Source organism: Alteromonas sp. AWJ4_197, assembly GCF_056160285.1.
In genome coordinates, this window is the sequence record NZ_JBSWWW010000008.1 from 115,343 (window position 1) to 173,013 (window position 57,671).

Consider the following 57,671-nt stretch of genomic DNA (forward strand, 5'->3'; position numbering starts at 1 on the left):
GCCTTCCCTGTTCGTCAAATCCGTCCCAGTGTACGTGCAGAGGCTTGTTCTTGCGGGTCGCACCGGCAAAACCGTCAATGAAATCTTCATGTGTACGTCCAATTTTACGCCACCACACTCTTAATTCTGTCAGCCAGCGCTGGCTGTCTCCGCGAATTAATAAGCTTTTCACCAGCTGAGCATCTTCACCGGTAAGCCATACCGACGCATAGGGACCATGATAATTACTGACATTAAAACGGGGCAGCGTCACATCGATATCCAGCGCAGTCACACCGGCATCATCCTTCCCCCGCCAGAAGGCAAAGTAACCGTCTGACGTATTCACCCTGCCTTTCTTATCAGTGGTTTTTACCAGCACATCCTGTTTGTCGCTGAGTAAATCCTGCATCTGTGTCGTTGTGGTTATCACCGCCAGTTGAGCGGCCAGAGCCGCATCAAACACATTTTTCGCCACCACATGAGACGTTAAACCGGAGGAAGGCCAGCCATCACTGCTGTCCAGCACGCCGGCTTCCTTTGCTCCGGCAACAACCTTTCTCGTGACAGTATTTATGACCGTGCCGGAAAAGGGTTCGTTATGATCAGCCACAGGTTCACCAAATAGCATACGGTCCTGCGGCGACGCCCCGTAAAAGGACACTGTATCGTTCACCTGAACGGAAAACGCAGCCCCGGCACCGGCTTTCTCAGTGAGATAACCGGAAATCCGGTTAACCATCAGCGCATCACCAATAATGCCTGTGTTCCAGAATGGTCCGTCAGGCATAGCCTGCGGCATGGTAAGTTGTGCCGGCGCAGTTAATGACACTGCCGTAACTCTGGATGCTCTCGCCAGTTTCCGTGCATCCCGCCGTTCCAAAGACTCGTTCCCGGCAACATACTGCACCCAGTAACGGTACAGCGCACCATTACGGCAACTGACTTTCCCTTCAGTCAGTTGAAACCAGGCTTCACATTTCGCGATGCCCTCATACAACCAGGATGGCAATTCATGCGTTCCCCCGCGGGAGAGTTTAGTCAGTAAGCTGCCTTGCGGGTTTGTAGCCTCTGCTGTGTCGTGCACCAGTGCATTCAGCGCTTCCTGCTCAACACTTGCATGGCCACTTTCCATGATAACCGTGACGTCGTAACCGGGCTGCTGAATGTGGAAAGATTGCTTTGCCGGCTCAGGTTGAGCTGAACCGGCGGCCTGAACAGTTGCCGCTGTCCAGGCACTCAGAAGGCAGATAATGAAGCGACGTTTCATGGATTACTGACACTCGCAGTTTGCGTTGCCTTGTCGTCATTATCATTGCTTTCACGTTCAAATACCGGAGCCGGATCGTCGATGGTGATGAAACCATCACCGGTGGTATCGTAACGGCTGAAAGAACGGAAGCCGGACTGCATGTATTCGTTAAATGTCATATGCCCGCTTTCGTCTTTGTCCAGTACACCAAAACGCACGTAAGTTTGTTTTACCTGTCCCTCATAGGTTTTTTCATACTGCGCGTCCAGACGGTCTTCAAACTCCAGCACATATTCCTGCTCAGTCAGTACCTTATCGCCATTCTCGTCAGTGCGGGCAAATTGCTCATCTCTGACAGCCTGAAATTCAGCCTTATCGACTTTGCCGTCACCGTTGGTGTCATATAAATCCATGAAGCCTTTGATATTATGTGTGGTCGGCATCCGCAACATGGGGCGCTGCTCCAGCTTTGGCTTGTCATCACTGTCTGCACTGCGGCCTTCGCGTACCGGGTCAGGATCAGAGGCCAGGATCAGTCCGTCTTTATTCTGATCCATGAAGTCAAAGCCCCGCCCCCCCACTGCATCCATTTCAGCTTTGGTGATTTGTTTATCGTCATCTTTGTCTATGGCGTTGAAGCGAATATGTGTTTGTTTCACCGATGCTTTTCTGTCAGCCGCCATGCGTGTTTTCATATGACCTTCCCACTCGTAAACATACTCATCTTCTTCGATGGTACCGTTGTGGTTGGTATCCGTTGCGGCAAAACGCTGTCTGCGGGCATCAACAAATTCTTCCAGAGACAGCCTTTCGTTGCCATCCAGGTCGTAGGTTAAAATAATACCGCTGGCACTGTGAGGGGCGGCCAGTGAGCAGGTACTGGTAAGCAGGGTTAAAGCTGTAGCAATAAAAGAAATTCGTGTTTTCATGATGGGCTCCTTAAAAAGCTTCTAACGTTAACGTGGTTGTGTAGCTGTACAGCGGTACCGCTTCGCCTTCCGGCGCAGCTTCTTTCACGCGGACCTGCAGCAAGTACAATCCCTGTTTATCCAGGGTGGCCGATGCAACACCTTTTGAGTTGGTCGTTAACTTTTGAAAATCTGCTTCTTCGCTGAACTGATCATTGGCGAAATACACCGTTACCGTCTGCTCAGCCAGTGGTTTGCCTTCGTACTGCAGGGTGAATTCAAACCGGTCTCCCGCAAACAAACCATTAGGATGGGTCGCTGGCACAATCTCCAGTCCTTTACCCGTGCCGGCTAATACTTTTTCAGTAGGGCCTTTCTTCGTCACATAGGCAACCGCGCTGGTCACCGACTGAAAGTGCTCTGTCAACACAGCCCCTTCCGGTAAAGGTTCTTCATTTCCTCTCACCGAACCGCGCTCACCATTCAAATCGTAAACGCGAAAAATCGCCCCCAACCGCTTACCGGTGGAAAACTTATAGGTCCCTTCCTGTTCCAGTGTCTGTTCAAGGACATTACGGGTTTTCAGATTCACCACCGTCTCTACCGGTACGATACTGCCATCGGGTTGCTCAACCTCGAAAGGTGCATTACTGATGGCCACTTCGGGCACAAAAAACTGCTCTGCGAATGACGCATCCAGCGTCATCGAGTCACGGCTAACCGGCTCAAAACTAAGCGGTTTCAGGTAAGGAGTGTGGGCGTTCGCTATGGGTGCAAGCAACATCATTGTACTTGCCAGTGCTAAGGATTTTATTTTCATTTTTTAGTACTTAGGTTGTAAAAAGTTTCCCGATCTTATTGCAAATAGGAATAGTTATCAATATCATCCTCAATCAAATCTGAGCGGCGATAGTGTTAAACACCTTTTCTGCGCATCGCATAACTCTCCCTTTTTCGCCACTTAGATCTAAATACTAATTATTTGCACTTTTATTAATATTGCACGGAGCCACTCATGAACTTCAAACGGTCAGCCCTGTTTTTTGCAGTCACGGCGATCTTGTCTGGTAATGTTTTCGCACAAGAAAAAGAACAACTCGCCACAACCAAAGTACAGAGCGAAGACAGTAAAGAAATGACATCCACTGCGGTTACTCTGGATGCTAAAACGCTGGCAGAACAATCAATTACCAACATCGAAGATACCGCCCGCTATGAAGCCGGCGTTCAAATTAATGATTCGGGAAACCGCTTCGGTGATGACGGATTCAATATCCGCGGTCTGGAAGGCGATGCTGTTGCCGTAACCGTAGACGGTATCTCTCAGGGCGAAACTCTTAACCCGTCAAGCTTTGCGGCTTACGGCATGTTCGGTTCGAGTCGTGGTCAGGTAGAACTTGAACACGTTAAAACCGTAACAATTTCGAAAGGTGCAAGTGCTGTCGCAAACGGCTCAGGCGCACTGGCCGGGGCAGTAACCTATGTCACTAATGATGCCGCAGATTTTCTGCCTGTGTCCGGCGATGCAACCGGCGGCAGAGTCAAAACCGGTTTCGATTCACGTTCAAACGAATGGTTGATCAACGGCTCTGTTGCAAACCGTACCGGCAATTTTGAAAGCCTGTTGCAATACACCCGTCGTGACGGCAATGAAACGGAAGCCCACAGCAACGGTGCAGATATTTCCGGACCTGCACGTGGACAGGCCGATCCGATGGATAACACTTCAGATGCCGTGCTGCTGAAGCTGGCCTATAACTTATCTGAAGATGCACAAATTGGTGTGGTTTACGAAAAAACTGACCGCTCTTCAGATGGCACGCCGTTATCCCGTGAACCGGCTGAAGGTGAAACTGCCAGCTATTACAATTTCAGCAGTAATGACGAAAATAACCGTGAGCGCGCGGGTATTTTCTATAAACAGGACAATGCCGGTAACCTTTTCTTCGACAGCATTGAAGTGAAAGCAGATTATCAACAACTGTACACATCCGGCCTGACCTCTTTTCTTTACTCAAGCCAGGGTGCCGTGATCCTTCGTCAGGAAGATCGCAGCTTTGAACAGGATTCCACCAGTCTGAATATCGACCTTAAAAAGTCGGTTGAGGGAGATATCAACCATGACTTTGCTTATGGTGTGAATTATCAATCTGTGTCTGTAGAAAACATCATGTATGACCGCCGCTACGATGGTGAAACCACCAGCGACCCGGTACTGGATGGTTACCCTATTCTGGATCAGGGCTTTGTTCCTGCATCAGATAAACATGTCCTGTCTGTGTATGCTGCCGACACCATGGCACTGAACGAAGTAGTAAAACTGTATGTAGGTGCACGCTACGACAAAACAGACTATGAGCCGGAATTAAATGACAGTTTTTCCGATCCGCTGGGCCAGAGCGTTTCCGATGCACAATTTAACGCTCTAATCGGTGAAGTAGGATTAAGCTATGAATTCATACCCGGTCAGGAAATTCAGGCAAAAATCAGTCAGGGCTATAAAGCACCGACGCTGCAGGAACTCTATTTTGGTACTAACTCCGGCGAAGAAATTACGGATACAGTTACCGGCACGGTTTATCAGGACATTGACGAAATATCGAATCCGAACCTGGATGCGGAAAAGTCTGTTAACTATGAAATCAGCTACCTGGCTCAGTTCGAACGAGGCTTTATCAGCCTGAGCGCGTTCAGAACAAACTATACAAACCGCATCCAAAGCGAAACCTTTTCTACCCCTTACGATGCTGAAGTAAATATTGAGACCTGCAGTTACTACACCGGTACCTGTACAAGTGAAGTACTGACAGAAGACGTCTATACCCAGGCACAGAACTCCGGTGAAATAAAAGTTGAAGGGATTGAATTCAGTGCCTTTTATTTATTCACAGACAACATTACCGGTCGCCTGACGTATTCTGCCCTAGACGGTGAATACCTGTCTGAATACACGCCGGCCAGCGAAGATGATTTCGACTTCTACGATAAAGGAGATGATCTTGAGACTCTGGCACCTGACTCTGCGACGGTGAGCGTTGGTTACCTTTCAGACGAGCGCAACTGGGGTATTAAAGCCCACATGGTTTATTCAGCCGGAATGGATGAGTCTGATCAGAAGAGTTTCACCTCGCTGAACAACGGCAGTGGCCCTTTCTTCTACCCGCAAAGCTATACCGTGTTTGACCTCACAGGTTTCTATGCGATCACAGAAAACCTGACACTCACAGCGGCTATCTACAACCTGACAGATAAGGAGTTCTACAACTGGGGTGTTGTGGACAATCTTCGCTCAGGTAATGGTGGTTTCTTCTCAGGTGTCAGCGGTACCGGTTACCAGCGGTTCTCTGAACCGGGACGAAGCGCAAGTGCCTATATCACTTACACTTTCTGATAAGCAAATTACTCTGATATGACGATAACCGGCCTGCTATGCGGGCCGGCTTCACTTCAAAAAATAATAATTCCCATTATCATATCCCTATCCTGCTTTGAATTATGTTACAAAGCCTGTATTCCCGAATTAGAGTAACACTATGCGATTTTCCCTTGGCAGTGCCCGGCAATGGCACTGGATTTCAGCCGCCATCTGCATGATTGGCATGTTCATGTTCGCCATAACCGGTATCACGCTTAATCACGCGGCGGATATTGAAGTAGTCCCGCAGGTAAGAAATGTTGAGGCGGAATTACCGGATAATGTGCTGTCTGATATCAGTGAGTTGCCTGAAGGCTCTGTCGCTCTGCCCGCTTCATTAAGAAATTGGCTGGCTGACGCTCAGCGCATCACGCCGCCGTCAGATAAGGAAGGAGAATGGGATGGTGTTGAGCTGTATGTTTCGTGGCCCGGTCCCGGTCAGGATCACTGGTTGTCGGTGGATACCGAAATGGGTGAATTAGTGTACGAAGGCTCAGATCGCGGCTGGATAGCTTACTTTAACGATTTACATAAAGGCCGGAATACCGGCACAGCATGGCAATGGTTTATTGATATTTTTTCTGTGGTAGTGATTATTTTCACCGTCACCGGACTGCAATTACTGATAAAACAGGCGCCGCACAAAGCGTCAACCTGGCCGGTAACGGCTCTGGGTTTCCTCATCCCTGTTTTCATTATGCTGGTTTTTATTCATTAAGGTATTCTGGTTGTGACCGAGTTTGAACGACTACTGACGGGTCTTTTTATGGTAGCGGCCTACTCCCTCTGGGTTGGCTATCTGTTCTGGAAACACAAAGGGAAGCATTTGCTGAGGCAGCACTCTCAGGAAAGCAATATTCTTATTGCCTGGGCCAGCCAGACAGGCACCGCACAGGCACTGTCAGAAGCTTATGCTGCAAACCACAGAGACTTTAAACACGGTGTGCTGATGCCATTATCAGCCATCACACCGGAGCGTCTGAAAGAATTCGAAAGGGCTTTATTTGTAGTAAGTACTTACGGTCATGGTGAGCCGCCCGATAACGGACGTTCATTTTTCAAAGCCCTGAACCGCACCCGCAGGAACGAAATTGATTTATCTCATCTCGAGTATGAAGTCGTCGCGCTGGGAGACAGTAAATATCCGCATTTTTGTGCTTTCGGCGAACATATTGATAAACGGTTGAATGCATTGGGTGCCAGCCCCGTTGCACCACTGGTTAAGCTTGATCACAGTAAAGGTGAAGAGACTACCGCACTGGCACAATACTCATCTGCAAGTGTGGCTGCACCCGCGTATGAGGATTTCACGCTTATCCGCCGGCGACAACTCAACAGTGGTCCCCGTCACCCGCTTTTTGAAATCGATCTTTACGCCGGGCACAATGCTCAGCACTGGCAAGCCGGTGATATTCTTGATGTACTGCCCATGAATACATCAGAGGAAATCGCCCGCAGCTATACTATCGCCTCTGTAAGCAGCGAAAGTAACATCATTAAATTGATTGTAAGGCTGGCGATAAAAGAGGACGGCAGTCAGGGCCTGGCCTCAGGGTGGCTGACACAGCAGTTGAAGTTAAACGACACAGTTAAAGCTAAGTTGCATGTAAACCCCGCCTGCCACCTTACACTTAACAACAAACCACTACTTCTGATAGCTGCCGGCAGTGGACTGGCAGGTATCCGTGCTCAGTGGATGCAGGCAGCAGAACAGCAACATACAGCACCGGTTTACGTGTTATTCGGTGAACGCACACGGGAACATGATGACATCCTGTCAGAAGTTATTCCTGCACAGGCGCTGAACGCAGCCAATGTTAACGTGAAACGGGTATTCTCACGTTGTCCGGACCATCCCATGTATGTGCAACAAGCGCTGCAGCAAAGCGAAGAAGCGCTTCGTGATGTGGTAAACAATAACGGCCAGATATACGTTTGCGGCAGCTACGATGGTATGGGTGAAGGCGTACACCAAACATTAATCAGGATGCTCGGAGAGGAACAGGTGCAACAGTTAACCGACAGCCACCGTTATCACAGGGATGTGTATTAAGTCGCTCTGATATCGTTCAGGAGCGCTGTTATCGTTAAATCATCCTGTACTTTCAAACAATTCATTCTGTGCCTGAAATCAGGGCATAAAAAAACCGGCTTTTGAGAGCCGGTTTTTCAATACATTGTCGAAACGGGATTAGCCGTTTACGAATTCAACACCAATTTTGATGTCGCCACGCAGGCCTTCCAGCATGTCGTCTTTCGCTTTTTGTTCGAAAGCGCTCAGCTCGCCGTATGGCAGAATCTCTTCAACGCCGTTAGGACCTAAACGTACAGGGTGTGCGAAGAATGCCGCGTCATCGCTGTCGTCAGTTTGTACATAGGTGTACTCAACAACGTTTTCACCTTGCATTGCAGCAACCAGAGACAGACAGAAACGTGCTGCAGCCTGACCCATAGAAAGCGTCGCAGAACCGCCGCCAGCTTTCGCTTCAACAACCTCAGTACCTGCATTCTGGATGCGTGTAGTCAGGCTTGCTACTTCTTCGTCAGTGAAAGAAACACCTTCAACCTGGCTCAGCAGAGGCAGGATAGTCGTACCGGAGTGACCACCGATTACAGGAACATGTACGCTTGATACGTCCAGACCTTTCAGTTCAGACACGAAAGTCTCAGCACGGATCACATCCAGAGTAGTAACACCGAACAGCTTGTTCTTGTCGTAAACGCCTTTTGCTTTCAGCGTTTCAGCAGCGATAGCAACAGTAGTGTTTACAGGGTTAGTGATAATACCAACACAAGCAGAAGGACAGTTATCAGCAACACCTTCAATCAGGTTCTTAACGATACCGGCATTGATGTTGAACAGGTCAGAACGGTCCATACCAGGCTTACGCGGAACGCCGGCCGGAATAAGAACAACGTCACAACCGGTAAGCGCATCAGCCAGATCATCTTTACCATGACCGGTAACTTTCACCGCGGTGGGGATGTGGCTCAGGTCAACAGCAACACCAGGAACAACTGGCGCAACGTCATATAACGCTAATTCAGAACCTGCTGGCAATTGTGTTTTCAACAACAATGACAGCGCTTGACCAATACCACCGGCAGCACCTAACACGGCTACTTTCATACCATTTCTCCTATGGAATAGTTACTCGTCAAAAAAACGGAGCGTCACAGTAAATCAACGCGTAAAAAAACTCAATCACCCAATGGTCTTATGCATGCATAATGGGTATAAGCCGCAAGATTATGCAATAATTTGAATGGATATGCATAAATATTGCTTAAATGTGATGACTACGGCACAATAATAGCGGTTTGTACCCTTAAACACCAAATACGACAGGAAAATATGGCTAACGTAAAACAAGAAAAGATGATCAAAGCCTTCAAAGAGATCCTGAAAGCAGAAAGCTTCGGGTCTCAGGGTGAAATCGTTGAAGCACTGAAATCACAGGGTTTTGATAACATCAGCCAATCAAAAGTGTCCCGTATGCTGAGTAAATTCGGCGCGGTAAGAACGCGAAATGCCCGCGGTGATATGGTTTACTGTTTACCACCTGAACTTGGCATGCCTACGGCGAAAAGTCCGCTTAAACAGCTCGTGCTCGACATTGTACACAATAATGTGATGGTAATCATAAGAACCAGCCCCGGTGCCGCACAGCTTATCGCAAGATTGCTTGACTCTCTGAGTCAGAAAGACGGCGTGCTGGGTACCATTGCCGGTGATGATACGATTTTTATCGCCCCGGCTGACGTCACCCGTATCGAAGAAATTCGTCAGCGCGTAGAGAACCTGTTCGAAAACGTCTGACACAGTTGCTATTGCACAAAGCACCTTTTCAGGTGCTTTTTTTATTCCTTCAGCATTGTACCCCCTTTGTAAATGGCGCGTTCATTCACGGCAAAAACGCCGGTGAATGAGTAAATTCGTCCCGCTTTTTCGCTAATTTGCCTTCTCATAAAACCGCGTTAACCCTGCCTTAACCCTCCTTGTCGATACACTCTGCTTCAGCAAACTGACGGGAAAGCGCTTAGTGCCGTCAGCTCCGGATTAAACAAGGAATCGCCATGAAGATCGCCACCACCCTCTGTGTTCTCACCAGCCTGCTTACCCTTTCAGCCTGCAGTGACACAACACAAAATCAAAGCTCTGCGCCCCGCGCCACCGCCGTTAGTGCAATTACCATAGCCACACAAACGTTCCCGATTACCCGCACGCTGCAAGGCCGTGTTGTTGCACAACAAACCGCTCAGATTAGGCCACAGGTCGGCGGCGTGCTCGAACAGCGTTTGTTTGAAGAAGGCAGTTTTGTAGAAAAAGGGCAACTACTCTATCAGATTGACGATTCAACCTATCGCGCCAGCGTAAACGAAGCCAAAGCAGACTTGGTGAGCGCCAAAGCGTCTGTGGAGTCAACCCGGCTTATTGATGAGCGCTACCAGAACTTATTAAAGATAGAAGGCATTTCCCAACAAGATGCCGATAACGCCCATGCAGACTATCTGGTTGCTCAGGCCTCACTGGCGAAAGCGCAGGCGGCACTGGACTCTGCCAATGTGAATCTTGCTTTTACCCGCATTACTGCACCCATCAGTGGCCGTACCGGTATTTCTAATGTGACCGAAGGCGCATTGCTTACTCAGGGCCAGGACACGGCGTTAACCACCATTCGCAAACTCGACCCGATTTATATAGATATGACAGAAACCAGCGAAGGTGTGCTTGAGCGCCGTGCCATGATGCAGCGTGAGGGCGTAACATCCGGCTCAAGTGATGTTATCGCCATGCTGGAAAACAATACTGAATATGATGAAACCGGCTCCTTCACTATGCATGAAGTAGCTGTTGATGAAGCAACCGGCTCTATTACCCTACGGGCGACTTTTCCCAATCCGGACGGCATTCTCATGCCTGGCATGTTTATCCGCACCAAAGTCACCATAGCGGTAGACGAAAACGCGATTCTTGTACCCCAGCAAGCCGTGCAGTTTGACAATAAAGGCAATGCTTTCGCCTGGGTAGCTTCAGGGAGTAAAGCAGTGAAAAGGTCGCTGACCTTACAGGAAGCCACCGGTAATAAATGGCTGACTGAGTCCGGCATCAAGGCCGGTGAAAAAGTGATAGTGGAAGGCATCGACGGTTTACAGGACGGCGCAGACATCACCGTTACTGAAGTCACGCTGAACGAAGATGGCAGAGTGGCAGCGCCGAAAGCAAAAAATCAGGAAGGAAATGAGTAATGTTCGCCCGATTCTTCATAGATAAGCCCGTATTCTCCTGGGTTGTCGCCATTATTATTATGCTGGCGGGAACCGCTTCCATACTCTCTTTACCCATTGCCCAATACCCTGATATTGCGCCGCCTACTGTGAGCATCAGTGCCAACTATTCCGGTGCAGACGCCCAAACCGTGGAGAACAGCGTCACGCAGGTACTGGAACAGCAGCTTACTGGTCTTGACGGACTATTATATTTTTCTTCCTCCAGCTCATCCAGCGGCAGTGCCAGTATCTCGCTGACATTTGAGCAGGGAACGGATGCCGATTACGCGCAGGTACAGGTTCAGAATAAAGTGCAACAGGTGAACTCCCGCTTGCCTTCTGCCGTGCAATCTGAAGGGGTGACGGTAACCAAATCGCAAAGCGATATGCTGCTTATTGCTGCTGTTTACGACGAAACCGACGAGGACTCTGAGTTCGATATCTCGGATTATATCGCCTCAAATATGCAGGACACCATTGCCCGTACTGAAGGTGTGGGTGATATCAACGTATTCGGTTCCCAGTATGCCATGCGCATATGGCTCGACCCGGCAAAGCTGGCGGCATACGAACTGATGCCCTCAGATATTACCTCTGCCCTGAGCGCCCAGAACGTGCAGGTACCCGCCGGTAAAATCGGTGACATGCCCTCTCCCGATACGCAGGAGCTGAATGCTACCGTAACGGCTCAGTCCATGCTGCAGAGTGTTTCCGATTTTAAAAACATCATTGTGAAGTCTGACCGCCAGGGCACCGATGTACGGTTATCTCAGGTTGCCCGTGTTGAAATGGGCAGTGAATCGTACACAGCTGTTCCCCGTCTCGACGGTCATCCTGCATCCGGTATTGCCATTATGCTGGCTCCCGGTGCCAATGCGCTGGATACATCAGAACGGGTTAAAGCGGTATTGAGTGATCTGGAAAAGAATTTCCCGGACAACTACAAAATGGCGTTTCCGAAAGACGCTACCCCGTTTATCAAGTTATCGATTCTGGAAGTCGTGGAAACCCTGATTATTGCCATTGTTCTGGTGGTATTGATCATGTGGTTGTTCCTGCAAAACTGGCGGGCAACAATTATCCCGACCATTTCCGTGCCCGTGGTGCTTTTGGGTACATTCGGCATCATGGCCGCAATGGGCTACTCCATTAATACCCTGACTATGTTTGGCCTGGTGCTGTCCATCGGCTTACTGGTAGATGACTCCATCGTAGTAATTGAAAACGTGGAACGGTTGATGTCAGAGGAAAAGATGTCGCCCCGGGATGCCACGATCCAATCTATGAAAGAGATCACCTCTGCCCTTATCGGTACATCCATTGTGATCTGCGCCGTGTTCCTGCCTATGGCTTTTTTCAGTGGTTCAACCGGCGTTATCTACCGTCAGTTTTCGGTAACCGTGATTTCGTCCATGCTGTTATCGGTATTTGTAGCGTTAACGCTAACCCCAATGCTGTGTGCATCACTGCTAAAAGATACCGGCGCAAGCCGTCAGACAGGGGGCTTTTTCGGCTGGTTTAACCGTATGTTCGATAAGTTTGCCGACAAATATAACCTGCGTGCGGTATCGGCGATTAAGCGCCCTAAATTCTGGCTGGCCGGTTATGTGGTAATTATTGCGGTGATGGGCCTGATGATGGTGAAACTCCCTTCCAGCTTTTTGCCAGAAGAAGATCAGGGTGATGTAATGGTGATGTTTAACTTACCTGCCGGTGCATCGATTACCCGTACCACCGCCATTGCCGATGAAATTCAGACTTATATTCAGGAAGAGGAATCGGATCTGGTTGATCACTTCTTTACAGTTTCAGGCTTCAGCTTTTCCGGTAGCGGCCAGAACGCAGGTATGGGCTTCCTGTCACTGAAAGACTGGGACGAAAGAACCGGCGACGGTGAATCGGCATCAGACATTGCCGGTCGCCTGATGATGAAGATGAGCGAGCTCCGCGATGGCAGTGTTATAGCTATGCTGCCGCCGGTGATTCAGGGTCTCGGTCAAAGTAACGGCTTTACCTTTGAGTTGCAGGCAGCAGCGGGCACAACCCGTGACGAACTGACAGAAATAAAGAATGCTTTTTTACAACAAGCCCGCACCAATCCGCTGCTGAGTGGTGTGCGTGAAGGTACGCTAAGTGAAACCCCGCAACTGGATATCGATATTGATAACGAGAAAGCGGTTGCCATGGGGTTAAGTTTGTCAGATGTGGCCGACACCTTATCTTCGGCCTGGGCCGGTTCTTATGTGAACGATTTTCTTGACCGCGGCCGGGTGAAAAAAGTCTACATTGAGGGCGACAGTAACTACAGCGCCAAACCGGAAGATTTGCGCCAGTGGCACGTGCGTGGTACTGACAGTGACGGCAACACCACCATGACACCATTCAGTGCCTTTTCCAGTGTTTCCTGGTCGCAGATGCCGCAAACCTTAAGCCGCTTTAACGGCCTGGCTTCCTATGAGATTCAAGGCAACGCAGCGTCGGGCGTCAGTTCCGGCGAAGCGATGGCGGAAATGGAGCGCCTTGCAGATGAAGTGGGTAACGGCAAGGTGACCTATGCCTGGTCCGGATTGTCCTATCAGGAAAATCTGTCCGGCGGGCAATCTGTCTACCTGTACGCCATTTCTATTCTGGTAGTCTTTCTGGCACTGGCAGCACTTTACGAAAGCTGGTCTATTCCATTCTCGGTAATGCTGGTTATTCCGCTAGGATTAATTGGTGCAGCACTGGCAGCCACTTTCCGTGGCCTTGAAAACGATGTTTACTTTCAGGTTGCGCTGCTGACCACCATCGGGTTATCCGCTAAAAATGCCATCCTGATTGTTGAGTTTGCCGAAGCCGCTTATGAAAAAGGGCAAAGCGCCGTGGATGCCGCCATTCAGGCAGCAGCACAACGTCTGCGCCCGATCATTATGACCTCGCTTACCTTTGTCTTTGGTATTTTCCCCCTTGTTATCGCATCGGGTGCAGGAGCAAACAGCCGGATATCCATCGGAACAGGTATCTTGGGCGGTACGCTAACCGCGACTTTGCTGGCCATATTCTTCATTCCCATGTTTTTCGTACTGGTAAGAACTGCGTTTCCGGCCAGAAAGCCCGTTTATGACACTGCTGCGGATAAGGAGTAATCAATGCAACCTACACGTCATTTTAGCAAGATATCTCTGTGCGCCGTCGTTGTCGCCCTGTCGCTGAGCGGCTGCGCAACCCTGGCGCCGGATTATGAGCGCCCTGCATCACCGGTGCCCTCTGAGTGGCCGGCAGGCGAGGCTTACACTGATTCAACGAATGTTGAACAAACGTCGCTGCAGAATGCTGACGCCATTTTGCAGCTTCCCTGGCAGTCGTTTATTACCGACAGCAGAATGCAGAAAGTGATTCAGACGGCACTGGATAACAACCGCGATTTACGACAAACCCTTGCAGATGTAGAGGCAGCAAGAGCCACCTACCGCATTCAGCGGGCTGAATTGTTTCCTACGTTGAATGCGAGTGTAACCGGTACGCGGGCGAAATCGTCAGACGGCTCCGTTAGCACCAGCTATGAAGCTGATGCCGGCCTAAGCGGATACGAAATTGATTTGTTCGGCAAGAATCAGAGCGCAACCGAAGCTGATAAGCAAAGCTTGCTTTATTCTGTGGAAACAGCCAGAGCGGCAAAGATCACGCTTATTGCCGAAACCGCCAATGCCTGGCTGACGCTGGCGTCGGATCAGAGCTTGCTGAAACTGGCGGAAGAAACCGCACAAAACGCACAGAAAGCCATGGAGATCACCCGCCGCCGTAATGAGCTGGGCGTCGACTCAAAAGTGGATGTGCTGGATGCGCAAACCACCTACCACACTGCAATGGCAGATATTGCCAGCTACACCACGCAGGTCGCACAGGATATTAATGCGCTCATGTTACTCGCAGGCAGTGGCATAGATAAGCAATGGTTACCTGATGGTCTGCCGGAGAGCGATGATTTCATTAGCGTGATCCCGGCAGGGCTGACGTCCGACATTTTACTCAACAGACCGGATATACTTGCCGCTGAGCATAACCTTAAATCCGCCAATGCAGATATTGGTGCCGCCAGGGCAAACTACTTCCCGTCTGTTACGCTAACCGCGACCGGCGGCCTGGCCAGTAATGTGCTGGCAGACATTTTTAGCGGTGGCGCGTCCACAATCTGGAGTCTTATCCCTTCAGTATCGGTGCCAATATTCACTGGTGGCGCCAACGATGCGCAACTTGATTACGCGAAGGCCAATCGGGACAAAATGGTTGCCGCTTATGAATACAGCATCCAAACCGCATTTTCTGACGTGGCAGATGCACTGGCAAGACGAGGCACCATTGCCCGTCAGCTTGGTGCGCAACAGGATCTGGTAGATGTCGCATCAGACAGTTACCGCCTGTCACTGGCCCGCTATGAAAATGGCGTGAACAGTTTCCAGGATGCCCTCACCTCACAACGCACTCTTTATAGTGCACAGCAGTCGCTGATTTCCACGCAGCTAATTGATTTAAGTAACCGCATTACCCTTTACCGGGTGATGGGTGGTGGTTTGGGTAATCTTGATGAAGGCAATGCTGAAACTGCCGGAGGGTAAATGCTGAGGTAGTTTTTCTTTAAGCTAAAAAAACCGCCGTAAAAAACGGCGGTTTATATGCTTTTTTCTGAGTTAAGAAGCTGAGCTTCCTGTTGTCAGATTAGAAGTTGTAGTTAACACCTACACGTACTTCCCACAGAGACGCATCACCCATACGGGCTTCAGGTTCTGAGGCACCGACTTCAACAGTGTTGAAAAGCACACGCTCAGCGACACCCCAGTCGTCATTCAGGAAGTTAGTGAAGTTATCAAATACGATAAATGCACTGGCACTGTGACCATCTGTGAAACCAGGCAGTTGCTGAGTTAAACGCAGGTCAATCTTGTTCCACCATGAACCGTCTTCGCCGTTACGCTCTCCGCCAACTGGCAGCACGTTGTTACTATCCAGGTATGGTGTAAAGCCGAATACGCCGTTGGAGTCGTCTCGGGACAGCGTGTAGCTGTATGGCTTGCCAGACTGAATAAGACCGAAGGCGCCCAGAGTTGTAGGGTAACCATCAATCAGTTCGATGTCATAGCTCACATTCAGTGTGAAACGGTGTTCAATGTTGTAATCAGACAGCGAAGAAACCTGCTCATTCGGCGAGGTAAATGCACGGTACTGATAGTTAGAGAACGCCACAGAGCTGGTCATAGGCTGAACGTCTTCAGCATGGTTATACGCATAACCACCGGCCAGGTTGATGCCGTTTTCATACTGCTTCATTACACCGAAAGATACTGTGTAAGAGGTAGACTCAACATCAGAGTTAGTCAGTACAAAAGAACCAACACGGTTGCTTTCGTAAATGGCATAACCATCATCTGTAGTACCCACCTGGTCCAGGTCGCCACGCAAAACAATTGCCTGGTTTTGTGTGCGGGACACTAACAGGTCGGCCTGAAGGATATAGTTGTCTTCGGTCTGGTGAGTCACGCCCAGTGCCATTTTAAGCTCTGACGGAATTTCGAAATCAGGGTCAAGATAGTTGATTTCGTTATTCGCTCCGGTGCCTGCAGCAACGGCATTGTACATTTCAGATGGAATACCATAACCGGGACCGGCTGGTACACCGTCTTCTACGCCAAGGTAAACAACATCTGCGTCAAACAGTGAGCGTGAGCCGTCTGTGTAACCGTAGTCACGGCCACGGGCACCAAACTGCAATACGTTGTTGTTTGAGAAGTTATTAGATAACCAAACGTTAGGGTTACCACCAGAGAACAGACCCAAACCACCGCGTAATTCAGTGCTGTCGTTCAGGTAATAATTAAAGCCGATACGTGGCTGCAGCAGACCTTCGCCATCCAGCGTTCCGCTGTTAGAGAAACCGTAGCTTTCTACGAATTCTGCATTTTCTTCCGGCGCTGAATCTGTGGTGTACCAGTCATAACGTAAACCGACTGTCAGAGTCAGGTCATCGTTAAAGGCAAACTCGTCTTCCAGATACAGTGCGTTAATTTCATAGCTCCAAACCGCAGCTGCATCGTTAGGATCGCCGGATGGTGCGTTGTTGTAGTAAATCGCACCCGGTAAACCCGCTTCAAATGCTTCAATACCACCGTAGAAACGCATTTCTGTTTCAGTGTGCTGAACGAACACGTTAAATACATCGAGGGCTTCGCGCTCGTAACCGAATGTCAGGTCATGACCATTATCCAGAGCGTAATAACCACGAAGAATAAGACCCGTCACATCGTAGTTCAAATCGTTAGCCTGACGGCTGTCGTCACCACCGATATACACAACAACGTCTTCACCGGTATCCGGGTTCTCAACGTAAATCTGCATTTCACCGAAGTTCATACCACCAACAGCACCGGTCTGGTTTTCCAGAGAGTTCTGACGGTTATCAACATCAAGGTAAGAGTAACGGATTTCGGTAGAGAATTTGTCGTTCCAGTCAGAGTACAATGACAGTACGTGAGATTGTAATTCAGTCCCTACTTCGTACAGGTGGTTTTGCAGTTCAAATTCATCCAGATCACCATCGGACTCAGCAAAGAAGTTACCGTCGTTATAGTTGTAGGTATAGCTTAAACGGTGTGCATCATTGATGTTCCAGTCAAGACGAACAAGCAGCTTTTCATCTTCTTCAGGAATGCTGGTAGGCACCGGGCCCGGGTCATACTGGTACAGCTCGTTAGAAATACGGACGATTTCATCCAGATCTTCCTGACGCAGGCCAACTTCATTAATGGCACCGGAACCAATTGCGCCACGGGTAAAGATGCTTGAACCTTCATACTTTTCATATGAAACGAAACCGAACACAGTATCTTTAAGCAGCGGAAAGCCTACATTAAAGCCGTAACGCTTATCGCTGTAGCTTGGAGAAGCAATAGAATCACCTTCCAGTGAGTCACCTTGCAGAGAATCAGAACCGTAATCGTAGAAAGCGCCACCGTGGATTTCGTTGGTACCGGTCTTCGTAACGGCATTGATATTACAACCTGTAAAGCCAGAGTAGATTACATCAAAAGGTGCAATTTCTACGGTAACCTGACTTAATGCGTCATAAGAGAAAGGCATACGGATAGTCGGATAACCGTTTGAGCCTAAACCAAAGGAGTCATTCATTTTTACACCGTCAACAGTCAGGCTGTTGAAGCGGTTAGATTTACCCACACACTGAACAGGGTTCGAGTCACCACGGGTTTCGTCAACGTAAACCCGCGGGTCAATACGAATGATATCCGTGATGTTACGGTTAATAGCCGGCGCACTTTTCATCGACTCAAGATCGAAGCTCGCTGACGGTCCCATTTTACCGAATGCAGCAGCACCCAGCTGAGAAGCTGTGATTTGAATAACTTCAATGTTACTGGATTCTTCGAGCTGGTAATTAAAGTTAAGTGGTTCACCCAGAGTCAGGTAGATGTCAGACACTTTAGTGTCATTGAAGGTGTCAGAATCCACAGTGATTTCATATGGACCACCAACACGCAGACCACTCAGTGAGAACTGACCTGCAGAGTTAGTAGAGATGGTTTTCACAGCACCTGTTGGGATGTGCTTCAGGGTGATAACTGTGTCAGGTGCAGGGTTCCCCATAGGACCAACAATGCTACCTTTAATCGATGACGATGTCTCTTGTGCAACGGCTGCAGCGGTAAGACCAACGGACAATGCCACTGCAAGCGCAATGCGCGTGAGTTTAACGGGTGTGTTCATGTGTGTTTTCCCTTGAGTATTTTAATTTATCCGCATTCAGGATGCCTGCAGGCATATCGTGCTGAGCGGTTAAGACCTGAGTACCCACACAGGATGACACTTTTATGACAAAAACAGCTTGCCGTGTTGGTTCCTGTACAGCGTATAGGCCAATCAGACCAACTGGTCTGAAACTGCCAAGACAACGATTAAAATCCTTTTTTACTAAAATGCTTTTTCTGTCGTTTTCGACGCAAATCTATGGCTCTTCCCAGCCGGTTCCGTACAAATGAAAAAATACGTAGCCAGTTTGCCGGAAAATTTTGGCATTTCATGCGCCGACCCCGTTTAATATTACTGGACATTATTTGCGCTATCCAGCAGAAATTTACGGTTTACTGACATAAAACGGTCCTAGTGAAGCAATATTTTGTGTCATATTTATTACAAGAGAGATTTTGTATCGAAGAGGTATATTGCGGAGGAAAAAAACATAAAGAAAAAAGCCAGCTATCCGGAAGAAAGCTGGCTCTGAATGGACTGTCGTCAGGTTATTATTATTATAATCCGTTAGTCATCTCTTATCAGAAGATGTACTTCACGCCTACCTTGATTCGCCAGGTTGACTCAATAGAATCAAACGAGTCGAAGTTGCTCAGGTTAGTACCGCCATACGCTTCATCGTAAACGTACTGACCATTTTCGTTGATGTCGTAGTCATACAGCAGGTTCTGCGGATATGACAGGTCATAAGTTTGACCCCACTCATCGTTCAGCAGGTTAGCAAAGTTGTCGATGTTCAGGTAAAACTTACCTTTATGACCTTCAACAAAGCCCGGGATTTCCTGAGAAATAGACAGGTCCATTGTCGTTACCCAAGGCTGAGTAGAAGTATACTTATCAGGATAACCACCCGCAGCACCGGCAATACCGGCAGCTTCAGCAAATGCCATTACTTCTTCGTAAGTCAGAGAACTGTTCGCCCAATCTACAGCAGGATCATCTGCACCTGTTGGTACATAAGGCAGATAGGTATCTGAACCAGCGAAGGTATACTGATCACCCAGACCAACATCGTTGTACGCGCCCAGAGTCCAGGAGAAAGGACGGCCTGAACGACGTTCAAAGAACATAGTTACGTTAGTGTTGTAACCACTGAAGAACTCGTGATCGTAGCCTAAAGTCATAACCAGACGATGCTTAATCTCGTAGTAAGCAGTTCCAACCATAGGAACGTTACGGTTAACACCCACTTCGTACTGGTAGTTAGACTCAGCGGTAGAGCTGGTACCCGGGTTTGCTTCAGTGATATCAGTGTAAGTGTAAGCTGCGCTCCACTTGATACCGTTATCCCATGATTTGTTCAGCATGGTAGTCAGCAGAATATTACGACCGCCATCGTCTGAGTTAGTCAGCTGCAGATCATAGTTACCTTCGTACTCAGTACCGTCATACACGCTGTCCCAGATAATACGACCGCCATCAGCAGTACGTCTGCCGTTGTCTACGCGGGACAGGTCAACCCAGTATGCTGCGTTTTGCTTATCAGTATAGGTAAACTCAGTAGTCCACGCGAAGTCTTCGCCTACACCCGGAATATCAAAGGTGTAATCAGCGGCGATGTTATAACGCCAGTCTGAAGGCAGTTCGAAATCAGGATCGATCTGGTTAGTGCTACCAGCGCCTTGCGCAAGCTCAGCCTGCAGAGATGCCGGTACAGTAGTGAAATCAACTTCTGATGCATCGATGGAAGAAGATGTCGCGCCGTCTTTAGTCACACCATCGTTGGTATAAGCATTGGATACCCAAACCAGAGGCATACCACCGGTAAAGCGCCCAATACCACCACGGATAGTCAGATTTTCAGTGACGTCGTAGTTAAAGCTTACACGCGGCAGGAAGATGTTGAAGCCGTCCATGTTCTCCGTGTTAGAGAAGCCGTAAGTATTTACGAAGTTAGCGTTTTCCTGTGGCGTATCGTCAATTGTCAGATACTCATAACGCAGACCGGCAGTCACTTCAAAATCATCAAACAGTTCGAAGGTCGCATCACCGTACAATGAGTACTGAGTGCTGCTTACGTCGTAGGCAATATCCTGCACGTTGTTGGTGTAGGCATTGGAGTATTCAACATAAGAAGGTGCTTTGTTCTCAAAGTCTTCAATACTGTCGAAGGTCCAGGTACCGGCAGAATCACGACCGTACAGGTTGTAGTTCCAGGTATCTTCAATTTCAACACCGAACTTGTACTCTACGTCGCCAGCCAGATAGGTAGCGTGCAGACCGAAGTTCCAGACTTCGTTAGCCAGTTCGTTGGCCTGACGGTTTTCGTCCTGACCTGCAACGATGGTGCCGTCTGCAGTACGAATGTTAATTTCACCCCAGTTGGAGTTGGTGTTAGATGCTTGCTTGTATTCTTTGTAAGACAAGGAAGCTTCAGTCTGGAAATCCGCAGACCAGTCTGAATACAGGTGACCGGTGTAGAAGCGGTTAGTCTGTGCCATAGTCCATTGATTAGATAACAGACTTACTGTGTCCGAATATTGGGTATAGCCATTCAGTTCAGAGGTATCCTGGTCGCTGTAGGTGAAATCAGCACGATGATCGCTGTTGATGTTCCAGTCCAGTTTGATCAGGATTTTCTCATCTTCATTTGGCGCTGGTGCACCACCGATTGAATCAGGCAGACCATAGGTATTTTGCAGAATACTAACTACCTGATCCACTTCGGCATTAGTCACATCATGACCAGAAGCTTCAAGATTGCTGAGGTTATAATCGAAGGCTACATCTTCTTCCCAATGCTCATAAGCACCAAAGAAGAACAATTTGTCTTTCAGGATCGGACCACCAACAGTAAAGCCGTATGACTCTTCGTCGTTGCTCACTTCAATTTCGTTGCCCGGATTCAGGCGATTGTCTTTCGCATCACCAGTCCATGGAACATTCTCAATGAAAGCTGTACCGTGGAATTCGTTAGTACCTGATTTAGTGACTACGCTGATGTTACCGCCACCGAATTTACCGGCACGGGCACTGAACGGAGAGTAATCGATAGAGACCTGAGATACTGCATCCAGAGAAATTGGCGGACGGTTAGTAGGGTAACCATTGCCTTGCAGACCAAAAGTATCGTTTACGCCCACACCATCGATTGTCAGTCCATTGTACTTCGGGTTTGAACCGGCTACTGACAGTTCGTCACCGTCTACGACTGCCAGCGGGTTAGCACGCAGTACGTCTTTGATATCACGATTAAAGGTAGGCATTTTGTTCAGCTGTTCCTGACCGAACACTGAGCTTGAACCTTTATTAGCGAAGAAATCACGTGCACCGGTAACAGTGATACGTTCTACGTCGCCCTGGGCTTCCAGAGCCTGGTCAAGAACGAATGCATCGTTGATGTCCAGATAGACATCTTCAATAACGGCACTTTGAAACTTATCAGACTCGATAATAATTGTGTAAGGACCGCCAACACGCAGACCACGGGCAGAAAACTGACCGTCAGCATTTACAGTCACTTCCTTTACCGTACCGGAAGGCTGGTGAAGAATAGTAATAACACTGCCCGCTGCAGGATTACCCTGAGGACCCGAAATTACACCACGCATAGCAGAAGACTGGCCTTCGGCTGCAACTGCAGCAGATGCTACGCCTACTGAAAGCGCAACAGCCATCGCAATGCGATTGAACTTACTTTTAGTGAACATGTGTGTTTCCCTATCGTTTTTTAAAAACTCTCTGAACGTTGGGTTTTTATTTTTGTCCAACGGATCAAGATAACTACTTTCCCGTGATGCTGACTGGCCATGACCTCAGAAATGTGACAGTTCATGACACTTTCGTTTTCAACTTCACGCACATCACGATTCAGAGCGAACTATCCGGTGACTTAACCCGGAAGAAACATTCACTCTAAAGAAATACTATCCAGTCTTATTTTTCACAGATAAACCGCCACTTCCCTCTGATACAACGGAAAGGAACCAGCCAACAATTGCTTGTTGGCTGGTAAGTTTTCTGACGCCAGGTGACCGCAAATTTGACCACTGTGGCTGCAACAACCTGCCTTCTTATTCTTCTTACAGGTATGTTTTTGTGATTCTGACCGGGGAAAAGCCATGCACTTTGGAGATTTGGCTTTTCCCCTGGTCATAATCGACAAACGGTAGCAACATCAAAACAGAGAAAATGGCGCTACCGGCATTAACTGGAAACGGCTGCAATTCTTCGCGAGTTTTATGTCAGCTTTATGACAGCAATGTAAACGAAGGAACTTCTAACACACTGACCATGCTGATTTTTTTATTATTATCCGGAACAAATGGTCCGGAAAATTTACGCAAAAACTTCAGAACGTGCAGCTTATCGCCAGCCCGACTATTCAACGCAGATTTTTTTCAGATAAACACCGCTTATTTGAATTCAGCTTCATTGATTTAAAGTTATTTAATTACAAACATTTACACGATTAAAATAATCTTACCTATTGCATTAAATAAGCTTAACTGGTGAAATTGCGCCAACAAATAAACCTACGTAAATTTATTCAAGTGGTCAGTTTTTCATTTTTGAAACAGTACAGGGTCATCATCGTCGTGCTTATTGCTGCATGCTGCCTTGCCACAGGTTTTTTTCAAAAATTTAGAAATCTGCCCTTAGTTGCGCCGCAAACTGGTCAGGTTTTGAGCTGCGAGGACCGATTTTCGTCTAATGCAGACGATTTCGACATCTATCTGACAGAGCAAACCTTCTCAGAAAGTGCGCTGAAAGCTTTCTGTCAGAACCCTGTGATTAAGCGTCAGTTTGGTAATGTGAGAATAACGGTGGGACAAAATGACTACGATACCTACCGCTACATCAACCACGGCGTAAGTGATCTTGCCCTCGTAAAGAACAATGTTGTCAGTGCCTTTGGTGCCAGTGAGATTTATGGCTACGAAGAAGTTGCCTCCCATCAGGACTATGCAGCCTACTTTATCGCTTTAAAGGAAAAACCGGTGCTATCTAAAGAGTATTTACTGGGCAAGCGTATTGGCATACTGGATTATCCGAGCAGCCGCTCAGGCCATATTGTGCCTAAGAAGGTACTGAAAACTCTAGATTTGAATCCGAATAATGTAGAGCTGCATTATTACAGCTCTCACAAAGAGATGCGCAGAGCGTTGCTTTCCGGTGACGTCGATATTATTTCATCCTACTGGGATAAAAATGACGGCGAAATCCTGTCGCGCACTTATATCACACCGCTTGAGAACAGTGTAAAAGGCATGCGCTGGTACCTGAAAATGCAGACCCGCAACACAGATTTAAAATGCGCCGTGCAAAACGTGATTCAGGCCATTTCTGCCGCACAAAATAAAAAATACTATCAGCAGGTAGAACTGAAGGAGCCTTGTGTAAATGCAAACGCTCAGTGAAATGACAGCCTCTCAGTGGGGACGAACAGCGGCAGCCGCGCTGGGACTATTTGCTCTCTTTCAAAGCTGTATTTTCGCGGGTCAGTTTGCCGGTGCCTGGCTTAACCGTCACCAGGCTATTGATAATGTGGAACGACGGATAAGTCTTGATCTCGCCTATCTGGATGTGGGCAATGAAACACTGAAAACACCGGTGAATGATGCCGCGGTCCGTCATTATATGCGCCGCATTAATGCAACTCTGGCGGAGCAGTCTTACCCCCTTACAATCAGTGAAATCCAGCACGTTACTGCCACTGCAGAACCGGTGGAAGAAACGGTTGAAACCGCCACATTCACATTATCCACCGCAGAACAAAATATCGACATTGGTTTGAGTCTTACCCCGCTATACTTTTCGGTGCATATCCATCCGCTGGCCATTCTGGCGGCTTTGATTGCTGCTCCGGTGTTAATTGGCTACAAACCGCGGGCCAGAAGTAAGCGTAAATCTGCGAAAGAAGAAGCACCGCCACCACCCCAACCTAAACTGGTTATCGATCTGAACACGAAATGTATCGGCAACGGCGCAGACGGCCGGGCTATCCTGATGCAAAACAAACCGTTCTGCTTTTACGCAGCGCTGGTCAGATACTGCATTGAGAATCCTGATGCGACCTTGCCACAAAATAAAGATGTGCCCCAGGAACTCATAACGATTGCTAACCGGGTTTTCCTGCGTCTGATCGAACTGGGCCATACCAAACGTAAAAGACCGGACTTTAATGCCAACCTGGATAAAACTTTAAGTGAGATCCGTGCGACGCTGGATGAAACTTTTGAGCCCTTCCCGGTGGAAAAAGAAAAATATTACCCGCCCAGAGCACAGGGTGAAGGCTCCAGATCCAAACAGCATTCTTATGCACTTCCCCCGATTACTGATGAGGACATTGTTATACTCGGAAAATAAGCCTGATTGCTCCACCAGCCCAGAGAAAACGCCGTACCAGGTACGGCAGGTATTAGCTCAACCAGTTGTGTCCGGTCTGCAAAGACTGAACCACTTTTTGACTGATCGTGAATTATACGTTGATTCGCGAGGGCCAAATGCGTATCTTTGCAGGAGGAATATCAGCCGTCCAGAGTTATGCAGTCGCCATTAATTATCGCTATATCCGGAGCTTCGGGCTCCGGGAAATCACTTTTTACTAAAAATCTGTTAAATGCCTTCAGCGCGCAAGGTCGCCCTGTACAAATATTACGGGAAGATCACTACTACCGTGCGCAGGACCACCTGCCAATGGAAGCGCGGGAGAAGAATAACTATGATCACCCTAATGCATTCGAACACGAATTGCTGAAAGCGCACCTGCAGGCGTTGCGCAATGGCGAACCCATTGATTACCCGCACTATTGCTTTAAAACCCATACACGTTTACCGGAAACAGAGCGTCTGAACCCGGCTCCGGTGATCATTCTTGAAGGTATTATGCTGCTGGCAAGACCAGAGTTATTACCTCACTACGATGTAAAAATCTTCATCGACACACCGCTCGACATTTGCCTTATGCGCCGCATGATGCGTGATGTTAAAGAGCGTGGCCGTACCCTTGAATCCATTGCCAAGCAATACGAATCAACGGTAAAACCGATGTACCATCAGTTTATCGAACCAAGCAGGTTCACAGCAGATGTCGTCGTTACACAAGGTGGCAAAAACCAAATCGCCCTGGATGTGATTAAGTCACATATACAACAGGCATTACAATAACAAAGGAACGTCATTATGGTGAGTTTACTGGGCATACTGCTATTGCCCGGAATTGCATTCTTATTGTCCTCTGCACGCCGGAATATTAACTGGCGCACAGTGGGCGGAGCATTCGCGATTCAGGCATTGATCGGCGCATTTATTCTTTATTTTGAGCCGGGCATTCAATTACTGCTCAGTATGACTGACTTCGTGGGCAACATCATCGGCTACAGTCAGGAAGGCATTAATTTTGTTTTCGGCGTGGTCGGTGACAAATCCCTCGGCTTCATTTTCGCCTTCAACGTGCTGCCGGTCATCATCTTCTTCTCATCATTAATTGCCGTCTTGTATTACCTCGGTGTGATGAGCTGGGTCATCAAACTCATTGGCGGCTTCTTACAAAAGGTCCTGGGTACCAGTCGTCCTGAGTCTATGTCCGCCGCGGCCAACATTTTTGTTGGCCAGACCGAAGCCCCCCTGGTAGTCCGCCCGTTTATCCCCCACATGACAAAATCTGAGTTATTCGCTGTTATGGTCGGCGGCCTGGCGTCTATTGCCGGCTCGGTCATGGCGGGTTATGCCGGCATGGGTGTGGAGCTTAAATACCTGTTGGCGGCCAGCTTCATGGCGGCTCCCGGCGGCCTGTTGATGGCAAAAATCATGTTGCCGGAAACTGAGAAAGCGAAGGACGGACTGGAAGAGATTGATGCGTCTGAAACCGGCTATGCTAACGTGTTCGACGCGGCTGCCAGCGGTGCTGCATCAGGCTTGCAACTGGCACTGAACGTAGGTGCTATGTTGCTGGCATTCGTGGCACTTATCGCCATGCTGAATGGTCTTATCGGCTGGACAGGCACCTTGTTTGGCTATGAGGATGTAACCTTCCAGGGCATTTTAGGCTACTTACTACAGCCGCTGGCCTGGATCATCGGTGTACCCTGGGAAGAAGCTCGTCTGGCAGGCAGTTTCATCGGTCAGAAGTTTGTGGTGAACGAATTCGTGGCATACCTCGACTTCCTTAAGCATCAAAGTGAATTATCCGAAGTGTCTCAGGCAATCATTACCTTTGCCCTGTGCGGATTCGCGAATTTCTCCTCCATTGCTATTCTCATGGGAGGCATTGGTGCAATGGCGCCAACCCGCCGTAAAGAAATTGCACAACTGGGTCTGAAAGCGGTTTTCGCCGCAACACTGTCGAACCTGATGAGTGCATCACTTGCCGGCTTTTATCTCTCGCTTGGCTGAGCCGGATACACCCGGCACCGTAAAAAAGTGAGCGTGGCTCACTTTTTTAACCAGACAAACCAGACTAAATGGTCAGCTTTGTAACGAAAACTGACCACTTAACCTAACGGTAATTGACGTATATCAAAGGCCGTTACTTTTACGAAGACGCGGGATTCCCTATAATTCTGCGGTCATTTAATTAAGGTATCGTTATGCAATTAGAAGCTGTTGACTATCAGGCTCCCGGTGCACAGGAAGCATTCGTAGAATCCCTCCGTGAGACAGGGTTTGGCGTACTGAAAAATCACCCAATCAGCCAGGCAATGGTGACCGGCATTTATCAGTCCTGGCAAACTTTCTTCGACAGCGAAGAAAAGAATAACTACGTCTACAACAAAGGGACTCAGGACGGATTCTTCCCGCAAAGCGTATCTGAAGTGGCAAAAGGATTTACCAAAAAAGATATTAAAGAGTACTTCCACTTCTATCCCTGGGGTCAGTGCCCGCAAGCGTTGCGTCCTCAACTGGCGGAATACTACGCAAAAGCTAACACGCTGGCAGAAGAGTTACTGGGCTGGATTGAGAAGCATTCGCCGGCTGAAGTCAGTAAGCTGTACAGTCAGCCTTTGTCGAATATGATCAAAGACAGTGATCAGACCCTGCTACGGGTTCTGCACTATCCGCCGTTCCAGGGTGATGAAGAACCGGATGCTATCCGTGCGGCAGCCCATGAAGACATTAACCTTATCACCATTTTGCCCGCCGCGAACGAGCCGGGTTTACAGGTTAAAGGTAAAGATGGCAGCTGGATTGATGTGCCTTGTGACTTTGGTAACCTTATCGTCAACATTGGCGATATGTTGCAGGAAGCATCAGGGCATTATTTCCCGTCAACCACTCACAGGGTGATTAATCCTGCCGGAACGGACATGACTAAGTCACGGATTTCATTACCCCTGTTCCTTCACCCGCGCCCTGATGTAGTGTTGTCAGAAAGACATACTGCACATTCTTATTTGCAGGAACGTCTCAGAGAGCTTGGCGTTATCTAACGGGCGCTTTGTAAGTCAGACAGCTTACTCATGTAACGATATTCATCCTGGCGGTTTTGCGCATGCTTAGCCGCCAGCATCATGAAGTCAGCGGCGCGGTCTATATTGCCCAGCTCATAGTGCGCCTTCCCCATTCCGAAAAAAATTTCATGGCGGCTGTTATCCAGCCTGCGGGCACGGTTGTAATGGATAAGCGCCTGCTCCGCGTCACCGAAATCCAGCGCCTCTTCACCCAGAATGAAGTGATAGAAGGGGTTACTTTCCCGTTTATTACGCACACTTCTGGCAATGTCTCTGGCTTGCGCTGTACGACCTTCGAGTTCATGCAGTAACGCCAGATTTTCCCATGCGGTTAAGTTTTCACTGTCGAGCTTCAGTGCCAGCTCATAGCTTTCACGGGCGCTGTCCAGTAATCCGTGACGCCGGTACAACACCCCGAGGTTCACCCATGTGGAACCAAACTCAGGATAGAGCAAAGCGGCTGCACGTAAATACGCATAGGCTTTTATGTCGTCATTGTTGAGCAACGCATCAGCACCTTTGTTGTTATAGAACATAGCCGTGATTTTCTCTTTGCTGATGGCATTACGGGGGAAATGGGAGCGGATGGTCTGCGGATCAAAGTCCACATCGATGAAATGCGATGAAATCTGGTTCTTTCTCAGCGTGTCCGCAACGGATACCCGCAAATTAATATGACCATTGAGTAAATTCACTCCGCTGCGGCGGGTCCAGTATTCGGGAATATCCACTTCGTAGAATACGGCATTAAACCCGGCATAATCCGCCATGGCTTTCGCCATGATAGTCAGCGACAGGCAATTCGCGGCACGGTTCGCAAATGTCTCAGAAGCGATAGTGTTCGCATTGGTGATATAGCGGATCCCCAGTTCTCCGCCATCGAAGATTTGTCGGATCAAATTCTTAAGATTGTCTCCGTCGCCGGATAAAGGTGACTGTGAATTATCGACAAATTCTCTGGCAGCAGCATCAAGCTTAAATATTTCGTCTGCGGATTCCGGCGTATACTCATGGTACTGAGTAAATACGTCATCGTTGAGGGGCAATTCGCTGGCGGTAAAGGATTCCGGTAATGATGCACAGCCGGACATGAGGACAACAAACAGCATACCAGTTAAAAGTCGAATCTGCTTCATATCGTCACCCCTACTCAATTGGCGTGACTCAAGTATAACTCATAACAATTATTTTACATTTAATTCACACTGTATATTCAACCGTTCATCGCAGAGCCGGAAATCTCACCGGTAACCCTGATTATTTTCAATGTGAACCGCTGATCCCTTTACAACAGTGACCAAAATCGGACATATTTTAACCTTACCGTCGAACTCTCACCGGAGATCCAATGAAACGTGTCGTGTTCAATCAGAAAGGGGGCGTGGGAAAGTCGACTATCAGTGCTAATTTAGCCGCGGAAAGTGCCAGAAACGGGCTCAGAACGCTGCTGGTCGATTTAGATGCCCAGGGAAACAGTACGCATTACTGCGGGGTGGATATAAACGATGACAGCCTCACTGTTGCAGATATGTTTAAACAGGTTGTTGGCTGGTTTTCCAAACCTCAGCCGCCATCGGCTTTTGTCAGACCAACAGCATTTGAAAACTTGTCTGTTTTACCCGCCCATCCCAGCCTTACCGAGCTGGAGCGGGAACTGGAAACCCGTTATAAGATGTTTAAGCTGAAGGAAACACTGGCAACGCTGGAGGAAGATTTTGACCGCGTGTACATTGATACGCCGCCCAATTTCAACTTCTATTCCAAAGCTGCATTAATTGCTGCAGACAGCTTCATTATCCCTTTTGACTGCGATGACTTCTCTGTTCAGGCTATCGGCCGTCTGCTCGACAACGTTCTGGAATTGCGTACCGATCATAATCCGGAGCTGGAACTGGAGGGCATCATCATTAATCAGTTTAACCCGCAGGCAAAGTTACCGGGAGAACTGATTGCTTCACTCAAAGAGAAATCCTTACCTGTGCTGGACAGCAAAATTAACAGTACAGTAAAAGTGAAAGAGTCCCATTCGAAACGTATTCCGCTTCCGTATCTCGCGCCTTCACACAAGGTCAGTCAACAACTGGCTGCATTGTGGCAGGAACTGGAAGGGCAACGCTGACCGGGTTGCCCCCTGCCCCTCTCTGATCTTATTTTCCGGCTGACCCACACTACTAGTTCCTGCATATCGTCAGCCCTTCCGGGACGGCGAACTTTTTTCAGTTCTGCCCGTAAACACCGGTAGTAGTATCAAATAATATACGGTATCACGTCGAACAAACGTGTGTTTGCCGCGTATTGACAGAAAAATCAAACTTAAAGAAGTATCATTCTCAATATAGTCTACAATTAACTACCGGATTACGGAGTAACAATGCCTACATTACATCAGTACCTGCACTGCCCCTATTGTGTCCGCGCAGACATGACAGCTAACTATCTGGGCATAGAGCATAAAAAGTCGTATTTGCTTAATGATGATGAAGCGACCTGTCACAAACTCATCGGCGCAAAAATGGTTCCTATTCTGGAATTTGACGACGGCACAGCCATAGGTGAAAGCCTGGATATTGTCGAAAAGCTGATTGAAATGGCCCCTGCGGGGAAGAAGTTGTTACCGAAGACAGAACCGGAAAAGTATACCAAATACCTGGAATCCGTCTCGTTTGAAATAAATGCGTTGCTGTTTCCCCGTAATGTCATGATTGAGCAGCCGGAGTTTGCAACAGAAGAAGCCCGCGAGTATTTCAGGAAGAAGAAAGAGAAATCCCTAGGTATGTCATTTGAAGAGGCTTTTGATAATACAGAGAAGTATAAAAAGGCAGTAGAAGTTGCACTGGCAGATATGCCTGCCCCCCCTTTGCCGGCTCAGCAAATGAACCAGTTGGGATGGAATGATATCTTTGTTTTCCCGGTTTTAAGAAACCTGACAATGGTTAAAGATTTGGCGATGCCCGATGAACTGGCACAATATGTTGCTGCGGTGGCAGAGCTTACAGATATAAAGTTGTACACAGTTTTGGCTAAATAATCCGTTCATAGAAAATAAAAAGTTGTACTTAAATTTGGCTTGCCGTTAATGTGGCATTTATAGTAGTCGAATGAGTACAACCAAAGGAGTAATCAGGTGGTAATCCGGTCGACTTCCCGCTCACTGGCAGATTGTCATGTTCTTATCGTTGATGACCAGGCGTCAAGTCGTCTGGTCATGTCGACGTTGCTGGAGAACGTGGCCCGTTGTGATTCTGTTGCCAGTGCAGAAGAAGCCCTGGAGTTTTGCAGCAGAACCCTGCCTGATTTAATCCTTATGGATGTTTTTATGCCCGATATGGATGGCCACGAAGCGTGTCGTCAACTGGCTAACAACCCTAAAACCCAGCATATTCCCGTCGTCTTCGTTACTGCTTCAGTGTCCGATGAAGAGCAGGAAAAGTGCTGGAATGCCGGTGGCGTGGATTTTGTGCAAAAGCCGGTTAATGCCACCACACTGATAAATCGCGTAAAGTCTCACCTGGCCCATAAACTAAAAACTGACCTGCTTGAGCAGCTTATTTATACCGACAGGCTAACAGGCTGCTTTAACAGGCATTATCTTGAAGAAAGCTTACCGGATATTGTCAGAGAGGCTGATCGCACAGGAACACCGCTCTCGATTGCGATTTTCGATATTGATTTATTCAAGCAGTACAACGACAAGTATGGCCACATTGAAGGTGACACCTGCTTGTGGAAAATTGCCAAGGCTTTGAAAGGCTCACTGCTAAGACCGATGGACAGGTTAGTTCGGGTAGGTGGTGAGGAATTTCTGATTATCCTGCCGGGCACCCATGAAGAAGGCGCGCAAACAGTATGTGAGCGCATACTTCAGACAGTGAGTACTGAGCATATAGCTCACGCCCTGTCTCCTTCCGGTTTTTTAACCGTCAGTGCCGGTGCTGCAACTTATCACCCGAACTCTGCAGACATGGTTGATGAAACCATGCTTGCGGCCGATAAGTGTTTATATCTGGCAAAAGAAAACGGCCGTAACTCCTATGCGTTTGTCGGTCCGGACGGAGAATCACGGGTAGGTGCAGGATGAATGACTTTCCGGTATTAGATAAAGAAACCGCATTATCGCGGCTTGCAAATAATCACAGCCTGTATAACAAAGTGCTGGTCATGTTTACTGAGCAGGCCGGGGAGATGCTGACCATGCTGGAAGCACTGCCGCAAGACCAGATAGCAGATCAGCACCTTGCACTGCATTCACTGAAAGGATCTTCCGGAGAAGTGGGTGCCACCAGACTGTTTTACACCCTGCAGCAAATTGATCAGACCCTGAAAACAGCGCCGGAGCATGTCACTGCAGATCAAATTGAAGATGTGATTGCGGAAATCCGGCGCATACTGAACATAACGGCTCCCGGTAACCCCGCCGCCTGAATTCCGGCATCAGGATACCGCTAACCGGTAGCCCTTATTTTCTGAATCATCGCAGGGCTATGCCGTACTTCATGACAAAAGCGCAACAGTGCATCCAGTGAGTCCGGTTTTGCAATCAGGTAACCCTGGAAATAACGGCAACCCAATGCAATAAGTTTATCCAGCTGCTCTGCGGTCTCCACCCCTTCTGCAACTACGTCATACTGACATATGCGGGCAATCGACACGATAGCATCCACAATCACCGCACTTTTCTCACTCTCCAGCGTCCACACAAAGCTGCGGTCGATTTTAATTTCATTAACCGGCATATTCAGCAAATGTTGAAGAGAAGCATGACCAGTACCGAAGTCATCCAGCGATAACTTAACACCAAGATTGCGGATGGCCTGAATAGACTCAAAACAGATGGTATTTACATCAATAAAAAAGGTTTCTGTGACTTCAAGACACAGACTGCCCGGCCTGAAATGATACTGGTCAATCAGCCTGCTGAGCTCTTCCGCAAACCGGGTATCCATCAACTCTTTTGAAGAAATGTTTACCGATAAGACAAAATCCGGCTGCTGGATCTTCTGTAATGCCAGAATAGCCTGCTCAAGCACCCAGAAGTCTATTTCACGAATGAGTCCGGCCTTTTCTGCCACTCTGATATAAACTTCGGGAGAAAAGCTCTTAAGGGGCAAATGGGACGTTCTCAACAACACTTCTGCACCGGCAATCCGGTTTTCCTCACTGTCGTAAACAGGCATAAAGACCAGATGAAAGGCTTTGTTCGCCAGTGCGATCCGCAGTTCCTGCTCAACGAATCTCGCCTGACGATACTCTTTCTTAAGTTCAGGCTGATAAATTTTATAGCCAAGCTCGTTGTCCATGATCGCGTCGATGGCAATAGTCGTCTGAGCGAGTAACTCATCAACAGTCATCCCTCTCTCACCACGGGCAATCCCCAGCTTTACATCCAGTCTTAAATGCCCCAGAGAAGGAATATTCACCCCTTTCCGGGAAGCCGAGATTAAATTACCGAAGAAAGCCTCGTCGAAGTCTTTCAGCACCAGCAGGATATTCTCATCCTGCTTCCGGACCAGAAATGCTTCACGGTGTTTGTCCTGAGTGAAAGGACCAAATGTGGCTTTAATCAGTGATGTGACCGTTTCCTTTGAGAATTCCCGTTGCAGGGCAAGGTAATTCCTCACTCTGATATTCACAATCGTCAGCGGGCTATTCAGCTTACCCGGATAAAGTCGCTTAAGACCATTCAGGTTAATAAATCCCGAGTCGGGGTCTCTGTCTGCGAGCAGTTGGAGCTTTTGCATTTCTACCCGCTTGATGACAACAAAGTGACACAGAAAAACCAGCATTACCGCCGGCCAAATCAGTGCGAGAAACAAATTCACCGATGCAGGTGTAATGATGTGATGTTTTAACAAGAAACTATTGAGATACAGTTTATAGCGTCCGGGATCCAGTTGATTCAACGTTTCAACCGACACCAAAATACTGGCTACCGCAGACAAATCACTTGCCGCGATGTCGTAGGGTACCTGATAGTGCTTTTCCCACCAGGCATCCACCACGATGCGATCACGGTTAATAAGCTGTACGCCGTCATCAGGTAAAAAATAGACGGACTGAAAGCGCTTGGTACTGAGATCGTCTTCGTCGTACTCAACGTCATCCCTCAGCGAAATAAATGTCACACCGGCGCGGTGCTGAGCCCCCGGGTTATCTGTCTCAATGAATGCATCTATTTCAACTTCGTCCAGATTCGCATATGAAGGCAGTGATGAAGTGTTATCCGCGGCAATGTATTTGAATGTTAAACCACATAATTCAAATAACCTTGGCTCAGACACAGAACAGTCGAGAACGTAGCCTGATTTTGTTTTTTCAAACTGACTTTCTTCCCGGTAGCCGGCTACATCCACCACGCTTCCACTGGCAAGCACATCTTCAGTGACCAGGTTAAACGGCGAATAGCTGAACGTCACCAGCATCAGACTGATAAAAGCAAGGCCGGAAAAGGCATACTTATACAGATGCAGTGAAAAGAGTGCTGAATGTAGTGAAGAAGGAGTTCTGCTGACCATTTCCGGTAAAATTGTTAAGTATTTATAAATCCAATAACCCATTGGTTAATGTCAATGATATTACCGATATGACAGTTTTATAAAGTATAGTTTTCGATAAGCTGTTATGACCAACATGACGAATCACTGAACTTTCGTCTAATAATACGGCGGGGAATCAAGCGTTTCCGCTATCAAAAAAAAAGGAACAAAATAATAAGTTTATAAGTAATTTGCGCTGAAACAGCTAAAAGAATAACTAAAACAGAGAAATAATGAATTTTTTGCAGAATATCAGCAGGTTGCTGAGAATATTAATTGTACTGTTTTGAAATTTACTAAAGAAAAGTATAAAAGAATGGTGCCCAGGGGCGGACTTGAACCGCCACGCCCGTTAGAGCACTAGCACCTGAAGCTAGCGTGTCTACCAATTTCACCACCTGGGCATAAGAGACTTTGTGTATCGGGCGTTTGCCCCGTCTCGTTGTGGATGCGCAATTTACGGATGTTCGGTGTCTTTGTCAATCAACAAATTCAGTTTTTTTCCATTTTTTTGCAAGAAATGGCCTGAGTGTGCAGTAAATCGCCAATACTGACTACTTTCCCGCCATTCAGCACCTGATTTTGCGCAAACCAGAGTTGCAAGGTTGCCATAGCATCATCCAGCGCATTGTGAGCTGGTGCAGCAGGTAACCCCAGGCGCTGCCGGCAAACCGTTAACGTTGCACTGTTTGGCGGCAGTACTTCATGGTGCTTTTTAAGTTGATAGACTGCCAGCTTTAACGTATCCAGTACCACCACCGGCGGACAGGATATTTGCTGAGCCGACAATGCCGCCTGTAACACGCTTAAATCCAGATTAGCGTTGTGACATACCCACAGATGCGTTCCGGCATAACCGACCAGTTGCTCCAGTACCTCTTTAATATGCGCCCCCTGCGCTATTTCGGCACCGGTAAGACCGTGGATGACCGGGCTTTGGGCAAGATCCGCACGGGTTCTGACAACTGAATAAAAGCAACGGCTGATATCTATGTGACTTCCCCGTCCTTCTACCCAGCCGGCAGAGGTAATTTGCGCTTCACGGACATCCAGTGATGTCAGTTCCAGATCAACGGCCAGCAACGGCAGTGTTGCCAGCGACTTCTCCGCCCAGCCTTCCGGCAGTGGCGGGGCTCCTGCCAACCAGCGCTTTAACATACTCAGCATGCTCAGCTCATGCCTCCGGAGAAATTCATCACCGCACCCTGCTGCGCTCTGTCGATAGCCTTAAACGCGGCTTTAAGCTGATGCTTTTCTATGGATGACAATGAAGATACTGATACCCGGTTGTCTGTGACATTGCCGGACAACTGATGACGCCAGCGCAGACGGTTCAGAAACAGCCAGATATCCCGGAGATTTTGCGCATCTTTAGTCGACAATCCGGAACCTGACGGCAATGCCGCCAGCCGTGCCAGTGTAGAGGGCATGGTTAAGCCGTTTGCCAGCGCATAAATGCGGGCAAGATTATTGATGATTGCGATGGCCTTAACCTTCAAATCAATCACATCCTTTTCTTCGTAACCTTTCTCGTAAACAAATTTTTGAAACATCGAGAGAGGGACGGGAATATCATTATTGTGACGCGCCAGCGCGGCCAGAAACATCTTTTGCTTCAAAAGCGGCACTCTGACAAGTTGCATCTTTCTGAACAGCTCTGCGTCTCCCGCAGCACAGCGGGCATCCAGAAAAATATTGAAATGCATAATCGCTTTAGGCGTAGGTTGCCTGACCCATTCACCGGCTTCCTTCTCAGCCTGTGCCAGTGACAAACGCAATTCCGGATTCGATGCCATGATATTGCCGTCACATAACTTGATACCGCACTTCGCCAGACCATTGCATACATAGTCCGCCATGCCGGCAAAGTAGTCTGCCTGGCTGTCAGACGGCGTGGTTTCCAGTAACAGACCATTATCCTGGTCTGAGCCCATTGTTTGATCTTCACGGGCCTGGGAACCATACACCACCCAACTGTACCGCAACGGTGCCGGTCCGTGTTCCCGCTGGTAATAATGTATCAGTTTGCGGGTCATAATATCCGTGGCCTGAGACAATACTTTACCGGCAATATCGAAGTCACCGGGCCGTTTTGCATGGGTGGCAAAGTAGTGTGGCATTTGCCAGGACAGGCGGGTGAGTTCATAGAGGTTATCGGCTTTCGACAATTCACCGATGATGTAAAGCACGTTACCCCGCTGGTGACGGACAATATCTGATGCGGTGATCATTCCCAGCGGTTTACGACTGTTCCTGTCCACCACCGGCAGGTGATGGATATTACGTTCACTCATCAGTGCCATAGCGTCGAACATGGTCCGGTACTGATGAATCATGGCCGGCGTAGCCGTCATAATGTCAGCGACAGACAGAGAAATATCAGCGCCTTTTGCCACTACACGGTTGCGCAGATCTCTGTCGGTTACAATACCCACCAGCTTTTCGTCACGGGTGATCAGCAAAGAAGACACCTTGTTTTCCGACATGATTTGCGCGGCCTGCTGAATACTGACAGATTCTGCCGCCTGAACTGGCTCATGTTCAATGACCTCATGCAGTGCCTTGTATAGCCACATGGAGTTAGATTCCACGACAGCCTGATTTTGCAATGCACCGGTACGGGTACCGTGAAAGAAATCAGCAATCGCAGGGAAACTCAGGGCACGGTGAAACGCAGCGGCGGTGAAACAATACACCAGCCCGGGTTTATCGACTTTTACCGACAAGGGGTAATCTATGTTATCCAGCAACTTGGGATAACCGAAATAGTCTCCCTCGCTGAGGTGACGTTCACTCTGCTCTGCGTCTTTCACCGAAAACTGACCATTCTGGATCAGAAACAACCGCCCTTTATTTTCTTTCAGCAACGTCTCTGTGTTGTCAGCAGTGAGGTAAATCAGGCTGGCTTGTTTCGCCAGATGAATCATCTCTTCTTCATTCAACTGATCAAAAGGTGCAGAGGTTTTCAGAAAGTCTGTGACTTGTTGTGGCACAACGCTCATTGTTTAATCCTCAAAAAGAATAAAGCTCACCGCTGAGGGTGAGCTTTACAGTTTCTGTCGTCAGTAGTTAAGTGCAACAGGTTTTAGTGCGCTGACGCTTCACCTGCACCTTTCGGATAACGGATATCCTCTACCATTTGCTGGATTTCTGCAGGTGCTTCACCGGTCATCTTGAAGACAACGAAGGCAACCACGAAGTTAACAATCATACCCAGCGTACCGATACCTTCAGGTGAAATACCGAACCACCAGTTATCAGCCGTATTCGCTGCCGGATTCACAAACTTGAAGTAAATGATATAGGCCGCAGTGAACGCAATACCCGCCACCATACCAGAGATTGCCCCTGCACCATTCATGCGCTTGCTGAAGATACCCATGATAATAGCAGGGAAGAAACTGGAGGCAGCAAGGCCGAAGGCAAAGGCGACCACCTGTGCTACGAAGCCCGGCGGATTAATACCGAAGTAACCGGCAATTGCAATCGCCACACCGGCAGCCAGACGGGCATAGAAAAGCTCAGCCTTATCGGTAATATTCGGTGCAAAGTTACGTTTCAACAGGTCGTGAGACACTGAAGTGGAAATTACCAGCAACAGACCCGCAGAGGTAGACAGCGCCGCAGCTACCCCACCCGCAGCAACCAGGGCGATAACCCATGCCGGCAGATTCGCAATTTCAGGGTTAGCCAGTACCATGATGTCACGGTCAACATTCACTTCGTTCTTGCTCGCCGGATCATCAATGCTACCCGCTGCATAGAACATTTTGCCGTCACCGTTTTTATCTTTAAAGGTGATCAGGCCGGTTTTTTCCCAGTTCTTAATCCACGCCGGAGCCTCAGCATAATCAGTACCCGCCATATCAGGACCGTTTATGGTTTCAATCATGTTTACACGACCGAAGGAAGCCAGTGCCGGCGCAGTGGTATACAGGATGGCGATGAACAACAGCGCCCAGCCAGCGGATTTACGGGCATCACGTACTTTAGGTACGGTAAAGAAGCGAACAATAACGTGTGGCAGACCGGCTGTACCCACCATCAGGGCGAAGGTGATAAAGAACACATCAATGGTACTCTTAGTGCCGCTGGTATACTCATTAAAGCCCAGCTCCACCGAGAGACTATCGAGTTTCTCCAGCATATATATCCCCGACCCGTCGGCCAGTGTGGCGCCAAATGCAGTTTGTGGCAGGATATGACCGGTAACCATCATGGAGATGAACACACAAGGTACAAGGTAAGCGAAAATCAGAACGCAGTACTGAGCAACCTGTGTATAGGTAATGCCTTTCATTCCACCCAGTACCGTGTAGAAGAATACGATTGCCATACCAATAACCACGCCAGTTACGATATCTACTTCGAGGAAGCGGCTGAATACCACACCCACGCCGCGCATCTGGCCTGCTACATAAGTAAAGCAAACGAAGATGGCACAGAATACCGCCACGGTACGGGCAGTCTGCGAGTAGTAGCGGTCACCGATGAAATCCGGTACAGTGAACTTACCGAATTTACGCAGGTAAGGTGCTAAACAAAGTGCCAGCAGTACGTATCCACCGGTCCAGCCCATCAGGTAAACGGCACCGTCGTATCCCATAAAGGAAATCAAACCGGCCATGGAAATGAATGAGGCAGCAGACATCCAGTCAGCGGCTGTCGCCATACCATTCATGACAGGGGGTACACCACCACCTGCTACGTAAAAGTCGTTAGTTGAACCGGCACGGGCCCAAATCGCAATAGCGATATACAGGGCGAAAGATGCGCCGACGATGATAAAGGTCAGTAATTGAACATCCATGGGCCTACTCCTCGTCTACGCCGTATTTTTTATCCAGTGCATTCATCTTTGCCATATAAACAAAAATAAGTACTACGAATACATAAATGGAACCTTGTTGTGCAAACCAGAAGCCTAGTTTGAATCCAAAGAATTGGATCTGGTTAAGTGCATCGGCAAAAATGATGCCTGCGCCAAATGACACAACAAACCAAATCACCAACAATTTAGCGAGGAGGGAGAGGTTCTCCTTCCAGTACGCCTGCTTGTCGTCTTCATTTCTAAATGCCATCTTTCCGTCCTCATGTCAGGTTAAGTGGATGTTTTATTTTTACATTTATCTAACGACCGGATTTTTGTGTGGCCTCAGTAATCTTTTTTCTGTTTACTTTTGTCAAAAACCACGCAAAAACCCTGTCGGGTCTCGCTTTTTCTATACTCTAGTCGCGGCTTGGCTTTCGAGGAATGAGACCATGGTCGTAGGTAGGAGGATTATAGAGTGAGTATAATACATACAGACATGTTAAAAGGATGTATATAAAACTATGACATTCGCCTGGGTTTCACTTGCACTGGTTTATCTGTTTTTTCTCTTTTATATTGCCAGTTGGGGAGACAAAAACTCCCCCACCGCACGCTGGCTGACGTCCCATCCCGCTATCTATTCCCTTGCACTGGCCATTTACTGCACCGCCTGGACATTCTTTGGTGCGGTCGGATCTGCCAGTCGTGACACCTGGATATATCTGCCTATTCTTTTAGGGCCGGTACTGGTTTACGTGCTGGGCTATAAGTTTATTTATAAAATGACGCTGGTCAGTAAAAAGCAGCACATCAATACCATTGCCGACTTTATTGCCTCGCGCTACGGCAAACGTCAGGGTGTGGCGCTGTTGGTAACACTTATTGCACTGCTGGCGACCATTCCTTATATCGCACTGCAACTTAAGGCCATCGGTTCAACATTTCAGCTACTGACGCAGCAACCGAACAGCCACTTCATCATTATTGTGGCGACCCTGTTCATCGCTATTTTTGCGATTTATTTCGGCACAAAACAAACCGATGTCACAGAGTACCGCCGGGGGTTGATGCTGGCCATTTCGTTCGAATCCAGTATCAAACTGACCGCGCTGGTGCTGGTGGCCATTGTGGGTTACAGCGCCTGGCAAGCCACTGATAATCCTGAGCAGTTCAATACTTTTTTCAGCGACGAAGCCCTGTCGCAGTTCGGCTCTTACTCCTTTATATCCCAGACAATCATGGCCGCCGCGGCGGTAGTGTGCCTGCCAAGACAGTTCCACGTGGCAATTATAGATAACCTGAGCCTGGGGCACCTGAAAACAGCACGCTGGCTTTTTCCCCTGTATCTGGGGATCACCGCCGCAGTCATTCCGGTCATCGCCATTGCCGGTAATGCCATATTTGCAGGGCAGAATGTGGAGCCCGATACCTATGTACTGAGCATGGCAATTTACTCGGAGTCAGCGCTGTTGCAGATCATTGTCTTTATTGGCGGGCTGTCGGCCGCCACCGCCATGATCATCGTCGCCACACTGACCTTAAGTACCATGCTGACAAACGACGTGATCCTGCCGCGGGTTCTGCTAACCAAACACAGTAACCCGGGCAATAAAGATTATGGCCGGCGTATCCGGCTGATCCGGCGTATTGTCATTGGCCTTATTCTGTTGCTGGCTTTTCTGTACCACCAGCAAATGACCAATAGCCGTTCGCTACACTCCATCGGTCTGATTGCCTTTTCACTGGTGATCCAGCTCATTCCTGCCATTGTTGGCGGGCTTTACTGGAAACGTGCTCATGCTCATGGTGTGTATGCCGGTCTGGTTGCCGGACTGGTTACCTGGGTACTCTGGCTGGTGCTGCCGCTGGTGAATGACAGCGCGACCACATTGCAGCAAAACGAACAAATCAGCCAGGGAGCACTAATCAGCCTTGCTGCAAATTTTGCTGCCTACATCGGCTTCTCGCTTTTTGCTCCTGCAAGATTAGTTGACCGGATCCAGGCGGAAGCCTTCGTTTCTCCGGCAGATAACAGAACGGCATCGAACCGCCGGCACAACACCCATGTGACCATTGCTGACCTCATTACTCTGCTGTCCACGTTTATGGGCAGCGGCCGGTGTGAGCAACTGGTGGAAGAATATCAGCAACTGAATCACTGCAAAATTAACCGTGACGAAACGCCCGATGAATCTTTTATGGCCTTTTCCGAACGGGCACTAGGCGGTGTAATCGGTGCATCCAGTGCTAAAGCGTTAATCGACTCCATCCTGAAAGGAAAGAAGCTGGATTTTACCGAAATCATTAACTTCTTCGACGATACGACTCAGGCTATGCAGTTCAACATGACTGCCCTGCTCACTTCGCTGGAGAATATGGATCAGGGGATCAGTGTGATAGACAAGCACCTGAATCTGGTTGCCTGGAATAAACGCTATACCGCTTTATATAACTATCCTGACGGCATGCTGGCAGTGGGTACACCGATTGAAAAGCTGGTGCGGTATAACGCAGAGAAAGGTGAGTTCGGTGCCGGTGATGTGGAAATCCAGATAGAAAAACGGCTGGAACATTTACGCTCCGGTACGCCTCACCGGTTTACCCGCCAGCGCAGTGATGGCCGTGTGATTGAAATGGTCGGCAACCCGTTACCCGGCGGCGGCTTTGTAACCAGTTTCAATGACATCACCGGTCACATCGAAATTCAGCAGGCGCTGGAAGAATCGAACATCAACCTGGAAGCCAGAATTAAAAAGCGCACGGAAGAAGTACACTCCATCAATGCCGAATTGAGACTGGAAATAGAGCGTCGCTCTGAAGCTGAAAAAGAACTTATCCGCGCAAGAAAAGCGGCAGAAGATGCTAACGCCAGCAAAACCCGTTTTCTGGCGCTGGCCAGTCATGATGTTTTGCAGCCACTTAATGCGGCGAAGCTTTATGTGACCGCGCTCGAAGAAGCTGAACTTTCTGCACCGGTTAAAGATATCGTTACGAAGCTGAATCATTCAGTCACCTCCAGTGAAGCGCTTATCGGCACCCTGCTCGACATATCCCGTCTGGATCAGGGCGAACTGAAACCTTCTGTGGAAGCCGTACACCTTCCCGCCCTGTTGTCTCAGTTAACCGACGAAATGGGTATGCGGGCCAGGGAGAAAGGTCTTCAGTTACGGGCCAGGATCCGGGACTGCTGGGTACTCGGCGACAAAACCTTCTTGTACCGTATTGTGCAAAACTTGCTGTCAAATGCAGTGAAGTATACAGAATCCGGTAAGGTACTGCTCACCGTACGTCCCAGGGGCGATCGTGTGCTGATTGAAGTCAGGGACACGGGTATCGGTATCTCGTCTGAGCAACAGGGCATGATTTTCAGTGACTTTTACCGTACCCACGAATCCGCTGAACACGGTGTTGGCCTGGGTCTGGGAGTGGTACGCAGACTCAGTCAGCAGATGCAAAGTAAAATACAGGTGACCTCAGTGCCGGGCAAAGGCAGTTGTTTCACCCTGACCATGGGCCAGGCGTCGCCCCGCCGTCAGACTGATCCAACCAAACTGAGCCGTTCTTCAACCTTCAGAGGGGTCCGTGTATTGTGCGTAGATGATCAGCAGGAGAACCTGGATGCACTTCAAACCTTACTGGAAAAATGGGGAGTCACAGTCGTGCTGGCGAATAACTGGGACGACGCGATACGTCAGGCAGATATATTCTCGCCGCAAATTCTGTTAATGGATTATCAGTTAGGACCGGGCCAGAACGGGCTGGACCTGATTGAGGCTATCCGCCGGCATCTGAATATCGTCGTGCCGGCATCTCTTGTCACGGCCAATCATGAAGAAAGTCTGATTGCACAGTGTAAAGAACAGGGCGTGAACTACCTCACCAAGCCTTTAAAACCAGCCAAACTGAGAGCGTTATTACAAAGTTTGACCCGGCATATAAAAGATAGCCGCAGGGAGCCACGGCAGCAGTAGATTGCCGGCTGGCTCCGGAGAAGAAATTTACGCTTTGGGCGGGCTTTGCCCCTCGCCCTGAACGGGTGAAGTGGCCGGAACAGGCTGTACCGGCGTCTGGCTGTCTGCTGATTGCACGTTCGTACCGTTAGCGGCAGTGACCTTGCCTAATGTTCCCCAGCGCCCCTTGGGATTAACCAGAACAGGCCGGGTAAGAATAAGGTTATTCGGATACAGCACCGTTTCGCGATCCTGCGTGACCAGACGGGTGTTGAACAAATTGATGTCGGCTATGTAACCTTCAATGAAGTTGTCGCCATCGAGAATACGCACATAGTTCCCCCGCCGGTATGTCACATTCGTCAGCAGAATAAAGTATGCGGTAACGTTACTGATCAGCGACCAGTTCGCGAACAGGGCAACACCCAGTAAGGTAAGAATTGACGTAGACAGCACCAGCAGGCCGGAAATATCCACACCCCAGGCAATCAGTATTAACGCCAGGGTGACAGTGGCACTTAAAATTCTGGCAGTAAACAACCCTTTCAGCGCACTGGAAGATTTGAGTTTACTCTTTTCTACATTCTTTTCGAGACGGGGGATGGCAAAACGGGTCATCAGCAAATAAAGCAACAGCATGACCGCTGTCCAAATCACGTTGGTCTGGTAAGTTTCCAGCCAGCGCGTCACTTGTTCCAACCACTGCATGGTAAGTTCCTGAACAGATGTTAATTGTCGCGTTTGCGGGGGCACAAAAACCGGAAAAAAAGTAAACCGGACAACCCCTGACCGGGTTCCCTATACTGAGTTATCGACACGACAAAAAATGAAAATGACAAAGAGGCAAAATTATATCACCTCTTATGTCCGGTTCGTATTATATTATCAACTAAAGCTTTGGTCTGTCTGTGTTTTCATCCGCACCTGTTCGCCGGATGCAGCAGCCCTTATTCTACCATTACAGGTGTAATAAAAATTATGCGTATCGCAATTCTGTCCCGCAATCCTAAACTTTACTCCACCCGCCGGCTACTTGAAGCAGGCAGAGAGAAAGGCCATGAAGTCGATATTATCGACACCATGCACTGCTACATGGATATTACCAGTGCCAGGCCTTCAGTAAGGTACAAAGGTAAGCGGTTGCCGTTCTATGACGCGGTTATCCCCCGTATCGGTGCATCAGTCAGTTTCTACGGCACCTCTGTTGTCCGTCAGTTCGAAATGATGGGGACTTACAGTATTAACGAATCGGTTGCTATCAGCCGTTCGCGGGACAAATTACGTTCATTGCAGCTGTTATCCCGTAAAGGCATTGGTTTGCCACGTACAGGCTTCGCCCATCATCCGGATAACATTGAAGATCTGATTAAAAACGTGGGTGGCGCACCGGTGGTAATTAAACTACTGGAAGGTACTCAGGGTATTGGCGTGGTACTGGGGGAAACCCAGAAAGCCGCAGAGTCAATCATTGAGGCCTTTATGGGTTTGAATGCCAGCATTCTGATCCAGGAATACATCAAAGAAGCCGGTGGCTCTGATATCCGTTGTTTCGTTGTCGGTGATAAAGTGGTTGCGGCCATGAAACGCCAGGCGGCGCCCGGTGAATTCCGCTCTAACCTGCACCGGGGCGGCTCAGCCAGTCTGGTGCGCTTGTCACCGGAAGAAAGAAAAACGGCTATTGCAGCGGCAAAGACCATGGGTCTGAATTGCTGTGGTGTAGATATTCTCCGCTCTAACCATGGACCGGTGGTGATGGAAGTAAACTCGTCACCGGGTCTGGAAGGTATTGAAGCAGCCACCAAAAAAGATGTGGCGGGCATGATTATCGACTTTATTGCCAAATCAGCAAAACCGGGCAACACCCGTACACGAGGTAAAGGTTAATGGCAGAAAAAGCACTGGAAATTGGTGGTCAGCGTATTCTGCCCGGCGAAAGCAAAAAGATTGAGCTTGAAATGCCGCCGCTTTATACCGCTACCAACATGAGTATTCCGGTCTATGTAAAACGTGGTAAACGACCCGGCCCGACTATGTTCGTGTCGGCGGCTATCCACGGTGATGAACTGAATGGCATTGAAATTGTAGGCCGTCTTATTCATTCCAAAGCTATTGAAAGGCTTCGCGGAACACTTATCGCTGTTCCTATGGTGAATGTGTACGGTGTACTGAACCAGTCACGTTACCTGCCTGACCGCAGAGATCTGAACCGCAGCTTTCCAGGCAGCAAAAAAGGCTCTCTGGCAGGCCGTCTGGCGAACCTCTTTTTTAAAGAAGTGGTGAGTAAGTGTGATATCGGCATCGACCTGCATACCGGTGCCATACACCGCAGTAATCTGCCGCAGATCCGCGCGAATCTGGACGATCCGGAAGTGCTGGGAATGGCGAAAGCATTTGGTGTACCGGTATTACTGAACGCAGATTTGAGAGATGGCAGTCTGCGTCAGGCCGCCAGCGAAGATGGCGTAAAAATTCTGTTGTACGAGGCTGGCCAGGCACTGCGTTATGACGAGTTTTCTATCCGCGCCGGCGTAAGAGGCATTATTAACACCATGCGCCACGTGGGCATGCTGAACAAGAGTCGCAGTAAAGGTCACGACATTAAGCGCTTTATTGCCAGAGAAAGTGGCTGGGTGCGGGCACCGGAAAGTGGTCTGGTGAATCATATCGCCCAGTTAGGTGACCATATTGTTAAAGGTGACAAGCTGGCGACGATTTCCAATCCTTTCGGTGAGGTACTGGAAATTATGTACAGTCCTATGGATGGTGTAATTGTAGGTAAGCAGAATATTCCGCTGGCGCAGGAAGGCGAAGCGATTTATCACATCGGCTACTTCAAACAACCGGACACGGTGGCTGAACACGTAGAATTACTACAGGATAACCTGGTAACAACCGAACAATCCCAACCATAGGTTGACTACCTTTGTTAGAGGAACACTGATGCAAGAGCAACAAAAACGCTTGATAGGTGCACTGGAATATTGTGATTTACCCGAGCTGACCATTAACGACCTGACAATCCGGGTCGATACGGGGGCGGCAACGTCGTCATTACATGTCGATAATATCGACGAGTTCGACCGTGACGGCGATTTATGGGTGAGTTTCGATATTCATCCTGACATTCACAATGTAGACAGCATTGTGCGCCGTGAGGCGAAAGTCGTCGCCCGCAAGAAGGTGAAAAGCTCCACGGCAACCCTGGAGCGCAGATATGTTATCGACACGGAAGTGGTGATGTCCGGTGAAGCCTGGCGGATCCAGTTAACACTCACCGACCGGCGTGAAATGACTTATCTTATGTTGTTTGGCAGAGAAGCCATGAACGGGCGCTTTATTGTAGACCCGGAACATGAGTTTATTCTGACGGAAAAACGTCCCGCCGGATAATTATTTCGGCGGCTCGAGCTCAAGCTGGGAGGCAATCAGTACCGCCTGTGTACGGTTGTTAATACCCAGCTTCTTAAAGATAGCGGTGACATGTGCTTTCACCGTTGCCTCTGCGATATCCAGGTTATAGCCAATTTGCTTATTCAGCAAACCATCCCGCATGTAACACAGCACTTTGTACTGAGAAGGTGTTAACGACGCCACTTTATCTGCCAGTTCGGAAAACGCTTCGTCGACCTCTTCAATCTTTTCACTCACCGATTCCGGTAACCAGATATCACCGTCAAGAATAGACTGCACAGCATTAGCGATATCACCGGAACTGGCTGTTTTCGGAATAAATCCCAGCGCGCCTACACCGACAATTTTAGAGATAATGGCAGCGTCCTCTGTACCGGAGACAACGGCTACAGGAAGCTCGGGATAAAGTTTACGGATGTGCACCAGACCAAACATGTCATGGCTGCCGGGCATATGTAAATCGAGAAGAAGCAGGTCGATATCTTCTTTTTCGAGGATATCGACCGTGGTAGTCAGATCGCCGGCTTCCCGTAGAATGAGATCCGGCAGGGTTAACGATAACGCTCCCCGCAGTGCATCCCGGTACAGCGGATGGTCATCAGCAATCAGCAGCGTTATCATTCTTTTCCCTTATTTGTTTAAGCGCTCCTCGATGAGTGTATCAACAACGGAAGGATCCGCCAACGTTGAGGTATCACCAAGTTGCTCATGCTCGTTAGCGGCAATCTTACGCAGAATGCGGCGCATAATCTTACCTGAGCGAGTTTTAGGCAGTCCGCGGGACCACTGAATCATATCCGGTGTGGCAATCGGGCTCAGTTCCTGACGTACCCACGCACGAAGTTCTTTCGTCAGCGCCTCGTCCGGCTCAATACCTTCGTTAGGGGTAACGTACACATAGATACCCTGCCCTTTGATATCGTGGGGATATCCCACCACCGCAGCTTCAGCCACTTTAGGGTGAGCCACCAGCGCACTTTCAATTTCAGCAGTACCTAAGCGGTGACCGGAAACGTTCAGTACATCGTCCACGCGACCTGTGATCCAGTAGTATCCGTCTTCATCACGACGGGCACCGTCACCGGTAAAATACACGCCTTTGTAGGCACTGAAGTAAGTCTGGATAAAGCGCTCGTGGTCACCGTAAACAGTACGGGCCTGGCTTGGCCAGCTGTCTTTAATCACCAGGTTCCCTTCAGCGGCACCTTCCAGATCATTACCGTCTGCATCAAACAGCGCAGGCTGGATGCCAAAGAACGGACGGGAAGCCGAACCAGGCTTAAGTGGCGTCGCACCCGGCAGCGGAGTAATCATCATGCCGCCGGTTTCTGTTTGCCACCAGGTATCCATAATGGGACAACGGCTCTGACCAATCACGCGGTAATACCATTCCCATGCTTCCGGGTTAATTGGCTCACCCACAGACCCTAACAGACGCAGAGAAGACAAATCGCAACCTTCCACCGGCGCTTCACCATGGGCCATCAGGGCGCGGATTGCAGTAGGTGCTGTGTACAGGCTGTTCACCTTGTACTTTTCTACTACCTGAGCAATACGGCGTACGTCAGGGTAAGTAGGCACACCTTCAAAGAATACCTGAGAAGCACCATTGATCATCGGTCCGTAAACCATATAGCTGTGACCTGTGATCCAGCCCACATCCGCTGTACACCAGTAAATGTCATCTTCACGATAATCAAAGGCGTACTTAAAGGTCATAGATGAATACAGCAGGAAACCACCGGTAGTATGCACCACACCTTTTGGCGTGCCGGTTGAGCCTGATGTATACAGAATAAACAGCGGGTCTTCCGCGTTCATGACTTCCGGTTCGCACTGGGCTGAACAGTCTTCAGTAAGCTCGTCCCACACCACATCAACGTCGCTGTTGTAGTTAACATCGCCGCCGGTCAGCTTGTGTACAATGACATTAGTGATAGACGGGCACGCACCGTTAGCCAGCGCTTTATCTACATTCACTTTAAGAGGGACAGAACGGCCTGCACGGCGGCCTTCATCACAAGTAATAACAACTTTAGCTTTACTGTCGTTAATACGGTCAGCGATTGCATTAGGCGAGAATCCGCCGAAGATAACAGAATGCACCGCACCGATACGGGCACATGCCAGCATGGCATAAGCAGCCTGCGGTACCATAGGCATGTATACCGCAACGCGGTCGCCTTTACCGACACCCAGCTTTTTCAGGCCGTTTGCCAGTTTACATACTTCGTAATGCAGTTCCTGATAAGTGATTTCCTGGCTGTCTTCAGGGGAATCACCTTCCCAGAACAACGCCGTTTTCTTTGCATTCTTCGCCAGGTGGCGGTCGATGCAGTTGTAGCTGGCGTTGATTTCGCCGTCTTCGAACCATTTGATTGAAACGTTATCTGCGCCAAATACCGTATTCTTGGTTTTAGTTGGTTTCTTGTACCATTCTAACGTTGAAGCGTACTCTGCCCAGAAGCCTTCCGGGTCTTCTACAGAGCGCTTATACATCTGATCATACTGCTCTTGCGTCAAATGCGTGTTTTCCAGAATGTTGTCCGGTACAGGATACGTCTTGCTGGCAGTCATGGATAATGCCTCCGATGTCATGTTAATCCAGTAATAATTGTCTGTTAAACAGGGTAGCCATTCTAAGGTAAAGCAAAATGAGACTTTGGTCTTAGCGATTTTGCTCTTTTAAGACAAAAAGATACAACCTTAGTCTCATAGACCAACAGCCAGTTTTTTAATTCAGAGGAATACATCCTCTTTTGAAAAAATAACGAAAAAATCACAATTATCTTACCTTTAACCTGACTGCGTAAAAGAAGATAATCCGGACAAATTGCTCAACAGACCCGATGAACAAAAGCTGAAAGTATTCAGATAAACCGTGCCACCCTCACCGGCTATTTGCGCAACTGATAGTGAATATCACGCAGACAGCAGGCGGGGTGGCAGGATGCCGCTAAATTTGCCTCAGAACTTAAAGATCACACCGGCACGTGCAACCACGGTTGTGAAGCTTTCAAAGTCAGAACCATACTCAGTATCGAAGTGAGTTAACTGAGCAAAAGTGGTTAAGCCTTCGGTAGCCTGATAGCCATAGTTAATATAGGCAGTCGTGTTTTCGTTCAGGCTGGTTGCAGACAGGCGATCACGGTCACCGGAGTCTACCGACGCACTACCGTAACCTACTTTCACGTTATGCCCTGCTGCCGGCGTCCAGCTTGCGTACATCATATAGCCACTCTCTGAGAAGCTTTCGCTAACCACACCGCCACTTAATGTCACTGCCGGCGCTACACCCAACGCATTCTGGTTGTTCAGTGCTTCACCGGTGTAGTATTCACCATTCAGGCTAACCGCTCCGAAGTTAAGTGTTGTGTACACTTTAAAGAGGTTGGCATCCTGGTTACTGCCTTCAACATAGCCCGGCTCATCTTCAAACTGCAGTTCGGCTACGTGTGCCGCAAAACCGATGACGTGGCCGGATATTTTGTAGTTAGCATCTACAGCGAAGCCCGGCATACCACCCAGCTCATTATTATTCACACCGCTGCTACTCAGGTTACGGCCCTTACCGGTGATTGCGCCGGTCAGGGTTAAGTTATCAACTTTATAAGTTGCACCCGCTTCCATGGCGAGGAAGCCGGAATTACCTGCACGGTAACCATTACCAACCCAGTTGTAGCTGCCGCTGGATTTGATCCCTGATGCAGTAGACCATTTCTGGCCGGCAAACAGCGTCAGATTATCGCTGTAATCGTAATAAAGCGTTGCCAGACGAAGTCTTGGCTCCTGCGCCTGCAATGCGGTTTGGTTAGTAAAGCCGTCTTCACCATCAATGAAATCCAGCTCAAGTACTCCGCGAATTTTATCGTGCTTCATATTGAGGGAGAAACGGGACTGAGAAGCCTGGAAAGAAGTAGACTGGGATTCCAGATAATTCGTTTCTTGCGCAGTTGCAGGGGCACCGCCGAAAATATCCGTTCTCAGTGCATGTGTTGGTGCAACATGACTGTAAGTACTTCCATAACTGCCGACACCCTGACTGGATGTCACGACTTCCGTTTTGATCATGCCTTTGAAGCTGAAATCATAAGCGTAGACAGGGCTACCCGCCAGGATAAGTGCGCACGAGGCTGCAATGCGTGTATACATGTGTTTTCTCCCGATTCATTTTTAAAATCAGATTTGGTTTTTAAATGGTGTTCTTTTTTCTTATTGAGGATAAAGCGAAGGGACGAACAGGTACGTCACCCTCAATCTTCTAACGAAAAATTAACATTAACAAAACAATTTCATTGTGAGACAAATTACAGCGGATTACCCTATAAATCATGAATGTTGCGACCAAAGTCTTACGATTCAGGGAGGATACGAACCTTTTCCGGCTCATTTATTGTTTTTGCTGTGACTTAATAAAATCAGTCACTTAATTATTGTTGATGAACCCGGATTCTGCGAGCTTTTTGCGGTGTAATCTGCATTTTCCGGCGGGGATGACAGGGCCGCTTCAGATTGATGTGAAGCGGCGGAATGTAAATCACTGTGAAATAAAAATCACAGACAGCGGCATAACAAAGAACAATCCGGCAATATAAGCAGCACCGTAAATTTTACGCTCTGCTGCCAGACCGGCCAGTGATGATGACAGACTGAGTGGAATGTTACGCAGAAAGGGCAGACCAAATATCAGCAGCACTGAAAAGATATTAAATAACAGATGCACCAGCGCAATCTGCATGGCAACACCACCCATCGGGCCAGTCACCGCCAGCGCAGCGATAAGCGCGGTAATACAGGTACCGATATTTGCACCCAGTGTAAACGGATAAATATCACGGGCTTTCAGAATGCCACTACCCACCAGCGGAACCATCAGTGACGTGGTGGTAGACGATGACTGGACCAGCACTGTCATTACAGCCCCGGAGGTAATGCCTGATACCGGCCCTTTGCCGATACTGGTGTGCAGAATATCTTTCGCCCTGCCTACCATAAGCACTTTCATGACTTTTCCCATCAGTGTGATTGATGCCACAATCAGCAAAACACCCAGCAGGATTTTAACGACCCCGGGATACACAGACGGCAGGAACATCAGGCCCTCTGTGACCCAGTGTACAACCGGTTCAGTGACCGCCTTTACCGGATTCACGCCGGACATTGCCACACTGTTGTCCATCTGCAGCAGCGAGACAAGATACTGACTGCTTTTTTCTAATATCCCTGTCGCCATTTCCAGCGGCAGGAAAATCATCACCGACATAACATTAAAGAAATCATGAATTGTCGCGGCATGGAAAGCCCGTCTGAACTCATCTTTGCGGGCTACATGCCCCAGGCTCACTATGGTGTTGGTAATACTGGTACCGATATTCGCTCCCATTATCATCGGCACAGCAATAGGTACGGGCAACCCGCCTGCAACCATGGCAACTATGATGGAGGTCACCGTGCTGGATGACTGAATGAGGGCGGTACTGACCATGCCAATGATCAGGCCCATCACCGGATTTGAGGCAAATTCGAATAAACCCCGCGCATGGTCAGCGGTGGCGAATTTGAAGCCACTGCCAATCATCGATACTGCCAGCAGCATCAGATAAACCAGGGCAAGGAGTACAAACCAGTTTTTTATTGAATGACGTGGCGTTCCTGCCGCAACCGTCGGTTCCATGTTGGTATGGGATAGCGTCATAATAAAGCATACACTCACTTATGTTCAGATAAGCAAGTGTATGGCGGATTTATGACAGCGAAATGAACGCGGCAGTCATGCCTCAGAAAGGAACAGGATACGCTCTGTAAACGTCTTCGATTTGGCGCAGTACGGCAGAATCCAGCGTTAAATTAAACGCATCAATGTTCTCTGCCAGTTGCGCTTCAGTAGTGGCACCGATGATAGTTGCAGTGACTCCCGGTACCTGCTGACACCAGGCCAGCGCCAGTTGCGAAGGTGTAATCCCTGCACGGGAAGCAATTTCCACATAACGCCGTGTTGCATCGTGGGCCGGCTGCTTATCACGGAACAGACCCTGACGCTGAACATACGTCCAGCGGGATCCTTTCGGTCTCGCATCGTCCAGATATTTACCGGCCAGCATTCCCGTTGCTAATGGTGACCATGGCAAATAAGCAATATCTTCCAGGTGGCACATTTCAATCACGTAGGGTAGATCCTTTCCGTGCAGCAGGCTGAACTCGTTCTGAATGGATACCGGTTTCGGTATACCCATTTCATCACATAAACGCAGGAAAGTATGAATGCCCCAGGGCGTGTCGTCAGACAGTCCCCAGTGACGGATTTTACCGGCATCGATGGCGGTTTTCAGACCGCTGAGGATATTGCGCATTCCTTCCGTTTCTTTTTCTTTATCGAAGGTGGTGGGATCCACTTTGCCTGGCCAGTGTTTACCGAAATGCGGAGAGGTACGGTTCGGCCAGTGCAACTGGTACACATCAATGTAGCTGGTCTGCAAACGCTTCAGCGAACCTTCAATGGCAATACCAATATTCTCAGCGTTGATAATATCGCCGTTGCGGATCCAGCTGATACCGCTGCCTGCGATCTTGGTCATGATGATGAGCTCTTCACGCTGGCTCTGGTTGCGACTCAGCCAGTCGCCCAGTTGACGCTCCGTATCACCGGATGTCGGCTCGTTCGGCGGTATCGGGTACATCTCAGCGGTATCAATGAAGTTTACGCCCCTGGACAGTGCCAGAGCCATTTGCCCGTCAGTATCCTGCTGGGTATTCTGAATGCCCCAGGTCATCGTACCCAGGCACACTTCAGAGACTGACAGCCCGCTGCTGCCCAACGTTGTATATTTCATATTGCAGTTAACCTGTTTCTCATTCATTTTTGGTGTGGCTGTCTGCCGCTTAGCCTCATTTCGCTACAGAATTCTGTTCCTGAAGCCGGGCTTCGGCTTTCGCCAGCTTTTTCTCGATATCCCTGCGGGATTCCACCATCTCGTTTGCCAGCTCAGCAAGCGACTTAAATTCAGCAAACCCGAGCTGCCGGGTATCAATTTTCTGATATTGCCTTTTACAACGGTAAAAGAACATGACGAAATTAGCAAAAGCACGGTGAAATGTGGCGAAGCTTTTGACCAGCAGTAAAATCAATGCGATGGATGTCACTGCCGCAATCGACAAACTGTACACCCTGACTTTATTTTGCTGATCGGTGATCAACGGCTGCAATGCGGTTTCCACACTTCGCAGCTTGTCTTCCACATCATGGGCCTGACGCCTGAAGGCTCCCTGCAGGCCATCATTATGGGTGACGCCCATTGTCGTAACCGCGTCAGCCAGTTGATTAAACACCAGGGTGTACTCTGCCGTCAGGGTTTGTGCCTGCCCGTCATTACTGATCACCGCCGCATGCTGCAACTTTTCAAGGGCCTGACGTACAGCCTGACGGTGAAAGCTTTCACGGGTCAGTAGATAATTGCGGGTAGCCAGTTGCAGGGCAACTTTCAGCTGATAAGCCTCACTACCATAGGCAAAGAATGGCACCCGAGACATGTCATCCTCTATGCCGGTGAGTTTGCCCTGAAAACCGGACTGGCGGGTTAATCCCAACTGACTTTGCAGAGTAACCACTTCACGGAACAGGCGCTGGTAATCATGCATGCTTTGCGCAAGTTCGCCGGTTTGCTCTACCGGCAACGCATAGTCGGCCAGCAACGGCGACAACCCGGCAAGATCATTATTAAACCGCTCGGAGCGCGCCGTGAACCGGTGATAGTAGTCCATCTGATGTCGCAGCAGGAAGTCCTTTTCGTGACGTCTTAATTGCAACAACTCCTGCTCCAGATGCAGCAATAAATTGTGTTGCTCATGCAAATGAAAGAGGCGCTTAGTGAATAAATGCTGATTTACCACCAGCAAACTCATTCCTGACACGCAGATCAGGGTCATCAACATCAGGCGGGACTTAATGGAATCAAATTTCATGGCGAACACCATTTTTGTGGAAACATCTCAGGGTAACGCAGCTATGTGAAGGGATTGTTGCATCAGGCATTATCATCCACAGCTCGAAAAGCGCCGGCGATGATAACACTTCCGGTAAAAGATGCACCTGCTGATACTTGCAAAGGAAACATTATTGGCAGATCATCAGGTTTAACGGGTCACTAAAAACAAAAAAGGCCGCTTGCGCGACCTTTTTTTGGACTAGTGTGTAGTCATCAATTACTTGATGATTTTAGCTACAACACCAGCACCTACTGTACGACCACCTTCACGGATTGCGAAGCGCAGACCTTCTTCCATCGCGATTGGAGCGATCAGGTCAACGACGAATTTCAGGTTGTCACCAGGCATTACCATTTCTACGCCTTCTGGCAGCTCAACGGCACCAGTTACGTCAGTTGTACGGAAGTAGAACTGTGGACGGTAACCTTTGAAGAATGGAGTGTGACGACCGCCTTCATCTTTAGACAGTACGTATACTTCCGCTTCAAACTGAGTGTGAGGAGTGATTGAACCAGGCTTTGCCAGTACCTGACCACGCTCAACGTCATCACGCTTAGTACCACGCAGCAGAACACCAACGTTCTCACCTGCACGACCTTCGTCAAGCAGTTTACGGAACATTTCAACACCGGTACAAGTAGTTTTGGTTGTATCTCTGATACCAACGATTTCTACTTCTTCACCAACTTTGATGATACCTTGCTCAACACGACCAGTTACAACAGTACCACGGCCTGAGATTGAGAATACGTCTTCGATTGGCAGGATGAACGGCTTGTCGATAGCACGCTCTGGCTCTGGAATGTAAGAATCCAGTGCTTCACCCAGTTCGATGATTTTCTTTTCCCACTCTGCGTCGCCTTCAAGGGCTTTCAGAGCAGAACCTTTGATTACTGGCAGATCGTCGCCCGGGAATTCGTATTCAGTCAGAAGTTCACGAACTTCCATCTCAACCAGTTCCAGCAGCTCTTCATCGTCAACCATGTCACATTTGTTCATGAATACGATGATGTAAGGGATACCAACCTGACGACCCAGTAGGATGTGCTCACGAGTCTGTGGCATAGGACCATCAGTCGCAGCAACTACCAGGATACCGCCGTCCATCTGAGCAGCACCAGTAATCATGTTTTTAACGTAATCGGCGTGTCCAGGACAGTCTACGTGCGCGTAGTGGCGGGTAGGCGTGTCATATTCTACGTGTGAAGTAGAGATGGTGATACCACGAGCTTTTTCTTCAGGCGCGTTATCGATTTGATCGAAAGCCTGAGCAGAACCGCCGTAAGTCTTAGACAGTACAGTAGTGATTGCTGCGGTCAGAGTGGTTTTACCGTGGTCAACGTGGCCGATTGTACCCACGTTTACGTGGGGTTTCGTACGTTCAAACTTTTCTTTTGCCATTTTTCTCGTTTCCTAAGTTAAAAGTCCGACCCAATACAGACCGGACCGAACCTTCATTAAGATTTAGTTTCTTGATTCGATAATCGCTTTTGCAACATTGCTAGGCGCTTCAGAGTAATTGAAGAACTCCATAGAGTATGACGCACGACCCTGCGTTTGTGAACGCAAGTCAGTCGCATACCCAAACATTTCTGAAAGCGGTACTTTCGCGCGAACAATCTTGATCCCGCCTACACCGTCTTCCATACCTTCGATCATGCCGCGACGACGATTCAGATCGCCTACAACATCACCCATCCAATCTTCTGGAGTTGTTACTTCAACTTTCATAGTGGGTTCGAGCAATACTGGATTTGCCTCAGCACAACCTTTCTTGAAACCCATAGAGCCGGCGATCTTAAACGCCATTTCAGAAGAGTCAACATCATGATATGAACCGTCGAACAGTGTAACCTTTACATCAAGTACAGGATACCCTGCCAGCACACCATTTTGCAGCTGCTCCTGAATTCCTTTGTCTACCGCAGGAATGAATTCTTTTGGTACAACACCGCCCACGATTTCGTTCACGAATTCGTAGCCTGCACCTTCTTCCTGTGGCTCGATACGTAGCCAGACGTGACCAAATTGTCCACGTCCGCCTGACTGACGGACAAACTTTCCTTCCGCTTCGACCTTGCTGCGAATAGTCTCACGATAAGCAACCTGTGGTTTACCTACGTTACATTCAACCTTAAATTCGCGCTTCATACGGTCGACAATAATATCGAGGTGCAGTTCACCCATACCGGAAATGATTGTTTGTCCGGTTTCGTCATCAGTATGTACTTTAAACGACGGGTCTTCTGCAGCCAGTTTACCCAGAGCAAGACCCATTTTTTCCTGGTCTGCCTGAGATTTTGGCTCTACGGCGATGGAGATTACCGGATCAGGGAATTCCATACGCTCAAGTGTAATAACATGATTCGGATCACACAAGGTGTCACCGGTGGTCACGTCTTTCAGTCCGATAGCTGCGGCAATGTCGCCGGCACGAACTTCTTTTAATTCTTCACGGTCTTTAGCGTGCATCTGCACGATACGACCAAAACGCTCACGTTTTTGCTTCACAGGGTTATAGACGGTATCGCCTGTATTAACCACGCCGGAATAGCAACGGAAGAACGTGAGGGTACCCACGAACGGGTCTGTGGCAATTTTGAATGCCAGAGCAGAAAACGGTTCGCTGTCGTCAGCATGGCGCTCTGCTTCAGTTTCTTCGCCGTCGTCTAACACACCTTTAATAGAAGGAATGTCGACTGGTGCAGGCAAATACTCAATAACGGCATCCAGCACAGCCTGAACACCTTTGTTCTTAAATGCGCTACCACAGGTTGCCAAAACAATTTCGTTGTTCAGTACGCGGGTACGCAGACCCTGACGGATTTCCTCTTCGGTCAGCTCTTCGCCTTCCAGGTACTTTTCCATCAGCTCTTCGGAAGCCTCTGCAGCCGCTTCGATCATCTCTGTGCGGTATTTTTCTGCTTTAGCAACCAGTTCAGCCGGAATGTCTTCATAGGTAAAAGTCAT

At 48.7% G+C, this 57,671-nt stretch carries 41 protein-coding genes and 1 tRNA gene (2 of these 42 running past the window's edge); 20 read left to right on the plus strand and 22 right to left on the minus strand.

What is annotated here, in order from left to right; translation table 11 throughout:
* The 3 genes in view from ACXAGC_RS18415 to ACXAGC_RS18425 are tightly spaced (at most 10 nt apart) and all read right to left on the minus strand, a layout consistent with a single transcriptional unit that may run on beyond the window.
* Positions 1-1,249: the 5' portion of a DUF2271 domain-containing protein gene (locus tag ACXAGC_RS18415; protein WP_474846153.1), read on the minus strand. Its footprint begins 158 nt before the window's first position; only the first 1,249 of its 1,407 coding nucleotides appear in the window; its start codon is at positions 1,247-1,249; the stop codon falls past the left edge of the window.
* Positions 1,246-2,160 (minus strand): calcium-binding protein, encoded by a 915-nt coding sequence (locus ACXAGC_RS18420; protein ID WP_474846155.1) that lies wholly within the window; start codon positions 2,158-2,160, stop codon positions 1,246-1,248. The genes ACXAGC_RS18415 and ACXAGC_RS18420 overlap by 4 nt, the downstream gene beginning before the upstream one ends.
* Positions 2,161-2,170: 10 nt before the next feature.
* Positions 2,171-2,959 carry a DUF4198 domain-containing protein gene (locus ACXAGC_RS18425; RefSeq protein WP_474846157.1) on the minus strand — a complete coding sequence of 263 codons (789 nt, stop codon included), beginning with the start codon at positions 2,957-2,959 and terminating at the stop codon, positions 2,171-2,173.
* A gap of 195 nt (positions 2,960-3,154) precedes the next feature.
* Here ACXAGC_RS18425 and ACXAGC_RS18430 point away from each other — a divergent pair, with 195 nt between their 5' ends.
* From ACXAGC_RS18430 to ACXAGC_RS18440, 3 genes are all read left to right on the plus strand, one after another.
* Positions 3,155-5,530 carry a TonB-dependent hemoglobin/transferrin/lactoferrin family receptor gene (locus ACXAGC_RS18430; RefSeq protein ID WP_474846159.1) on the plus strand — a complete coding sequence of 792 codons (2,376 nt, stop codon included), beginning with the start codon at positions 3,155-3,157 and terminating at the stop codon, positions 5,528-5,530.
* Positions 5,531-5,672: 142 nt separating this feature from the next.
* Positions 5,673-6,272, plus strand: coding sequence for a PepSY-associated TM helix domain-containing protein (locus ACXAGC_RS18435; protein ID WP_474846161.1), 600 nt, complete (start codon positions 5,673-5,675; stop codon positions 6,270-6,272).
* Positions 6,273-6,284: 12 nt separating this feature from the next.
* Complete coding sequence (locus ACXAGC_RS18440) at positions 6,285-7,607, plus strand: NADPH cytochrome P450 oxidoreductase family protein (protein ID WP_474846163.1); 1,323 nt, start codon at positions 6,285-6,287, stop codon at positions 7,605-7,607.
* A 138-nt stretch (positions 7,608-7,745) separates the two neighbouring features.
* Here the strand turns inward: ACXAGC_RS18440 and mdh are convergent, their stop codons facing one another.
* Positions 7,746-8,684, minus strand: a complete 939-nt coding sequence (mdh, locus tag ACXAGC_RS18445; RefSeq protein ID WP_119502582.1) for a malate dehydrogenase — start codon at positions 8,682-8,684, stop codon at positions 7,746-7,748.
* A 225-nt stretch (positions 8,685-8,909) separates the two neighbouring features.
* Between mdh and argR the strand changes: the two genes are divergently transcribed.
* From argR to ACXAGC_RS18465, 4 genes are all read left to right on the plus strand, one after another.
* Complete coding sequence (gene argR, locus ACXAGC_RS18450; protein WP_119502583.1) at positions 8,910-9,374, plus strand: transcriptional regulator ArgR; 465 nt, start codon at positions 8,910-8,912, stop codon at positions 9,372-9,374.
* A gap of 257 nt (positions 9,375-9,631) precedes the next feature.
* A complete protein-coding gene (locus tag ACXAGC_RS18455; RefSeq protein ID WP_474846166.1) occupies positions 9,632-10,804 on the plus strand; it encodes an efflux RND transporter periplasmic adaptor subunit in 1,173 nt (390 codons plus the stop codon).
* On the plus strand, positions 10,804-13,950 hold the full coding sequence (locus ACXAGC_RS18460; RefSeq protein WP_474846168.1) for an efflux RND transporter permease subunit: 3,147 nt from the start codon (positions 10,804-10,806) through the stop codon (positions 13,948-13,950). The genes ACXAGC_RS18455 and ACXAGC_RS18460 overlap by 1 nt, the downstream gene beginning before the upstream one ends.
* A 3-nt stretch (positions 13,951-13,953) precedes the next feature.
* Positions 13,954-15,420, plus strand: coding sequence for an efflux transporter outer membrane subunit (locus ACXAGC_RS18465; RefSeq protein ID WP_474846170.1), 1,467 nt, complete (start codon positions 13,954-13,956; stop codon positions 15,418-15,420).
* Positions 15,421-15,520: 100 nt separating this feature from the next.
* Here the strand turns inward: ACXAGC_RS18465 and ACXAGC_RS18470 are convergent, their stop codons facing one another.
* Together ACXAGC_RS18470 and ACXAGC_RS18475 are read right to left on the minus strand one after the other, a co-directional pair.
* The gene (locus tag ACXAGC_RS18470) at positions 15,521-18,577 is read right to left on the minus strand and encodes a TonB-dependent receptor (protein WP_474846172.1); all 3,057 of its coding nucleotides are present in this window, start codon (positions 18,575-18,577) and stop codon (positions 15,521-15,523) included.
* A gap of 563 nt (positions 18,578-19,140) precedes the next feature.
* On the minus strand, positions 19,141-22,269 hold the full coding sequence (locus ACXAGC_RS18475) for a TonB-dependent receptor (RefSeq protein ID WP_474846174.1): 3,129 nt from the start codon (positions 22,267-22,269) through the stop codon (positions 19,141-19,143).
* Positions 22,270-23,244: 975 nt separating this feature from the next.
* Here ACXAGC_RS18475 and ACXAGC_RS18480 point away from each other — a divergent pair.
* The 5 genes from ACXAGC_RS18480 to ACXAGC_RS18500 all read left to right on the plus strand — a co-directional run bounded on the left by ACXAGC_RS18480 (position 23,245) and on the right by ACXAGC_RS18500 (position 27,990).
* On the plus strand, positions 23,245-23,979 hold the full coding sequence (locus ACXAGC_RS18480) for a PhnD/SsuA/transferrin family substrate-binding protein (RefSeq protein WP_349589436.1): 735 nt from the start codon (positions 23,245-23,247) through the stop codon (positions 23,977-23,979).
* Positions 23,963-24,928: a hypothetical protein gene (locus tag ACXAGC_RS18485; RefSeq protein WP_474846177.1), complete on the plus strand. Its 966-nt coding sequence runs from the start codon at positions 23,963-23,965 to the stop codon at positions 24,926-24,928. The genes ACXAGC_RS18480 and ACXAGC_RS18485 overlap by 17 nt, the downstream gene beginning before the upstream one ends.
* A gap of 177 nt (positions 24,929-25,105) precedes the next feature.
* Positions 25,106-25,729, plus strand: coding sequence for a uridine kinase (gene udk, locus ACXAGC_RS18490; RefSeq protein WP_119502591.1), 624 nt, complete (start codon positions 25,106-25,108; stop codon positions 25,727-25,729).
* A gap of 15 nt (positions 25,730-25,744) precedes the next feature.
* Positions 25,745-26,956 carry a NupC/NupG family nucleoside CNT transporter gene (locus tag ACXAGC_RS18495; protein WP_119502592.1) on the plus strand — a complete coding sequence of 404 codons (1,212 nt, stop codon included), beginning with the start codon at positions 25,745-25,747 and terminating at the stop codon, positions 26,954-26,956.
* Between the two features lie 194 nt (positions 26,957-27,150).
* Positions 27,151-27,990, plus strand: a complete 840-nt coding sequence (locus tag ACXAGC_RS18500; RefSeq protein ID WP_119502593.1) for an isopenicillin N synthase family dioxygenase — start codon at positions 27,151-27,153, stop codon at positions 27,988-27,990.
* Here the strand turns inward: ACXAGC_RS18500 and ACXAGC_RS18505 are convergent.
* Entirely contained in the window at positions 27,987-29,147 is a 1,161-nt protein-coding gene (locus ACXAGC_RS18505) for a tetratricopeptide repeat protein (protein WP_474846180.1), read from the minus strand. The two genes, ACXAGC_RS18500 and ACXAGC_RS18505, sit on opposite strands and share 4 nt — an antisense overlap.
* Before the next feature lie 212 nt (positions 29,148-29,359).
* Here ACXAGC_RS18505 and ACXAGC_RS18510 point away from each other — a divergent pair, with 212 nt between their 5' ends.
* The 4 genes from ACXAGC_RS18510 to ACXAGC_RS18525 all read left to right on the plus strand — a co-directional run bounded on the left by ACXAGC_RS18510 (position 29,360) and on the right by ACXAGC_RS18525 (position 32,433).
* Complete coding sequence (locus ACXAGC_RS18510) at positions 29,360-30,130, plus strand: ParA family protein (protein WP_474846182.1); 771 nt, start codon at positions 29,360-29,362, stop codon at positions 30,128-30,130.
* Positions 30,131-30,382: 252 nt separating this feature from the next.
* On the plus strand, positions 30,383-31,039 hold the full coding sequence (gene grxB / locus ACXAGC_RS18515) for a glutaredoxin 2 (RefSeq protein ID WP_474846184.1): 657 nt from the start codon (positions 30,383-30,385) through the stop codon (positions 31,037-31,039).
* Between the two features lie 96 nt (positions 31,040-31,135).
* Positions 31,136-32,089, plus strand: coding sequence for a GGDEF domain-containing response regulator (locus tag ACXAGC_RS18520; RefSeq protein WP_474846186.1), 954 nt, complete (start codon positions 31,136-31,138; stop codon positions 32,087-32,089).
* Positions 32,086-32,433, plus strand: a complete 348-nt coding sequence (locus ACXAGC_RS18525) for an Hpt domain-containing protein (RefSeq protein WP_474846188.1) — start codon at positions 32,086-32,088, stop codon at positions 32,431-32,433. Before ACXAGC_RS18520 ends, ACXAGC_RS18525 begins: the two co-directional genes overlap by 4 nt.
* Before the next feature lie 20 nt (positions 32,434-32,453).
* Here ACXAGC_RS18525 and ACXAGC_RS18530 read toward each other — a convergent pair whose 3' ends face one another.
* The 6 genes from ACXAGC_RS18530 to ACXAGC_RS18555 all read right to left on the minus strand — a co-directional run bounded on the left by ACXAGC_RS18530 (position 32,454) and on the right by ACXAGC_RS18555 (position 39,625).
* A complete protein-coding gene (locus ACXAGC_RS18530; RefSeq protein ID WP_474846190.1) occupies positions 32,454-34,523 on the minus strand; it encodes an EAL domain-containing protein in 2,070 nt (689 codons plus the stop codon).
* A 338-nt stretch (positions 34,524-34,861) separates the two neighbouring features.
* Positions 34,862-34,948, minus strand: a tRNA-Leu gene (locus ACXAGC_RS18535).
* A gap of 88 nt (positions 34,949-35,036) precedes the next feature.
* Entirely contained in the window at positions 35,037-35,711 is a 675-nt protein-coding gene (locus tag ACXAGC_RS18540) for a 3'-5' exonuclease (protein WP_474846192.1), read from the minus strand.
* A gap of 2 nt (positions 35,712-35,713) precedes the next feature.
* Entirely contained in the window at positions 35,714-37,546 is a 1,833-nt protein-coding gene (locus ACXAGC_RS18545; RefSeq protein WP_474846194.1) for a DUF294 nucleotidyltransferase-like domain-containing protein, read from the minus strand.
* Between the two features lie 83 nt (positions 37,547-37,629).
* On the minus strand, positions 37,630-39,354 hold the full coding sequence (locus ACXAGC_RS18550) for a sodium:solute symporter family protein (RefSeq protein ID WP_474846196.1): 1,725 nt from the start codon (positions 39,352-39,354) through the stop codon (positions 37,630-37,632).
* Positions 39,355-39,358: 4 nt separating this feature from the next.
* Positions 39,359-39,625: a DUF4212 domain-containing protein gene (locus ACXAGC_RS18555; protein ID WP_303574923.1), complete on the minus strand. Its 267-nt coding sequence runs from the start codon at positions 39,623-39,625 to the stop codon at positions 39,359-39,361.
* Between the two features lie 253 nt (positions 39,626-39,878).
* Here ACXAGC_RS18555 and ACXAGC_RS18560 point away from each other — a divergent pair, with 253 nt between their 5' ends.
* Positions 39,879-43,328, plus strand: a complete 3,450-nt coding sequence (locus ACXAGC_RS18560) for a PAS domain-containing hybrid sensor histidine kinase/response regulator (protein WP_474846198.1) — start codon at positions 39,879-39,881, stop codon at positions 43,326-43,328.
* 27 nt (positions 43,329-43,355) lie between these two features.
* Here ACXAGC_RS18560 and ACXAGC_RS18565 read toward each other — a convergent pair whose 3' ends face one another.
* A complete protein-coding gene (locus tag ACXAGC_RS18565; protein WP_474846200.1) occupies positions 43,356-44,015 on the minus strand; it encodes a mechanosensitive ion channel domain-containing protein in 660 nt (219 codons plus the stop codon).
* A gap of 270 nt (positions 44,016-44,285) precedes the next feature.
* On the opposite strand from ACXAGC_RS18565, the gene rimK reads away from it, so the two are divergent.
* The 3 genes from rimK to ACXAGC_RS18580 are packed head-to-tail and all read left to right on the plus strand — an operon-like array spanning position 44,286 to position 46,697.
* Positions 44,286-45,191 carry a 30S ribosomal protein S6--L-glutamate ligase gene (gene rimK / locus ACXAGC_RS18570; RefSeq protein WP_119502605.1) on the plus strand — a complete coding sequence of 302 codons (906 nt, stop codon included), beginning with the start codon at positions 44,286-44,288 and terminating at the stop codon, positions 45,189-45,191.
* Positions 45,191-46,219, plus strand: coding sequence for a succinylglutamate desuccinylase/aspartoacylase family protein (locus ACXAGC_RS18575; RefSeq protein WP_119502606.1), 1,029 nt, complete (start codon positions 45,191-45,193; stop codon positions 46,217-46,219). Before rimK ends, ACXAGC_RS18575 begins: the two co-directional genes overlap by 1 nt.
* Before the next feature lie 28 nt (positions 46,220-46,247).
* On the plus strand, positions 46,248-46,697 hold the full coding sequence (locus tag ACXAGC_RS18580; protein ID WP_119502607.1) for an ATP-dependent zinc protease family protein: 450 nt from the start codon (positions 46,248-46,250) through the stop codon (positions 46,695-46,697).
* On the opposite strand, the gene ACXAGC_RS18585 is transcribed toward ACXAGC_RS18580, so the two are convergent.
* From ACXAGC_RS18585 to fusA, 8 genes are all read right to left on the minus strand, one after another.
* Complete coding sequence (locus tag ACXAGC_RS18585; protein WP_119502608.1) at positions 46,698-47,339, minus strand: response regulator transcription factor; 642 nt, start codon at positions 47,337-47,339, stop codon at positions 46,698-46,700.
* A 9-nt stretch (positions 47,340-47,348) separates the two neighbouring features.
* Positions 47,349-49,295: an acetate--CoA ligase gene (acs, locus tag ACXAGC_RS18590; protein WP_119502609.1), complete on the minus strand. Its 1,947-nt coding sequence runs from the start codon at positions 49,293-49,295 to the stop codon at positions 47,349-47,351.
* A gap of 390 nt (positions 49,296-49,685) precedes the next feature.
* Positions 49,686-50,870 carry a hypothetical protein gene (locus tag ACXAGC_RS18595; RefSeq protein WP_303574927.1) on the minus strand — a complete coding sequence of 395 codons (1,185 nt, stop codon included), beginning with the start codon at positions 50,868-50,870 and terminating at the stop codon, positions 49,686-49,688.
* A gap of 385 nt (positions 50,871-51,255) precedes the next feature.
* Positions 51,256-52,392: a Na/Pi symporter gene (locus ACXAGC_RS18600; RefSeq protein WP_474846307.1), complete on the minus strand. Its 1,137-nt coding sequence runs from the start codon at positions 52,390-52,392 to the stop codon at positions 51,256-51,258.
* Positions 52,393-52,495: 103 nt separating this feature from the next.
* Positions 52,496-53,548, minus strand: a complete 1,053-nt coding sequence (locus ACXAGC_RS18605) for an aldo/keto reductase (protein ID WP_474846204.1) — start codon at positions 53,546-53,548, stop codon at positions 52,496-52,498.
* A 55-nt stretch (positions 53,549-53,603) separates the two neighbouring features.
* Positions 53,604-54,677 (minus strand): chemotaxis protein, encoded by a 1,074-nt coding sequence (locus ACXAGC_RS18610; RefSeq protein ID WP_474846206.1) that lies wholly within the window; start codon positions 54,675-54,677, stop codon positions 53,604-53,606.
* Positions 54,678-54,917: 240 nt separating this feature from the next.
* Positions 54,918-56,102 (minus strand): elongation factor Tu, encoded by a 1,185-nt coding sequence (gene tuf, locus ACXAGC_RS18615; protein WP_474845340.1) that lies wholly within the window; start codon positions 56,100-56,102, stop codon positions 54,918-54,920.
* Between the two features lie 63 nt (positions 56,103-56,165).
* Positions 56,166-57,671, minus strand: partial view of an elongation factor G gene (fusA, locus tag ACXAGC_RS18620; protein WP_474846208.1) — the 3' portion only. 597 nt of this gene lie beyond the right edge of the window; only the last 1,506 of its 2,103 coding nucleotides appear in the window; its start codon lies beyond the right edge, outside the window; the stop codon is at positions 56,166-56,168.

Excerpts from the sequence above, each read along its gene's own strand:
- ACXAGC_RS18420 (WP_474846155.1), bottom strand. The coding sequence starts at position 2,160 with ATGAAAACACGAATTTCTTTTATTGCTACAGCTTTAACCCTGCTTACC.
- ACXAGC_RS18425 (WP_474846157.1), bottom strand. The coding sequence starts at position 2,959 with ATGAAAATAAAATCCTTAGCACTGGCAAGTACAATGATGTTGCTTGCA.
- ACXAGC_RS18430 (WP_474846159.1), top strand. The coding sequence starts at position 3,155 with ATGAACTTCAAACGGTCAGCCCTGTTTTTTGCAGTCACGGCGATCTTG.
- ACXAGC_RS18435 (WP_474846161.1), top strand. The coding sequence starts at position 5,673 with ATGCGATTTTCCCTTGGCAGTGCCCGGCAATGGCACTGGATTTCAGCC.
- mdh (WP_119502582.1), bottom strand. The coding sequence starts at position 8,684 with ATGAAAGTAGCCGTGTTAGGTGCTGCCGGTGGTATTGGTCAAGCGCTG.
- argR (WP_119502583.1), top strand. The coding sequence starts at position 8,910 with ATGGCTAACGTAAAACAAGAAAAGATGATCAAAGCCTTCAAAGAGATC.
- ACXAGC_RS18455 (WP_474846166.1), top strand. The coding sequence starts at position 9,632 with ATGAAGATCGCCACCACCCTCTGTGTTCTCACCAGCCTGCTTACCCTT.
- ACXAGC_RS18460 (WP_474846168.1), top strand. The coding sequence starts at position 10,804 with ATGTTCGCCCGATTCTTCATAGATAAGCCCGTATTCTCCTGGGTTGTC.
- ACXAGC_RS18465 (WP_474846170.1), top strand. The coding sequence starts at position 13,954 with ATGCAACCTACACGTCATTTTAGCAAGATATCTCTGTGCGCCGTCGTT.
- ACXAGC_RS18470 (WP_474846172.1), bottom strand. The coding sequence starts at position 18,577 with ATGAACACACCCGTTAAACTCACGCGCATTGCGCTTGCAGTGGCATTG.
- ACXAGC_RS18475 (WP_474846174.1), bottom strand. The coding sequence starts at position 22,269 with ATGTTCACTAAAAGTAAGTTCAATCGCATTGCGATGGCTGTTGCGCTT.
- ACXAGC_RS18485 (WP_474846177.1), top strand. The coding sequence starts at position 23,963 with ATGCAAACGCTCAGTGAAATGACAGCCTCTCAGTGGGGACGAACAGCG.
- udk (WP_119502591.1), top strand. The coding sequence starts at position 25,106 with ATGCAGTCGCCATTAATTATCGCTATATCCGGAGCTTCGGGCTCCGGG.
- ACXAGC_RS18495 (WP_119502592.1), top strand. The coding sequence starts at position 25,745 with ATGGTGAGTTTACTGGGCATACTGCTATTGCCCGGAATTGCATTCTTA.
- ACXAGC_RS18500 (WP_119502593.1), top strand. The coding sequence starts at position 27,151 with ATGCAATTAGAAGCTGTTGACTATCAGGCTCCCGGTGCACAGGAAGCA.
- ACXAGC_RS18505 (WP_474846180.1), bottom strand. The coding sequence starts at position 29,147 with ATGAAGCAGATTCGACTTTTAACTGGTATGCTGTTTGTTGTCCTCATG.
- ACXAGC_RS18510 (WP_474846182.1), top strand. The coding sequence starts at position 29,360 with ATGAAACGTGTCGTGTTCAATCAGAAAGGGGGCGTGGGAAAGTCGACT.
- grxB (WP_474846184.1), top strand. The coding sequence starts at position 30,383 with ATGCCTACATTACATCAGTACCTGCACTGCCCCTATTGTGTCCGCGCA.
- ACXAGC_RS18525 (WP_474846188.1), top strand. The coding sequence starts at position 32,086 with ATGAATGACTTTCCGGTATTAGATAAAGAAACCGCATTATCGCGGCTT.
- ACXAGC_RS18530 (WP_474846190.1), bottom strand. The coding sequence starts at position 34,523 with ATGGTCAGCAGAACTCCTTCTTCACTACATTCAGCACTCTTTTCACTG.
- ACXAGC_RS18540 (WP_474846192.1), bottom strand. The coding sequence starts at position 35,711 with ATGCTGAGTATGTTAAAGCGCTGGTTGGCAGGAGCCCCGCCACTGCCG.
- ACXAGC_RS18545 (WP_474846194.1), bottom strand. The coding sequence starts at position 37,546 with ATGAGCGTTGTGCCACAACAAGTCACAGACTTTCTGAAAACCTCTGCA.
- ACXAGC_RS18550 (WP_474846196.1), bottom strand. The coding sequence starts at position 39,354 with ATGGATGTTCAATTACTGACCTTTATCATCGTCGGCGCATCTTTCGCC.
- ACXAGC_RS18555 (WP_303574923.1), bottom strand. The coding sequence starts at position 39,625 with ATGGCATTTAGAAATGAAGACGACAAGCAGGCGTACTGGAAGGAGAAC.
- ACXAGC_RS18560 (WP_474846198.1), top strand. The coding sequence starts at position 39,879 with ATGACATTCGCCTGGGTTTCACTTGCACTGGTTTATCTGTTTTTTCTC.
- ACXAGC_RS18565 (WP_474846200.1), bottom strand. The coding sequence starts at position 44,015 with ATGCAGTGGTTGGAACAAGTGACGCGCTGGCTGGAAACTTACCAGACC.
- rimK (WP_119502605.1), top strand. The coding sequence starts at position 44,286 with ATGCGTATCGCAATTCTGTCCCGCAATCCTAAACTTTACTCCACCCGC.
- ACXAGC_RS18575 (WP_119502606.1), top strand. The coding sequence starts at position 45,191 with ATGGCAGAAAAAGCACTGGAAATTGGTGGTCAGCGTATTCTGCCCGGC.
- ACXAGC_RS18580 (WP_119502607.1), top strand. The coding sequence starts at position 46,248 with ATGCAAGAGCAACAAAAACGCTTGATAGGTGCACTGGAATATTGTGAT.
- ACXAGC_RS18585 (WP_119502608.1), bottom strand. The coding sequence starts at position 47,339 with ATGATAACGCTGCTGATTGCTGATGACCATCCGCTGTACCGGGATGCA.
- acs (WP_119502609.1), bottom strand. The coding sequence starts at position 49,295 with ATGACTGCCAGCAAGACGTATCCTGTACCGGACAACATTCTGGAAAAC.
- ACXAGC_RS18595 (WP_303574927.1), bottom strand. The coding sequence starts at position 50,870 with ATGTATACACGCATTGCAGCCTCGTGCGCACTTATCCTGGCGGGTAGC.
- ACXAGC_RS18600 (WP_474846307.1), bottom strand. The coding sequence starts at position 52,392 with ATGGAACCGACGGTTGCGGCAGGAACGCCACGTCATTCAATAAAAAAC.
- ACXAGC_RS18605 (WP_474846204.1), bottom strand. The coding sequence starts at position 53,548 with ATGAAATATACAACGTTGGGCAGCAGCGGGCTGTCAGTCTCTGAAGTG.
- ACXAGC_RS18610 (WP_474846206.1), bottom strand. The coding sequence starts at position 54,677 with ATGAAATTTGATTCCATTAAGTCCCGCCTGATGTTGATGACCCTGATC.
- tuf (WP_474845340.1), bottom strand. The coding sequence starts at position 56,102 with ATGGCAAAAGAAAAGTTTGAACGTACGAAACCCCACGTAAACGTGGGT.